Source organism: Krasilnikovia cinnamomea (assembly GCF_004217545.1).
Taxonomy (GTDB): domain Bacteria; phylum Actinomycetota; class Actinomycetes; order Mycobacteriales; family Micromonosporaceae; genus Actinoplanes; species Actinoplanes cinnamomeus.
Genome location: NZ_SHKY01000001.1, coordinates 1,953,075 through 2,009,559, shown reverse-complemented (window position 1 = coordinate 2,009,559; position 56,485 = coordinate 1,953,075). Strand labels below are relative to the sequence as shown.

At 72.2% G+C, this 56,485-nt stretch carries 54 protein-coding genes and 2 pseudogenes (2 of these 56 only partly in view); 30 read left to right on the top strand and 26 right to left on the bottom strand.

Annotation, left to right across the window (positions count from 1 at the left end; all coding sequences use genetic code 11):
- A protein-coding gene (locus EV385_RS33805) for a hypothetical protein (RefSeq protein WP_165449423.1) crosses the window boundary here: on the top strand, positions 1 to 54 show its final stretch. The gene continues 111 nt to the left of window position 1, outside the view; 54 of the gene's 165 nt are visible here — the last part of the coding sequence; its start codon lies beyond the left edge, outside the window; the stop codon is at positions 52 to 54.
- A gap of 194 nt (positions 55 to 248) precedes the next feature.
- On the opposite strand, the gene EV385_RS08850 is transcribed toward EV385_RS33805, so the two are convergent.
- The gene (locus EV385_RS08850) at positions 249 to 1,256 is read right to left on the bottom strand and encodes a CHRD domain-containing protein (protein ID WP_130509030.1); all 1,008 of its coding nucleotides are present in this window, start codon (positions 1,254 to 1,256) and stop codon (positions 249 to 251) included.
- A 182-nt stretch (positions 1,257 to 1,438) separates the two neighbouring features.
- Between EV385_RS08850 and EV385_RS08845 the strand changes: the two genes are divergently transcribed.
- The 3 genes from EV385_RS08845 (at position 1,439) to EV385_RS08835 (ending at position 3,365) form a co-directional block, all read left to right on the top strand.
- Positions 1,439 to 1,945, top strand: coding sequence for a COG4315 family predicted lipoprotein (locus EV385_RS08845; protein WP_165449422.1), 507 nt, complete (start codon positions 1,439 to 1,441; stop codon positions 1,943 to 1,945).
- 149 nt (positions 1,946 to 2,094) lie between these two features.
- Positions 2,095 to 2,667, top strand: a complete 573-nt coding sequence (locus EV385_RS08840) for a sigma-70 family RNA polymerase sigma factor (RefSeq protein WP_130509028.1) — start codon at positions 2,095 to 2,097, stop codon at positions 2,665 to 2,667.
- Positions 2,664 to 3,365, top strand: coding sequence for an anti-sigma factor family protein (locus tag EV385_RS08835; RefSeq protein WP_130509027.1), 702 nt, complete (start codon positions 2,664 to 2,666; stop codon positions 3,363 to 3,365). Before EV385_RS08840 ends, EV385_RS08835 begins: the two co-directional genes overlap by 4 nt.
- Here the strand turns inward: EV385_RS08835 and EV385_RS08830 are convergent, their stop codons facing one another.
- From EV385_RS08830 to EV385_RS08790, 9 genes are all read right to left on the bottom strand, one after another.
- Complete coding sequence (locus tag EV385_RS08830; RefSeq protein ID WP_130509026.1) at positions 3,366 to 4,577, bottom strand: acyltransferase family protein; 1,212 nt, start codon at positions 4,575 to 4,577, stop codon at positions 3,366 to 3,368.
- Between the two features lie 113 nt (positions 4,578 to 4,690).
- Positions 4,691 to 5,812, bottom strand: a complete 1,122-nt coding sequence (locus EV385_RS08825; protein WP_130509025.1) for an acetate/propionate family kinase — start codon at positions 5,810 to 5,812, stop codon at positions 4,691 to 4,693.
- The gene (gene pta / locus EV385_RS08820) at positions 5,809 to 7,869 is read right to left on the bottom strand and encodes a phosphate acetyltransferase (RefSeq protein WP_130509024.1); all 2,061 of its coding nucleotides are present in this window, start codon (positions 7,867 to 7,869) and stop codon (positions 5,809 to 5,811) included. The genes EV385_RS08825 and pta overlap by 4 nt, the downstream gene beginning before the upstream one ends.
- A 71-nt stretch (positions 7,870 to 7,940) precedes the next feature.
- A complete protein-coding gene (locus tag EV385_RS08815; RefSeq protein ID WP_130509023.1) occupies positions 7,941 to 8,666 on the bottom strand; it encodes an AAA family ATPase in 726 nt (241 codons plus the stop codon).
- Entirely contained in the window at positions 8,656 to 8,835 is a 180-nt protein-coding gene (locus EV385_RS08810; protein ID WP_130509022.1) for a DUF6104 family protein, read from the bottom strand. Before EV385_RS08810 ends, EV385_RS08815 begins: the two co-directional genes overlap by 11 nt.
- Positions 8,836 to 8,902: 67 nt before the next feature.
- Positions 8,903 to 12,607: a multifunctional oxoglutarate decarboxylase/oxoglutarate dehydrogenase thiamine pyrophosphate-binding subunit/dihydrolipoyllysine-residue succinyltransferase subunit gene (locus tag EV385_RS08805; protein WP_130513171.1), complete on the bottom strand. Its 3,705-nt coding sequence runs from the start codon at positions 12,605 to 12,607 to the stop codon at positions 8,903 to 8,905.
- Between the two features lie 148 nt (positions 12,608 to 12,755).
- On the bottom strand, positions 12,756 to 13,583 hold the full coding sequence (locus EV385_RS08800; RefSeq protein WP_130509021.1) for an ABC transporter permease: 828 nt from the start codon (positions 13,581 to 13,583) through the stop codon (positions 12,756 to 12,758).
- A complete protein-coding gene (locus EV385_RS08795; RefSeq protein ID WP_130509020.1) occupies positions 13,580 to 14,512 on the bottom strand; it encodes an ABC transporter ATP-binding protein in 933 nt (310 codons plus the stop codon). Before EV385_RS08795 ends, EV385_RS08800 begins: the two co-directional genes overlap by 4 nt.
- Before the next feature lie 51 nt (positions 14,513 to 14,563).
- Positions 14,564 to 15,229: a hypothetical protein gene (locus tag EV385_RS08790; protein WP_130509019.1), complete on the bottom strand. Its 666-nt coding sequence runs from the start codon at positions 15,227 to 15,229 to the stop codon at positions 14,564 to 14,566.
- A gap of 76 nt (positions 15,230 to 15,305) precedes the next feature.
- On the opposite strand from EV385_RS08790, the gene EV385_RS08785 reads away from it, so the two are divergent.
- Entirely contained in the window at positions 15,306 to 15,587 is a 282-nt protein-coding gene (locus tag EV385_RS08785; protein ID WP_242624783.1) for a type II toxin-antitoxin system TacA family antitoxin, read from the top strand.
- Entirely contained in the window at positions 15,584 to 16,096 is a 513-nt protein-coding gene (locus EV385_RS08780) for a GNAT family N-acetyltransferase (RefSeq protein WP_130509017.1), read from the top strand. The genes EV385_RS08785 and EV385_RS08780 overlap by 4 nt, the downstream gene beginning before the upstream one ends.
- A gap of 105 nt (positions 16,097 to 16,201) precedes the next feature.
- On the opposite strand, the gene EV385_RS08775 is transcribed toward EV385_RS08780, so the two are convergent.
- Together EV385_RS08775 and EV385_RS08770 are read right to left on the bottom strand one after the other, a co-directional pair.
- A complete protein-coding gene (locus EV385_RS08775; RefSeq protein ID WP_130509016.1) occupies positions 16,202 to 16,519 on the bottom strand; it encodes a helix-turn-helix domain-containing protein in 318 nt (105 codons plus the stop codon).
- Positions 16,516 to 16,882: pseudogene (locus EV385_RS08770) on the bottom strand (type II toxin-antitoxin system RelE/ParE family toxin). Before EV385_RS08770 ends, EV385_RS08775 begins: the two are co-directional and overlap by 4 nt.
- Before the next feature lie 129 nt (positions 16,883 to 17,011).
- On the opposite strand from EV385_RS08770, the gene EV385_RS08765 reads away from it, so the two are divergent.
- The 12 genes and pseudogenes from EV385_RS08765 (at position 17,012) to EV385_RS08710 (ending at position 32,055) form a co-directional block, all read left to right on the top strand.
- The gene (locus tag EV385_RS08765; RefSeq protein WP_130509015.1) at positions 17,012 to 17,773 is read left to right on the top strand and encodes a GNAT family N-acetyltransferase; all 762 of its coding nucleotides are present in this window, start codon (positions 17,012 to 17,014) and stop codon (positions 17,771 to 17,773) included.
- Positions 17,773 to 18,534 (top strand): lysophospholipid acyltransferase family protein, encoded by a 762-nt coding sequence (locus EV385_RS08760; RefSeq protein WP_130509014.1) that lies wholly within the window; start codon positions 17,773 to 17,775, stop codon positions 18,532 to 18,534. The genes EV385_RS08765 and EV385_RS08760 overlap by 1 nt, the downstream gene beginning before the upstream one ends.
- Positions 18,535 to 18,649: 115 nt before the next feature.
- Positions 18,650 to 19,366 (top strand): response regulator transcription factor, encoded by a 717-nt coding sequence (locus tag EV385_RS08755; RefSeq protein WP_130509013.1) that lies wholly within the window; start codon positions 18,650 to 18,652, stop codon positions 19,364 to 19,366.
- A 7-nt stretch (positions 19,367 to 19,373) separates the two neighbouring features.
- On the top strand, positions 19,374 to 20,960 hold the full coding sequence (locus EV385_RS08750; protein WP_423203027.1) for a sensor histidine kinase: 1,587 nt from the start codon (positions 19,374 to 19,376) through the stop codon (positions 20,958 to 20,960).
- Positions 20,961 to 21,030: 70 nt separating this feature from the next.
- Positions 21,031 to 22,599 (top strand): S1C family serine protease, encoded by a 1,569-nt coding sequence (locus EV385_RS08745; protein WP_130509012.1) that lies wholly within the window; start codon positions 21,031 to 21,033, stop codon positions 22,597 to 22,599.
- A 234-nt stretch (positions 22,600 to 22,833) separates the two neighbouring features.
- Positions 22,834 to 25,989 carry a cyclic nucleotide-binding protein gene (locus EV385_RS08740; RefSeq protein ID WP_130509011.1) on the top strand — a complete coding sequence of 1,052 codons (3,156 nt, stop codon included), beginning with the start codon at positions 22,834 to 22,836 and terminating at the stop codon, positions 25,987 to 25,989.
- A 114-nt stretch (positions 25,990 to 26,103) separates the two neighbouring features.
- On the top strand, positions 26,104 to 26,259 hold the full coding sequence (locus tag EV385_RS08735; RefSeq protein WP_242624782.1) for a hypothetical protein: 156 nt from the start codon (positions 26,104 to 26,106) through the stop codon (positions 26,257 to 26,259).
- Positions 26,260 to 26,325: 66 nt separating this feature from the next.
- Positions 26,326 to 27,210 carry a hypothetical protein gene (locus EV385_RS08730; RefSeq protein WP_130509009.1) on the top strand — a complete coding sequence of 295 codons (885 nt, stop codon included), beginning with the start codon at positions 26,326 to 26,328 and terminating at the stop codon, positions 27,208 to 27,210.
- Positions 27,211 to 27,256: 46 nt separating this feature from the next.
- Positions 27,257 to 28,477 (top strand): ABC transporter ATP-binding protein, encoded by a 1,221-nt coding sequence (locus EV385_RS08725; protein ID WP_130509008.1) that lies wholly within the window; start codon positions 27,257 to 27,259, stop codon positions 28,475 to 28,477.
- Positions 28,478 to 28,528: 51 nt separating this feature from the next.
- A complete protein-coding gene (locus EV385_RS08720) occupies positions 28,529 to 30,049 on the top strand; it encodes a chitinase (protein ID WP_130509007.1) in 1,521 nt (506 codons plus the stop codon).
- A 92-nt stretch (positions 30,050 to 30,141) separates the two neighbouring features.
- Entirely contained in the window at positions 30,142 to 30,999 is an 858-nt protein-coding gene (locus tag EV385_RS08715) for a patatin-like phospholipase family protein (protein ID WP_130509006.1), read from the top strand.
- Positions 30,999 to 32,055, top strand: a pseudogene (locus EV385_RS08710) (1-acyl-sn-glycerol-3-phosphate acyltransferase). Before EV385_RS08715 ends, EV385_RS08710 begins: the two are co-directional and overlap by 1 nt.
- Positions 32,056 to 32,082: 27 nt before the next feature.
- Here the strand turns inward: EV385_RS08710 and EV385_RS08705 are convergent.
- Positions 32,083 to 32,865 (bottom strand): hypothetical protein, encoded by a 783-nt coding sequence (locus tag EV385_RS08705; RefSeq protein WP_130509005.1) that lies wholly within the window; start codon positions 32,863 to 32,865, stop codon positions 32,083 to 32,085.
- A 129-nt stretch (positions 32,866 to 32,994) separates the two neighbouring features.
- Between EV385_RS08705 and EV385_RS08700 the strand changes: the two genes are divergently transcribed.
- Together EV385_RS08700 and EV385_RS08695 are read left to right on the top strand one after the other, a co-directional pair.
- On the top strand, positions 32,995 to 33,288 hold the full coding sequence (locus EV385_RS08700; RefSeq protein WP_130509004.1) for a 4a-hydroxytetrahydrobiopterin dehydratase: 294 nt from the start codon (positions 32,995 to 32,997) through the stop codon (positions 33,286 to 33,288).
- Positions 33,289 to 33,368: 80 nt separating this feature from the next.
- Positions 33,369 to 34,511: an FHA domain-containing protein gene (locus EV385_RS08695; protein ID WP_130509003.1), complete on the top strand. Its 1,143-nt coding sequence runs from the start codon at positions 33,369 to 33,371 to the stop codon at positions 34,509 to 34,511.
- A gap of 55 nt (positions 34,512 to 34,566) precedes the next feature.
- Here the strand turns inward: EV385_RS08695 and rocD are convergent, their stop codons facing one another.
- The 4 genes from rocD to EV385_RS08675 form a co-directional block, all read right to left on the bottom strand.
- Positions 34,567 to 35,772 carry an ornithine--oxo-acid transaminase gene (gene rocD, locus EV385_RS08690; RefSeq protein ID WP_130513169.1) on the bottom strand — a complete coding sequence of 402 codons (1,206 nt, stop codon included), beginning with the start codon at positions 35,770 to 35,772 and terminating at the stop codon, positions 34,567 to 34,569.
- Positions 35,773 to 35,843: 71 nt separating this feature from the next.
- Positions 35,844 to 36,650 (bottom strand): dimethylargininase, encoded by an 807-nt coding sequence (ddaH, locus tag EV385_RS08685; protein ID WP_130509002.1) that lies wholly within the window; start codon positions 36,648 to 36,650, stop codon positions 35,844 to 35,846.
- A gap of 312 nt (positions 36,651 to 36,962) precedes the next feature.
- Complete coding sequence (locus tag EV385_RS08680; protein ID WP_130509001.1) at positions 36,963 to 37,535, bottom strand: hypothetical protein; 573 nt, start codon at positions 37,533 to 37,535, stop codon at positions 36,963 to 36,965.
- A gap of 106 nt (positions 37,536 to 37,641) precedes the next feature.
- A complete protein-coding gene (locus EV385_RS08675) occupies positions 37,642 to 38,253 on the bottom strand; it encodes an ATP-dependent Clp protease proteolytic subunit (protein ID WP_130509000.1) in 612 nt (203 codons plus the stop codon).
- A 200-nt stretch (positions 38,254 to 38,453) separates the two neighbouring features.
- On the opposite strand from EV385_RS08675, the gene EV385_RS08670 reads away from it, so the two are divergent.
- Positions 38,454 to 39,380 carry an Fpg/Nei family DNA glycosylase gene (locus tag EV385_RS08670; RefSeq protein ID WP_130508999.1) on the top strand — a complete coding sequence of 309 codons (927 nt, stop codon included), beginning with the start codon at positions 38,454 to 38,456 and terminating at the stop codon, positions 39,378 to 39,380.
- Here the strand turns inward: EV385_RS08670 and EV385_RS34930 are convergent.
- The gene (locus EV385_RS34930; protein ID WP_242624781.1) at positions 39,262 to 40,962 is read right to left on the bottom strand and encodes a polysaccharide deacetylase family protein; all 1,701 of its coding nucleotides are present in this window, start codon (positions 40,960 to 40,962) and stop codon (positions 39,262 to 39,264) included. The two genes, EV385_RS08670 and EV385_RS34930, sit on opposite strands and share 119 nt — an antisense overlap.
- Positions 40,963 to 41,213: 251 nt before the next feature.
- On the opposite strand from EV385_RS34930, the gene EV385_RS08660 reads away from it, so the two are divergent.
- The 3 genes from EV385_RS08660 to EV385_RS08650 all read left to right on the top strand — a co-directional run bounded on the left by EV385_RS08660 (position 41,214) and on the right by EV385_RS08650 (position 45,306).
- Entirely contained in the window at positions 41,214 to 42,638 is a 1,425-nt protein-coding gene (locus EV385_RS08660; protein ID WP_130508998.1) for a carbohydrate-binding protein, read from the top strand.
- A 173-nt stretch (positions 42,639 to 42,811) separates the two neighbouring features.
- Entirely contained in the window at positions 42,812 to 44,080 is a 1,269-nt protein-coding gene (locus EV385_RS08655) for a chitinase (protein ID WP_130508997.1), read from the top strand.
- Between the two features lie 110 nt (positions 44,081 to 44,190).
- Entirely contained in the window at positions 44,191 to 45,306 is a 1,116-nt protein-coding gene (locus EV385_RS08650; protein ID WP_130513167.1) for a glycosyl hydrolase family 18 protein, read from the top strand.
- A gap of 24 nt (positions 45,307 to 45,330) precedes the next feature.
- On the opposite strand, the gene EV385_RS08645 is transcribed toward EV385_RS08650, so the two are convergent.
- Positions 45,331 to 45,999 (bottom strand): DedA family protein, encoded by a 669-nt coding sequence (locus tag EV385_RS08645; protein ID WP_130508996.1) that lies wholly within the window; start codon positions 45,997 to 45,999, stop codon positions 45,331 to 45,333.
- 147 nt (positions 46,000 to 46,146) lie between these two features.
- Between EV385_RS08645 and fabG the strand changes: the two genes are divergently transcribed.
- From fabG to EV385_RS08630, 3 genes are all read left to right on the top strand, one after another.
- Entirely contained in the window at positions 46,147 to 46,914 is a 768-nt protein-coding gene (gene fabG, locus EV385_RS08640; protein ID WP_130508995.1) for a 3-oxoacyl-ACP reductase FabG, read from the top strand.
- A gap of 79 nt (positions 46,915 to 46,993) precedes the next feature.
- Entirely contained in the window at positions 46,994 to 47,386 is a 393-nt protein-coding gene (locus EV385_RS08635; RefSeq protein ID WP_165449420.1) for a hypothetical protein, read from the top strand.
- Positions 47,387 to 47,392: 6 nt separating this feature from the next.
- Entirely contained in the window at positions 47,393 to 48,853 is a 1,461-nt protein-coding gene (locus EV385_RS08630; protein ID WP_130508993.1) for a glutathionylspermidine synthase family protein, read from the top strand.
- Between the two features lie 242 nt (positions 48,854 to 49,095).
- Here the strand turns inward: EV385_RS08630 and EV385_RS08625 are convergent, their stop codons facing one another.
- On the bottom strand, positions 49,096 to 49,527 hold the full coding sequence (locus tag EV385_RS08625; RefSeq protein ID WP_207229784.1) for a hypothetical protein: 432 nt from the start codon (positions 49,525 to 49,527) through the stop codon (positions 49,096 to 49,098).
- The gene (locus EV385_RS08620) at positions 49,520 to 49,885 is read right to left on the bottom strand and encodes a hypothetical protein (RefSeq protein WP_130508992.1); all 366 of its coding nucleotides are present in this window, start codon (positions 49,883 to 49,885) and stop codon (positions 49,520 to 49,522) included. The genes EV385_RS08625 and EV385_RS08620 overlap by 8 nt, the downstream gene beginning before the upstream one ends.
- A gap of 76 nt (positions 49,886 to 49,961) precedes the next feature.
- Between EV385_RS08620 and EV385_RS08615 the strand changes: the two genes are divergently transcribed.
- The gene (locus EV385_RS08615; protein WP_130508991.1) at positions 49,962 to 50,867 is read left to right on the top strand and encodes a Gfo/Idh/MocA family protein; all 906 of its coding nucleotides are present in this window, start codon (positions 49,962 to 49,964) and stop codon (positions 50,865 to 50,867) included.
- 253 nt (positions 50,868 to 51,120) lie between these two features.
- Here EV385_RS08615 and EV385_RS08610 read toward each other — a convergent pair whose 3' ends face one another.
- On the bottom strand, positions 51,121 to 51,411 hold the full coding sequence (locus tag EV385_RS08610; protein WP_130508990.1) for a hypothetical protein: 291 nt from the start codon (positions 51,409 to 51,411) through the stop codon (positions 51,121 to 51,123).
- 314 nt (positions 51,412 to 51,725) lie between these two features.
- Here EV385_RS08610 and EV385_RS08605 point away from each other — a divergent pair, with 314 nt between their 5' ends.
- A complete protein-coding gene (locus tag EV385_RS08605; protein ID WP_242624780.1) occupies positions 51,726 to 52,064 on the top strand; it encodes a hypothetical protein in 339 nt (112 codons plus the stop codon).
- 46 nt (positions 52,065 to 52,110) lie between these two features.
- On the opposite strand, the gene EV385_RS08600 is transcribed toward EV385_RS08605, so the two are convergent.
- Positions 52,111 to 53,109: a helix-turn-helix transcriptional regulator gene (locus EV385_RS08600; RefSeq protein WP_130508988.1), complete on the bottom strand. Its 999-nt coding sequence runs from the start codon at positions 53,107 to 53,109 to the stop codon at positions 52,111 to 52,113.
- A 273-nt stretch (positions 53,110 to 53,382) separates the two neighbouring features.
- Between EV385_RS08600 and EV385_RS08595 the strand changes: the two genes are divergently transcribed.
- Positions 53,383 to 53,739 carry an STAS domain-containing protein gene (locus EV385_RS08595; RefSeq protein WP_130508987.1) on the top strand — a complete coding sequence of 119 codons (357 nt, stop codon included), beginning with the start codon at positions 53,383 to 53,385 and terminating at the stop codon, positions 53,737 to 53,739.
- Between the two features lie 52 nt (positions 53,740 to 53,791).
- Here EV385_RS08595 and EV385_RS08590 read toward each other — a convergent pair whose 3' ends face one another.
- From EV385_RS08590 to EV385_RS08580, 3 genes are all read right to left on the bottom strand, one after another.
- Positions 53,792 to 54,664 (bottom strand): alpha/beta hydrolase, encoded by an 873-nt coding sequence (locus EV385_RS08590; protein WP_242624779.1) that lies wholly within the window; start codon positions 54,662 to 54,664, stop codon positions 53,792 to 53,794.
- Positions 54,665 to 54,740: 76 nt separating this feature from the next.
- Positions 54,741 to 55,232: a VOC family protein gene (locus EV385_RS08585; protein WP_130508985.1), complete on the bottom strand. Its 492-nt coding sequence runs from the start codon at positions 55,230 to 55,232 to the stop codon at positions 54,741 to 54,743.
- Between the two features lie 149 nt (positions 55,233 to 55,381).
- Positions 55,382 to 56,485 carry the 3' portion of a CocE/NonD family hydrolase gene (locus EV385_RS08580; protein ID WP_130508984.1) on the bottom strand. The gene runs 564 nt beyond the window's last position, so 1,104 of the gene's 1,668 nt are visible here — the last part of the coding sequence; the start codon falls outside the window, past its right edge; its stop codon occupies positions 55,382 to 55,384.

Genomic DNA, 56,485 nt, shown 5'->3' with positions numbered 1-56,485 from the left:
GGCATCGTGGTGGCGGTCCTGCTGGTGGCGCTGATCGTCTGGCTGGCCGCCTGACCCTTCGGCTCAGCGCGCTGATCCGTCACGCACGCCGGACGCTACGGAGCGTGCCGGAGGCTACGGAGAGCGGCGGGACGCTATGGAGAGCGCCGGAGGCTACGGAGAGCGCGCCGGGTGTGACGGAGCGCGCCGGCCCTTGGCGGGTGCAGGGCCGGCGGCTCGTCGGGTGTACCGGCTCGTCGGTGTACCGGTCAGCGGCGGAACAACTGGCCGCGTACCGCGCCGCCAGGGAACTCCGCGGTGTGCAGGTTGGCGTAGAACCCGGACGGCTTCTGCTTGATCCGGCGGAGGATCTTCGAGTCCAGGCCGACCACCGTGCCGGAGACCGCGATGATCGTGCTGGGCATCGCGGTGGTGAACAGCGGCACGACGACGGGGCCGTTCACGCCGGCCTTGCCCTCATGGATGTGGCCCAGCGTGGGTCGGACACCGACCCAGGCGAACGAGTAGTCGACGCGGGCGTTCCCGCGCGGCTGGATGAAGCTCACCGCGCGGCCGGTCGGGTCGCCGACCGCGGGGCCGCCGGGGGTGGGTACCTCCTGGTCGCCGGAGAGGAACGCCTTCAGGGTGCCGCCGCGCAGCAGGCCGAGCACATCCGCCGACCCGCGCAGACTGTGCAGCTGCCCACGGACCGCGCCACCGGGGAACTCGGCGGTGTGCAGGTTCAGATAGAACTCGGCGGGCCGGCGGCGGATCGCGTCGGCGATGGCCGAATCGCTGACCGTGGTGACCCCGGCCGCGGCGTTCACCGTCGCGGGCATCGCGCTGGTGAACAGGGGGACCTTCACGTCACCGTTGACGCCGGCCTTGCCCTGGTGGATGTGGCCGAGGGTCGGCGCGCCGATCTTCTTCCAGCGGAACGCGAACGTCACACGGTTTCCCTGCACCCGTACCAGGCCGGTGGCCTGGCCGTCGTAGTCGCCGACGGCGGGTCCGCCGGGGACCGGTACCTCGTTGCGTCCGTTCAGCGTGGCCGCGAAGTACTGCGGCCGCTCGTGGGAGCGGCGTACGCCGTCGGCGCGGCTGCCGGTCGACGTCGGTGCCGTGACGGGCATCGCCGCATGGTTCATGCCGGCCATCGAGTGGGTGCCCGGTGTGGTCGGTGCGCCGGGGGCGGCGGAAGCGGGCGGCGCTGCCGGGGCCAGCACGAGTCCGCAGACAGTCAGCGCGAGCGCTGATACGGCGACGGGCATTTTCATGAGGTCTCCAACGATGTCGATGGTGGGCTTCCTGCCGTTCCGGGCTGCACACGCCCGGTGGTTCCGATCGGTTCAACGGCAAGCGGGAGAACATGCTCTGGATCACATCCGGTATGGATCCGGTGAACCGGTTGTCCGCCCCCGGCGTTTGGCCCACGACGAGACCATCGTGGAGGGAACGTATGCGACAGTCAGTGGGCAGGCCGGTGTCCTCGGTCCTGTGTGGGGCGCTTCTCGCGGCCGGAGCGGTCGGGTGTAGCGGCCCGTCGGAAAGGACCGCACCGAAGCCGTCGGCCCCCGCCGCGAGTGCGAACGCGGCGGCGGCCCCGACCGGCGTTCAGCTCGCGGATTCGGCGATCGGGTCCATCCTCGTCGACCAGAGCGGCCGGAGCCTGTACGCGTTCACCGCGGACAAGGGCGGAGCCAGCAGCTGCACCGGGGCATGCATCGCCACCTGGCCGGCGTTGACCAGCGAGAAGGCCGTCACGCTCGGCAGCGGCCTGCAAGCCTCGTTGTTGACCACGGTCTCCCGCGGCGAGGGCGCCAGCCAGGCGGTCTACGGCGGCTGGCCGCTCTACTACTACGCGGGCGACCTCGGCCCGGGTGACCTCGACGGGCAGGGCGTGGACGGCACCTGGTTCGCCATCGGCCGCGACGGCAAATTGATCAAGGACGATCCGGCGGGCTGACGTTTCCCCCGACAAGGGCTATCGGTACGACTGTGGCATGGCCGACTCTTTCCGCAAGGAAATGAACCGGGACGCTTCGCGGGGCGTGCACCAGAGCAGTCCACCAATGGCATCGCCCGGCCAGCACCACGGGTGAGGAGGAGGCGCGAATGGCTGCCGTGTGGTCCCGCCGCAAGGACACCGCCACCGACGAGGTGCTGATCCGCGCGTTGTACGAGGAACACGGTGGTGCCCTGCTGGCGTATGCCAACCGCCTCACCGGCGACCGCGCCGCGGCCGAGGACGTCGTACAGGAGACCCTGCTCCGTGCCTGGCGACATCCGGAGGCGTTGACCAACAGCAAGGGTTCGGTCCGTGGCTGGCTGCTCACGGTCGCCCGCAACATCGTGACCGACCGGTTCCGCGCCCGGTCGCGGCGTCCCACGGAGGTGCCGGAGTCCCCGGCCACCGTGCCGGTACGCGACGACCACGCCGAAGGGGTCGTGGACTCCATCGTCGTACTCGATGCGCTTGAGCAGTTGTCACCCGAGCACCGCGACGTCCTGCACGCCATCTACTTCCAGGGTCACACCGTGGCCGAGGCCGCCGACGCACTCGGGGTACCGCCGGGCACGATCAAGTCGCGCACCTACTACGCGTTACGGCGGATGCGTGAGGCGTTCACCAGTCAACCGGCGCAACCGCACGGCCAGATGGTCGCCATGAAGGGAGTGGCCGGATGACCACCGAACACGTGACTCCTCTGCTCGGCGCCTACGTGCTCAATGCCCTGGATGAGCAGGAGGTATCCACGGTGGACCAGCACATCGCGTCGTGCCAGGCATGCCGGCTTGAGGTGGACGATCTGCGCGGCGTCGAGACCGCCCTCGGTGGGGTCCCGCCGGAGGCGTTGATCGACGGGCCACCGGCCGACGGCGAGTTGCTGCTGCAGCGCACCCTGCGAACGGTACGCAAGGAGCGCGGCCGGCAGGACTGGCGGCGGCGGGCGACGGTGGCGGCCGCGGCGGTGGCGGTGGGCGGCGCCGTCCTGGGCGGGGGTGCGGTCCTGGGGCGCGCCACCGCCCCGCCGCCGGGCGCGCTCCCTCCGCCGGTGACGACGCCGGCCTCCGCGCCGGGGACCATGCTCGGATCGGCGCAGGACCCGGCGTCCGGCGCGCGGATGAGCGTGGCGGTCCGTCCGGCCGCCGGCTGGGTACGGGTCAACGCCTCGGTGAGCGGGATCGCGGCCGGGCAGCGCTGCCGGCTGATGGTCGTCGCGCGCGACGGCAGCCGACGCGAGGCGGGCAGCTGGCTCGTCTCCGCCGCCAGCGAGCCGACCGGCACGAACCTGGACGGCTTCGCCCTGGTCGCGCCCGGCGACGTCGCCGCGATCGAGGTGGAGACCGTCGAGGGAGCGAAGCTGGTCTCGGTCCCGGTGTAGCTAGACGGGGGCGGGCTCCGGCTCAGGGCTCAGGTCGGTCCCGTCGCGCCGCGCCGGGATCACCGCCCGGGCCGGGCCGGGCCCCTGGCGGTCCAGCCAGCGCCGGGGGGTGTGCTCGCGCCACCACTTCTCGGCCGGTTCCTCCACGTAGGCGAACAGCGCCCAGGACATCGCGTTCACCACCACGGCCATGCCGAGCATCGTGAACAGCACCGCGTCGTTGTCCGGCATCCGGCCCCACTGGTAGGTCGCCAGCCGGCTGATCGAGTGGTGGATCAGGTAGAAGCTGTACGACCACAGGCCCAGCAGTACGAGCGGCCTGGCGTTCAGGAGGCCGCGCAGCCCCCGCACCTCGCGCTGGACGAACGCCACGATGATCAGGCCGGACAGGATCGCGATCACCGGCCGTACGGTGAAGTCGAGTTGCGCCACCACGGGGTCGGACAGCCGCATCCGGCCCTGGTAGTAGCAGAAGACGTAGCCGAGCAGCAGGGTGACCGGCACCACCGGGCGCAGCGGCAGCCGCCAGCCGCGGCTCACGGCCAGCGCGAGGGTCATGCCAAGCAGGAATTCCGGCAGGTACACCAGCGGGTGGCGCATGACCCAGCCGGCATGCGGCCGGGAGAAGTGCGCGGTCGCGAACCAGTGGACGGCCCACATCCCGATCAGACCGGCTGCGGTGGCCGCGACCAGCCAGCGCGTGCGCATCCGGGCGGCGACCCGCCCCAGCAGCGGGAACAGCGCGTAGAAGAGCACTTCGACGCTGAGCGTCCAGGTCACCTCGTTGCCCGGAAGGGTGGGCGTGACCTGGGGAAACCAGTTCTGGACGAGGAAGACCGAGGAGAGCACGCTGGGCCAGTGGATGGTCTTGTGCGCCGCGATGTAGTAGGCGTACACGCCGAGCACGAGCGCGACGAGGTGGGCCGGCCAGATCCGGCCGATGCGGCGCCAGTAGAAGGCACCGGGATGCTCGTGGGGCTTGAAGACCCACATCATCAGGAAGCCGGAGAGCACGAAGAAGAAGGTGACGCCGTGTCCACCGATCTCCGAGTACGGGTAGATCAGCGGTGAGCGCCCGAAACCGGTCCCGCCTCCCACGCCCGTGAAGTGGTGGGCGAAAACCGCGAAGGCCGCGAAGAACCGCAGGCTGGTCAGGGAATCCAGGCGCTTCGGCAGGATGGCCGGGCGGGCCCTGAAGCCAAGTGTGGGCATAGGTGAGGGATCAACTTCTGTCGGCTGCCGGGGGACGGAAGCGACCAGAATAGTGGGATCTGCCGGGCGGCGGAAAGGTGGCGTTCGTCTCGACCGCCCGAACGGGGGTGGCCTCAGCCGGCCACCCGTCCGTCCAGGGTCGCCCGGGTCTGTTCGGCGATCTCCAGTTCCTCGTCCGTGGGCACCACGCACACCGCGACCGGCGCCCCGTCCGGGGAGATCACCGGCGCGTTGCGCTCGTTACGCTCCGGGTCGACGCTGATGCCCAGCGCGGTCATGCCCGCCAGTGCCCGGCCCCGCACGATCGGTGAATGCTGGCCGACCCCGGCCGTGAACGCGATCGCGTCGGCCCGCCCCAGCACGGCCAGGTACGCGCCGACGTACTCGCGGATCCGTCGGCAGTAGACGTCCACCGCCAGGGTGGCCGCCGGGTCGCCCTCCGCCAGGCGCCGCTCCACCTCGCGCATGTCGTTCTCGCCGGCCAGGCCGCGCATCCCCGCGTGACGGGTCAGCATGTCCTCGACCTCGTCGATCGACAGCCCGGCCACCCGGTGCAGGTGGAAGACGATCGCGGGGTCGATGTCGCCGCTGCGCGTACCCATGACCAGGCCGCCCTGGGGCGCCATGCCCATCGACGTGGCGACGCTGCGCCCGCCCCGCACCGCGCAGGCGCTGGCGCCGTTGCCCAGGTGCACGGTGATGATGTCGGCCCGGTCGGCGGGCACGCCGATCAGCTCGGCCGTGCGCCGCGCCACGTACGCGTGGGACGTCCCGTGGAAGCCGTAGCGCCGCACGCCCCAGCGCTGCGCCAGGCCCGCGTCGATCGCGTACGTGACGCCCTCGGGCGGGATCGTGGCGTGGAACGCCGTGTCGAACACGGCGACCTGCGGCACCTCCGGCAGCAGCTTGCGGGCCACGTCGATGCCGCTGAGCGCGGGCGGGTTGTGCAGCGGCGCCAGCGGCACCAGCCGCGCGATCGTGGCCGCGACCTCGTCGTCGATGACCGTGGCCCGGGTGAACTCGCTGCCGCCGTGCACCACCCGGTGCCCGACCGCGACCAGCCCGGCCAGGTCGATGCCTTCCATGATCTGCCGCAGCGCGGTCTCGTGGTCGTGCACCTCGCCGCCCGGCTCGCCGATCCGCTCGACCAGCCCCTTGGCGACCGTCGCGGTCCCGTCGAACAGCCGGTACTTGACCGACGACGAGCCGGTGTTGAGGACGAGGATTCGGGTCATGTCGCCGCCTGGATCGCCGTGATCGCCACCGTGTTGACGATGTCCTTGACCGTCGCGCCGCGGGACAGGTCGTTCACCGGGCGGCGCAGCCCCTGCATCACCGGGCCCACCGCGACCGCGTTCGCCGACCGCTGCACCGCCTTGTAGGTGTTGTTGCCCGTGTTCAGGTCCGGGAACACGAAGACCGTCGCCTTGCCCGCGACCGCGCTGTCGGGCAGCTTCGCGGCGGCGACCGCCGGGTCGATCGCGGCGTCGTACTGGATCGGGCCCTCGACCGGCAGATCGGGGCGGCGGGACCGGACCAGGTCCGTCGCGGCGGCCACCTTCTCCACGTCGGCGCCCGCGCCGGAACTGCCGGTCGAGTACGACAGCATCGCCACCCGCGGTTCGATGCCGAACGCGGCGGCGGTCTGCGCGGACGACACCGCGATGTCGGCCAGTTGCGTCGCGTCCGGGTCGGGGTTGACGGCGCAGTCGCCGTACACCAGGACGCGGTCGGCCAGCAGCATGAAGAACACGCTGGAGGCCACCGACACCTCGGGCACGGTCTTGATGATTTCGAACGCCGGGCGGATCGTCGCCGCCGTGGTGTGCGTGGCACCGGAGATCATGCCGTCCGCCAGCCCGGCGTCGACCATCAGCGTGCCGAAGTAGCTGACGTCGCGGACCACGTCGTAGGCCAGGTCGAGCGAGACACCGCGATGGGTACGCAGCTCGGCGTACCGGCGGGCGAAGCGGTCGCGCCACTCGCTGGTCGCCGGGTCCGCCAGCCGCGCGCCGTCGATCTCCACGCCGAGTTCCCGCGCTCGGCGGGTGATCTCGGCCGGGTCGCCCAGCAGGGTCAGGTCGGCGACCCCACGGCGCAGCAACGTCTCGGTGGCGCGCAGGATCCGCTCGTCCGTGCCCTCCGGCAGCACCAGGTGCCGCCGGTCCGCGCGGGCCCGGTCGATGAGGTCGTACTCGAACATCAGCGGGGTCCGCCGGCTGGAGCGGGTGACGTCGAGCAGCCGGTTGAGCTCGGCGATGTCCACATTGGTCTCGAACGCGCCGAGCGCCGCCTCCACCTTGCGCGGGGTGGCCGGGCCCAGCCGGGCCTCGATTCGGCCCGCCGCCGCGATCGTGTCGTAGCTGTCCGTCTTCACCACCAGCATGGCGAGGCCGGTGTTCAGCCGTTCGATCACCTTCACCACCCGCGGGTCGGGCGGCGTGCCGATCGTCAGCACCAGCCCGGCCAGTGTCACGTTGCCCGCCGCGTGCGCGGCGCTCGCGGCCACCAGCAGGTCCGACCGGTCACCCGGGGTGATCAGCAGGCCGCCGTCGGTCAGGTGCTCCAGCACCGCGGGCACGTGCGCGGCGCCGACCACGTAGTCGAGGACGTCGCGGTCCAGCGCCGCCGCGTTGCCACTGACCACGGTGGCGTCGAGCGCCGCCGCCACCTCGGCCACCGTCGGAGACGAGATCGCGGGCACCTCCGGCACGACGTACACCGGTACCGGCAGCCCGGCCGGGGTGGGCGCGCCGGGCTGCGCCCGGTTCGCGACCACGGCGACGACGGTCGCGTGCAGGTCCACCAGCGAGTGGTACGCCGACCGCACCACCGCGCCCAGGTCGACCCGTCCCTGCCCACTCACCACCGGGATGACGACACTGCCGAACTCCGTGGCCAGCCGGGCGTTGAGGCCCAGCTCGCGGGGCATCTCGTCCGCGCCGTCGTGGCTCTCGGTGAAGTCGGTGCCGATCACCACCACGGAGGCGCACCGCCGCTCCACCTCGCGGTAGCGCTCGATGATCCGGGAGATCAGCTCCTCGCGCCGGCCGTCGGCCAGCAGCGCGGCCGCCTCACCGGCGGTCATCCCGAACGAGTCCCCGTACGGCGCCAGCGTCGGATACCGGTCGATCAGCAGGGTCAGGATCGGGTCGGGGCCCTGGTCGCCGACCAGCGGCCGGAACACTCCGATGCGGGCCACCTGCCGGGACAGCAGCTCGACCACCCCGAGCGCCACGATGCCCTTGCCGACCGCGGGGCCCAACCCCGCGACGTACACGCTGCGCGCCACACCCTCAACGTACCGGTCGGCCGATCACCGTGGCCCCGGGCCGGCCGACTCCGTCGCGCGGGACTTGCGCCTCATCCCCGCAGCAGCGGGCCGAGGTAGCCGGACGGGCGGTCCAGGAAGCGCCGCCAGTGCGCGACCAGGTCCAGGTCCTGCCAGGCGGCCCGGCGGACGCCGTGCTCGCCGAGCTCCAGGATCGTGGCGTCCGGCAGCGCGGTGAGCACCGGCGAGTGGGTGGCGACGACCACCTGGGCGCCGACGGCCCGCATCTCGTCCAACCGGCCCAGCAGGCCCAGTGTCGAGGTGAACGACAGCGGCGCCTCCGGCTCGTCCATCAGGTAGAAGCCGTACCCGTTGAACTTGTGCGCCAGCAGTTCCAGAAAGCCCTCGCCGTGGCTGCGCTCGTGAAACACGCCCGGGTCGCCCACCTCGTCCTGCAGGTACGTGTAGAGACCGTGGGCGGTCTCGGCCCGCAGGAAGTACGCGTGTCCCGCCCCGCCCGGCGTACGCACCAGGCGCAGCGCCTCCCCCAGCGGGGACTCCGTGGCCCGGGTGTGGTGCCGGGCGTGCCGGGACCCGCCCTCGGAGTTCAGGCCGTGCGCGATCGCCAGCGCCTCCACCAGCGTGGACTTGCCCGAGCCGTTCTCGCCGACCAGGAACGTCACGCCCGGCGGCAGGTCGAGGCCGTGCTCCAGCACGGAGCGCACGGCGGGAATCCGGGCCCACCAGGAGTCCCGGTCGATCTCGGCGGTCGGATCCGCCTCGACCCGGCGGACCGGTCGTCGGGCGCTACTCGTCATCGTCCTCGTCGGCGCGGGCCAGCCAGGTGGCGAAGCGCTCGATCGCGGTCTCGAACTCGGGGTGCACGTCGACGAAGGTACGCAGCTGGTCGCCCAGCCACTCCAGCGTGACGGTCTCCTCGCCACGCCGGTCGACGAGTTCCTCGATGCCACGGTCGGTGAAGTACACGAACTCTCCCAGGTGGACAGGGGCGCCCCGCCGATCGGCGGGACGCCCCAGGTTGTTCAGTGCGCGGTCACGGGCGCGGCAGCGCCGCCTCGATCAGCGCCGACTGTTCCGCGTCGTGCATCTTGGCCGAGCCCACCGCGGGCGCGGCGGCCGCGGGCCGGGAGATCCGGCGCAACCGTACGCCCTCGAGGTGCTCGAGCAGGTTGAGCGCCACGAACGACCAGGCGCCCTGGTTGGCCGGCTCCTCCTGCACCCAGGCGAAGTCCTCGGCGTTCGGGTACTGCCCGAGCACCGCCTTGAGCTCCTCCACCGGCAGCGGGTAGATCTGCTCCATCCGGATCAGGGCGGTGTCCGTGATGCCCCGCTCCGCGCGCGCGGCGTACAGGTCGTAGTAGACCTTGCCGGAGCAGAGCAGTACCCGCTTGACGGCCTCGGGCCGCAGCGGGGTGCCGTTGATGCCGGTGTCGCCGAGCACCGGCTGGAACCGGCCGGTGGTGAAGTCGGCGACCGACGAGATGGCCAGCTTGTGCCGCAGCAGCGACTTCGGCGAGAACACCACGAGCGGCTTGCGCTTGGGCGACAGGGCCTGCCGGCGCAGCAGGTGGAAGTAGTTCGCCGGGGTGGTCGGGTTCGCCACCCGCATGTTGTCCTGCGCGCACAGCTGCAGGAAGCGCTCCGGGCGGCCGGAGGAGTGGTCCGGGCCCTGGCCCTCCTGGCCGTGCGGGAGCAGCAGGACCACGGAGGACCGCTGGCCCCACTTGACCTCGCCGGAGGAGATGAACTCGTCGACGATCGACTGGGCGCCGTTGACGAAGTCGCCGAACTGCGCCTCCCACAGCACCAGGGCGTCCGGGTTCTCCACGGAGTAGCCGTACTCGAAGCCCATTGCCGCGTACTCGCTGAGCAGCGAGTCGTGCACGAAGAACCGCGCCGTGCCGGTGGCCAGGGTGGACAGCGGCAGGAAGTCCTTGCCCGTCTTCGCGTCGATGATCGCCGCGTGCCGTGAGGTGAAGGTGCCGCGCCGCGAGTCCTGGCCCGCGAGCCGCACGGTCACGCCCTGGGACAGCAGCGAGCCGAACGCGATCAGCTCGCCGAAGCCCCAGTCGACGCCGCCGTCCGCGGCCATCTTGGCCCGCCGGTCGAGCAGCTGCTGGACCCGCTTGTGCGGCGTGAACCCCTCGGGCAGTTCCACGTGGGCCTGGCCGATCGCCCGCACCACGGCCGGGTCGATCGCGGTGTCCACCTCGGGATCCGGCTCCTGTACGACGCTGCGCGGCCGCGGCGGGGAACCGGCCGCGTCCCGGGTCGCCTTGAACACCTGCTCCAGCTGCGACTGGTAGTCGCGCAGCTGCTCCTGGGCGTCGTCCACGGTGATGTCACCGCGGCCGATCAGCTCCTCGGTGTACAGCTTGCGGACGCTGCGCTTGGTGTCGATGATCTCGTACATCCGGGGGTTGGTCATCGACGGGTCGTCGCCCTCGTTGTGGCCGCGGCGGCGGTAGCAGACCAGGTCGATGACGACGTCCTTGTTGAACGCCTGCCGGTACTCGAACGCCAGCCGCGCGACCCGCACGACCGCCTCGGGGTCGTCGCCGTTGACGTGGAAGATCGGCGCCTGGATCATCCGGGCCACGTCCGTGGAGTACAGCGAGGAACGGCTGTACTCCGGGGCGGTGGTGAAGCCGACCTGGTTGTTGACCACCACGTGCAGCGTGCCGCCGGTGCGGTAGCCGCGCAGCTGGGACAGGTTCAGCGTCTCGGCGACCACGCCCTGGCCCGCGAACGCGGCGTCGCCGTGCACCAGCACGGGCAGCACGGTGAAGCCGTGCATGCCCAGGTCGAGGCGGTCCTGCTTGGCCCGGACGATGCCCTCCAGCACCGGGTCGACCGCCTCCAGGTGCGACGGGTTCGCGACCACGCTGACCGTGGTGGAGTGCTCGCCGTCCGGGGTGGTGTACTTGCCGGTCTGGCCCAGGTGGTACTTGACGTCCCCGGAGCCGTGCGCCGACTTCGGGTCCATCTGACCCTCGAACTCGTTGAAGATCTTTTCGTACGGCTTGCCGACGATGTTGGCCAGCACGTTGAGCCGGCCCCGGTGGGCCATGCCGATGACGATCTCGTCCAGCCCGCCCTCGGCGGAGGCCTGCAGCACCTCGTCGAGCAGCGGGATCAGCGACTCGCCGCCCTCCAGCGAGAAGCGCTTCTGGCCGACGTACTTGGTCTGCAGGAAGGTCTCGAACGCCTCGGCCGCGTTGAGCCGGTTGAGGATGTGCTTCTGCTCCTCGGTGTCCGGCTTGGTGTACTTGATCTCGATGCGTTCCTGGATCCAGCGGCGCTCCTCCGGACCCTGGATGTGCATGTACTCCACGCCCACCCGGCGGCAGTAGGTGTCGCGCAGCACGCCGAGCACGTTGCGCAGCTTCATCATCTGCTTGCCGCCGAAGCCGCCCACCGGGAACGTACGGTCCAGGTCCCACAGCGTCAGCCCGTGCTGGAGCACGTCCAGGTCGGGGTGGCGGCGGATCGTGAACTCCAGCGGGTCCGTGTCCGCCATCAGGTGCCCGCGCACCCGGTACGCGTGGATCAGCTCCGGCACGCGGGCCGCCTTGCCGATCTGGCCCTCGGAGGTGTGCGCCACGTCGCGCACCCAGCGCACCGGCTCGTACGGGATGCGCAGCGAGGTGAAGATGTCGTCGTAGAAGCCGTGCTCGCCGAGCAGCAGCTCGTGCATGGACTTGAGGAACTCGCCCGACTGCGCGCCCTGGATGACCCGGTGGTCGTACGTGCTGGTCAGGTTCGTGACCTTGCTCACCGCGTGGTCGGCCAGCGTCTCGTCGGACATCCCCTGGTACGGCGCCGGGTACTCCATGGCGCCCACGCCGATGATGGCGCTCTGGCCCGCCATGAGGCGCGGGATCGAGTGCACCGTGCCGATGCCGCCCGGGTTGGTGAGCGAGATCGTGGTGCCCGTGTAGTCGTCCATGGTCAGCTCGTTGCGCCGGGCCCGCCGGACCACGTCCTCGTACGCCTGCCAGAACTTGCGGAAGTCCATCTGCTCGCAGTTCTTGATGGACGGCACGACCAGGGTGCGGGAGCCGTCCTTCTTCGCGAGGTCGATGGCGATGCCGAGGTTGATGTGCTCGGGCTGCACGAGGGACGGCTTGCCGTCGACCTCGGCGTACGAGTTGTTCATCTCGGGGTGCGCGATGACCGAGCGGACCATGGCCCAGCCGATCAGGTGGGTGAAGCTGACCTTGCCGCCGCGCCCGCGCGCGAGGTGGTTGTTGATCACGATGCGGTTGTCGATCAGCAGCTTGGCCGGGACGGCGCGCACGCTGGTGGCGGTGGGCACCTCCAGCGAGGATTCCATGTTCTGCACGATCTTGGCGGCGACGCCGCGCAGCGGGGTGACCTTGGCGCCGGCCGGAACCGCGGCCGTCTCCTTCGCCGGGGCGGCGGGCTTGGCGGCTGCGGGCTCAGCAGGCTTCGGGGTCGCCGGCACGGTCGGCTTGACCGGGGCGACCGTCGCGGCGGCCGGGGCGTCCGTGCCCGCGCGCGCCGCGGTGGCGGTCGCGTTCGCGGCGGTCGCCTCGTCGGGCGTCGCGATGGACTCGGCAGCCATGGCCGGCTTGTAGTCGGCGAAGAAATCGTGCCAGGCGGGGTCGACGCTGGCCGGGTCGGCCAGGTAGCGCTGGTACATCTCGTCGACGATCCACTCGTTGGGACCGAAATCCGCGAGTGGATTGTCCTGCGAAGTCTGCTGGGTCGACACTTCCGTGTTCGCCTCTTTCACCATTGTCAACACGCGACGCGATCGTCACAGGGGACGGAACGGATTCCCGTCAAGGCTACGCCGTGCGCCACGCCAGCCCACCCGGACGTCCGGGCTGTGACGAACGCCTACTCCGCCCCCTGGACGCTTACGACACGTCGCGCCGTTTGATGATCGCCGTCCCGATCAGCCCCATCACCACCGCGTAGCCGATGAGCACGGCCGCGCCGACCCAGCGCGGCGGGCTCCCCGGCAGGTCGGTGCCCGAGATCATCAGCTGCGACGCCGCCGTCGGGAAGATCACCTGCAGCTTCGAGAACCAGTCCGCCACGTACTCGCTGAGCAGGAAGAAGATGATCCCGACCGCCTGCGAGCCGACCACGTACACCGCGGTCAGGACGACGGTGGCCGCGATCTGGCTGCGGATCAGCACGCCCGCGCCCACGCCCAGCACGGCCCAGAGTCCGAACGCCAGGCCGTTGAGCCCGATCGCTCGCCAGACCGCGGGGTCGCCGAGCTGCGGGCCGAGGTCGAGCGAGTGCAGGATGAGCGGTGCGAAGATCAGGTTCAGTACCGTCAGGACCAGCCAGAACACGAGGGCCAGCAGAGCCGCCGCGGCGTACTTGGCCAGCACCACCGACTCGCGCCGGGGGGTGACCAGGAACGTCGTCGTCGCGGTCTGGTGGAAGAACTCGTTGGTCACCAGGATCGCGCCCAGCAGCAGCACCATGAGCACGCCCATGAACTGCCCGCTGGTGTAGAGGTTGGCGGCCACGTTCACCGTCTCGCCGGCCGCCTGGATCTGCTCCGCCTGGTTGGCCGGGACATCGCCGCCCGTTTCGGCCGTGGTGATGGCCACGGAGCTGCCCCAGTTGAGCAGGATGCTCGCCGCGTACAGCGGGAGCAGGATGAGGCCGAAGATCCACCAGGTCGGTGTGGTGCGGATCTTGAGGAGTTCGGCGTTGACCAGCTTCATCGGATCCCCGCCTTTCCCGCGGTCAGTTCCAGGAACACGCGCTCCAAATCGGCGCGCTCACCGGCCAACTCGTGCAACTCCACCTTCGCGACGAACGCGGCGTGGCCCACGGCGGCGGCGTCGAGGCCGGTGACCAGCAGCGCGCCGTCCTGCTGGGGGGTCACGGTCGCGCCTTGTGCCTGCAGCGCGGCGGCCAGCTCGGCCGCCTGCGGGCTACGGACCCGGGTCTGGGCCGCGCCCGCCATCGAGCCCAGCACCTCCTCCACCGGGCCCTGCCGGACCAGCCGGCCCGCCGCGATGATCACGACGTCGTCCGCCAGCTGCTGCATCTCGCCGAGCAGGTGGCTGGAGACCAACACCGTGCGCCCCTCGGCCGCCAGCGCCTTGAGCAGGTCCCGCATCCAGCGGATGCCCTCCGGGTCGAGACCGTTCGCCGGCTCGTCCAGGATCAGCACCCGGGGGTCGCCCAGCATCGCGGCCGCGATCCCGAGGCGCTGCTTCATGCCCAGCGAGTAGCCCTTGAACTTGCGCTTGGCCGCCGGGGTCAGCCCCACCAGCTCCAGCACCTGCTCGGCGCGCTCGCGGGGCAGGCCCGCCGCGGCGCAGATCACCCGCAGGTGGTTCAGCCCCGTCCGGCTCTTGTGCGCGCTGGACGCCTCCAGCACCGCACCCACGTGGCGCAGCGGCTCGGCCAGCTCTGCATACCGGTGGCCGTTGATCGTCGCGGTGCCCGCGGTCGGACGGACCAGACCCACGAGCATGCGCAGCGTCGTGGTCTTGCCCGCGCCGTTCGGGCCGAGGAAGCCGGTGACCCGGCCGGAACGGACCGAGAACGACAGATCGTCGACCGCCCGCAACTGCTTGTACTGCTTCGTGAGGTTCTGGACCACTATCGCCTCGGGGCCCGGACCCTGCTGCCCGACGCTCAACCGCCGCTCCTTTGCCGTAGACGCAGGTGGATCACCGTATCGGACGCACGCTCATTCGTCCGACAAGGCGATCCAGGTGGCGTGAGCGGTGGCGAGGCGGGCACCATCCGGGCCGTACACGGTCGAATCGACCGTCGCCTTGCGGCCCCGCAGCGCGCTCGCCCGGCCGACCACGACGCAGGTGGCGCCCGGCTGCGGCAGCGCGTCGACCGCGACCGCGATACGGCCCAGCACGTACACCCGGCCGATGTGCAGGGCCGACCAGCCGCCGGGGCAGTCCAGCGCGGCCCACATCGTCTCGACCCGGACGTCGGGCGGCACGGTCCACGGCGCGGCGGTGCGCTCGTCGCTGAGCAGGCCGGGGAAGATGCGCAGCCCGTCGCGGTGGTGCGGCCCGCAGACGTAGCAGGTGGGGAACGGGTGGTCGGTGAAGCCCGGGTACGCCTTGGCGGCCGCCTGAGCCTCCGCCAGGGAGGCCGCCGGGACGCCGGGGCCCGCGTCCGCAGTCTCGGTGACCTCGGCGACCAGCGTGCCGTCCGGGGCGGTCACCTTGCCGTCCGCCACGGCCAGCTCGGTGTCCAGCGGGGGTGGAATCCGCAGCGTCACCTCGAACGCCCGGCCGTCGGCGGCGGCCCCGCTCGCCACCGCGAACGCGCCCGCCGACCAGCCGCCGTTACCCGAGGCCGGAGGCCCGTTGAACTTCCCCGGAATCCGCATGCCCGACACCGTCTCACACATCCACGACACAAACCGCCCGTTGCGGGTGGCGTACATTGTGCGTACGGTTGACGTCGTGAACGCCAAGGCCGAACGACTACATCTGCGCCTGGACGCCGAGCAGCGGGCCCTGCTCGAAGCCGCCAGCGAGGCCACCGGCTCCAGCCTGTCCGCCTTCGTGCTCCGGTCCGCGACCGACGCGGCGGCCGGCGTGCTCGCCGACCGGCGTGCCTTCCTGCTGGACGAGCAGGACTGGCGGGCGTTCGACGAGGCACTGGAACGGCCCGCCCAGGACGTCAGCGGTCTGCGTGAGCTGCTCACCCAACCGACGGTGCTGGACGCACGCGACCAGGCATGACGACACCCGGCTTCTCGGCCGTGGAGGCGCTCACGTCCGGGCACGTCCTGGCCGGCTTCGACTGCGGCTCGCCCGCCCAGTCGGCCTGGCTGGTGGACCACGCGATGCAGGCGCACCGGGCCGGACTCTCCCGGGTGTACGTGGTGAGCGATCCCGACCGCCGGGTGGTCGGCTACTACGCGCTCGCCGCCGGCAGCGTGGCGCCCGCGGACGCCGCACCCCGTCTGAGGCAAGGCGCCGGGCGCTACCACCAGCCGGTGATGATCCTGACCCGGCTCGGCGTCGACACCTCCGCGCAAGGCGCCGGCCTCGGCCGCGCGCTCGTCGTGGACGCGCTGCGACGGATCGCCGCCGCCTCCGACGTCGTCGGCGTACGGGCGGTCCTCATCCACTGCGAGTCCGACGCGGCACGCGCGTTCTACCTGCGGCTGGCCAAGTTCGAGGCGAGTCCGACGGACCCGATGCACCTGCTGCTGCTCATGAAGGACCTGCGCCGCGCCCTGGCCTGACGGTTACGCCCCGGTGGTCGCGTGAGGCGTTCATGTGCTGGTCATCCGGCGCCATCATCGCCGAAACCGACACCGTCTCACACACCCACGACACTCCGGTCGGGTCTATGCGATCGCGGCGATGTTGCCGTCCTCGAAGTAGATGGCCTGGTGAAGGCGGCCACCAAGAGCCGCCGCGTAGCGGGCTAGGACGTCTTGGCCGGAGATCTTGCCCTGTTCGATCTGGGAGACCCGGCCCTTCGTGACGCCCATGTGGTCGGCGACCTGTTGCTGGGTCAAGCCGCGGGAGCGGCGTACCTCAGCCAGGCGGTGCCCGACCACCGCCGTCAGTAGTTCCTGCTTGCCTTCCGCCACGCTCTGCTCGCCGCCGGCGCGTTCGACGTGCTCTGCGCGAACGTCCTTCCAGCGCACATAGCTGTTCATGCCTGTGGGCCCTCCTCTTCGGCGCGCTCCTTCAAGTACTTCTCGTAACGTTGCTCCGCCAGAGGGATGGCTTCGCGGTACCAGTCGTTCCATTGTCCGGCCTTGTCCCCGGCGACCAGCAGGATGCTGGCGCGCCACGGATCGAAGACGAACAGGATGCGTACCGTACCTGGACGCAACCTCCTTGAGGTTGGCGATCGATGAGCCGTGGATCGTGTCGACCAGCGGCCGCCCCAGTCCCGGTCCGACCTCCGCGAGAAGGTCGATCGCCTGCACGACGCGGGCCTGGGTGACTGGTTCGAGGCTCTCGATCCAATCCTGTACCTCGTTGACGAGATAGATGTCCCACTCTTCAGCCGGCACCGGTCGAGTATAGCGATCAGTAAACTCGCGTCGGAAGGCCGGTGGGTCGCGTGAGGCGTTCATGTGCTGGTCATCCGGCGCCACCATCGCCGAAACGCCGGTAACAGGTGCGGACCTTACACAGATGGCATGGCCGTTCTCATGACCGCCGCCGCACCCACCGGGACCAGCGGCTACTCGCTCCTGATCGCCGCCGACGCCGACCAGGTGGCCGCGGCGCAGCGACTGCGCCACGACGTATTCGCCACCGAACTCGGCGCCCGCCTCCCGCACGCCGTGGACGGCCGTGACGCCGACGAGTTCGACGAACACTGCGACCACCTCATCGTCCGCGACGACGCCACCGGCACCGTGGTGGGCACCTACCGGATGCTGCGCCCGGCCGCGGCCGAGCGGGCCGGGCGCCGGTACGGCGACGGCGAGTTCGACCTCAGCCGCCTCGCACCGCTGCGCGGCCAGCTCGTCGAGACCGGACGGTCCTGTGTGCACCCCGAGCACCGCTCCGGCGCCGTGGTCAACCTCATGTGGGCCGGCATCGCCCGCTACCTGCACCTGAACAATCTGCGCTGGCTCGGTGGCTGCGCCTCCGTGGGGCTCGACGACGGCGGGCACACCGCGGCGGGGGTGTGGGCCCGGGCCCAGGCCAGGCACCTGTCGCCGCCCAGCCTGCGGGTCCGGCCACGCCGCCCCTGGCTGACCGCGACCACCCCGGCCGGCGACCCGAAGGCCGCCGTGCCGCCGCTGCTGCGCGGCTACCTGCGGCTGGGCAGCTGGGTATGCGGGGAGCCCGCGTACGACCCGGACTTCCGCACCGCCGACTTCTACGTGCTGCTGTCCACGGACCGGATGGACCCGCGCTACCGGCGGCACTTCCTCGGGGCGACCCGGTGATGTGGCAGCCGGCTTCCGGGTGCGGGCCGGGGTGCCGCAGCGAGGGTGACGACCCGGCGCGCCACGGGACGGCGGCGCTGCGGTTGGCGGGGGTGTGCGCCGTACTTCTGCTGGGTCTGGGGGTTGTGCCGCTGGTGCGCCGCGCCGCCGTGCGGGCCGGTGCCCGCGTGTTGCTGGCGCTGCTCGGGGTGCGGCTGGTCTGGCGCGGCCCGCTGCCGCGCCCCGGCAGCCTGCTGGTCGCCAACCACGTCTCCTGGCTGGACATCCTCGCGTTGCACGCGGTGCTGCCGGTCCGGCTGGTCGCCAAGCGGGAGGTCCGCGACTGGCCGGGGGTCGGCGCGCTCGCGGCCGCGACCGGCGCGATCTTCCTGGACCGGGCCCGGCCGCGGACGCTGCCGCGGACCGTGGCCGAGGTCGCCGCGGCGCTGCGGGCCGGGCGGTCGGTGGCGGTCTTTCCGGAGGGTACGACGTTCTGCGGCGCCCGCCAGGGCCGGTTCCGGCCGGCGGTGTTCCAGGCAGCCGTCGACGCGGGCGCGCCCGTGGCCCCGGTCTCGATCAGGTACGACTCGACCGGGGCGGCGTTCGTCGGCGACGACACGCTGTGGGCTTCGGTGCGCCGCGTGGCGGCCCTGCGCGCGCTCACGGTGACCTTGGTGGCGGCGCCCGCGCTGCGGCCCACCGAGGGCGCCGACCGGCGGGCGCTGGCCCGGGCCGCGCAGGCGAGTGTCGGGGTGACCTCGGGGTTCGACCTGGCGGCATAGGCGGAGGCGGCGCGCTCGGCCCGCCGCGCCGGGCCGGGGAAAGACGCGCGGGCTCACAGAGAGCTTTCAGCCGCTGCGCAGGCGCGGTGCAGGTCGCACGGAGAATAATGGCAGCATGGCCGCCACCCAGACCGCGCAGAAGCAGACCGAGGCGAAGCTGCTCGTCGTCGAGGACGACGCGAACATCCTGGAGCTGCTCTCCGCCAGCCTCCGCTTCGCCGGATTCGACGTCAGCACGGCCACCAGCGGGAGCGCGGCGGTGAGCGCCGCCAAGAACATCACCCCGGACCTGGTCGTGCTCGACGTGATGCTGCCGGACCTGGACGGGTTCGAGGTCATCCGGCTGATGCGGGAGGGCGGCGCGCGCACTCCGGTCGTCTTTCTCACCGCCCGGGACAGCACCGACGACAAGATCCGCGGGCTGACCCTGGGCGGCGACGACTACGTCACCAAGCCGTTCAGCCTGGAGGAGCTGACCGCCCGGATCCGGGCGGTGCTGCGGCGCACCTCGGCCGCGGACGAGCAGCCGTCCCGGCTGGTCTTCGCCGACCTGGAGCTGGACGAGGAGACGCACGAGGTGTATCGGGCGGGGCAGCGGGTGCAGCTGTCGCCGACCGAGTTCAAACTGCTGCGCTACCTGATGCTCAACGCCAACCGGGTGCTGTCCAAGGCGCAGATCCTCGATCACGTGTGGAAGTACGACTTCCGGGGCGACGACAACATCGTCGAGTCGTACATCTCGTACCTGCGGCGCAAGGTCGACAACGTCGAGCCGCGGCTGATCCACACCCTGCGCGGCGTCGGGTACGTCCTGCGCAAGCCCGCCGTCTGAGCCTGCGGTGGCCCTCCGCGGACCGGCCCGCCTGAGCGCCCACCTGGCGGCGAAGGTGCGCAGCATCCCCTTGCGCGTCAAGCTGCTGGCCGCGGTGCTCGCGCTGGTCTTCGCCGCCCTGACGCTGATCAGCGTGGCCAGCACCCTCGCGCTGCGCGGCTACCTGCTCAGCCGGATGGACGACGAGTTGGAGACCGCCACCTCGAATCTCGAGGCCACCCTCGAGGGCATCGCGGTGCGCCAGCTCGATCCGCGGCTGTACATCCCGAGCGAGTACATGTTCGCGATCTGCGACGCGCACGGGGTCGGCGCGCCGTACAAGAGCGACCGGCGCCTGACGGAGGACGATCTGCCGCGCTGCATCAAGGGCGCGGAGGAGATCGACAAGCGGCAGGCCGACCAGCCGTTCACGGCGGTGTCGCCGAGCAAGCGCTACCACTGGCGCATGATGATCCTGGACCTGCCCAACGGCGACTATCTGTACGTCGGGCGCAACATGACCGAGATCGAGTACGCGGTCTCGCGGCTGATCTGGATCGACCTGCTCGTGGGCACCGGGGTGCTGCTGTCGCTGGCGGTGGTCGGCGCCGCGATCGTGCGTACCAGCCTGCGCCCGCTCACCGACATCGAGCAGACCGCGGGGGCCATCGCCGCCGGTGACCTGACCCGGCGGGTGCCCGACCCGGAGCCGGACAGCGAGGTGCCGCAGACCGAACTCGGCCGTCTCTCCCGGGCGCTGAACTCCATGCTGGCCCAGATCGAGACGGCGTTCACCGCGCGGGCCCAGTCCGAGACCGCCGCCCGGGCGGCGGAGTCGGTGGCCCGGGACGCGGCCGGTGCCGCCCAGCTCTCCGAGGCCCGCGCGGTGCGCTCCGAGGAGAAGATGCGCCAGTTCGTGGCGGACGCCTCGCACGAGTTGCGGACGCCGCTGACCACGATCCGCGGCTTCGCCGAGCTGTACCGGCAGGGTGCGGTCGCCGACCCGGCGGGCGTCGCCCGGCTGGTGCGCCGCATCGAGGACGAGGCCGCCCGGATGGGCCTGCTCGTCGAGGACCTGCTGCTGCTGGCCCGGCTGGACCGGGAACGACCGCTCACCCTGGCCCCGGTCGAGCTGCCCGTACTGGCGGTGGACGCCGCGCACGCCGCGCGGGCGACCGCCCCGGAGCGGCACATCGAGGTGGACGTCCAGGATGAAGCGCACAAGCTCGTCGCGTACGGCGACGACGCCCGCCTGCGCCAGGTCATCGGCAACCTGGTGACCAACGCGCTCACCCACACGCCACCGGACGCCGAGGTGACCCTGCGCGTGTTCCGGGAGGACGGCAACCGGGTCGCGCTGGAGGTCAGCGACACCGGGCCGGGGCTGACCGCCGCGCAGCGCGAGCGCGTCTTCGAGCGGTTCTACCGGGCCGACGAGGCGCGCACCCGGCACACCGACCGGGAGGCGACGGGCACCGGCCTCGGGCTGGCCATCGTGGCGGCCATCGTCCGGGCCCACCACGGGTCGGTGGAGGTCGTCAGCGAGGAGGGCAAAGGTGCCACGTTCCGGGTGGTGCTGCCCGCGCTGGATGCCGACGTATCTGGCGAACCCTGACAGAGCCGTTCACAGAAAACATTCAGGGCAGACACAGGGCCACTCGAGTACGGCCCGGCACTCTTGAGTCATGACCGAGTTCGAGACCCACCCGCAGCGGAGCGACTCCTCCTCTTCCGAAGAGCCGTCGTACCGGCCCGCGGACGCCTCCCAAGAGAGCAGCATCGCGCAGCGGGGAGAGTCCGATCCCACCGTCGTCCAGCCCACCGTCGCCCCGGCGGTAGCCGCTGAGGCCACCACGTCCCAGCCTGAGGTCGCCGCCCCGGCCGCGCCCCAGTCGGATGCGCCCCAGTCGGCCGCGCCCCAGTCGGGTGCGCCGCAGCCCGGCGCGCCCGCCGGTCAGCCGGGCGGCTGGGCCTCGCCGTGGCAGCAGCCGCACCCGGCGTACGCGGGTCAGCAGTACCCCGGTCAGCACCACCCGGGCTACGCGCCGCAGCCGCAGTACGCGACGGCCGGTGCCCCGGGCGGACACGGAGCCCCCGGCGGGTGGGGCGGCGGGTCGGCCGAGTCGGCGCCCGTCTGGGCCGCGCCGGTCGGCGCCGCCGATCCGCGTGACCCCGGCAAGCCCGGCCGTGGCCGCAAGATCCTCGTCGCCGGTGCGGCGGCCGCGGTCATCGCGATCGGGGCGGGCGGGGTCGGCGCGGCCGCCGCGCTGGCCCTCAGCGACGACCACGGCAACGCCACCGTGCCGACCAGCAACTCGTCCGTGACCCGGGTCGTCGACCGCTCGTCGATGGCGCAGATCGCCGCGGCCGTGCAGGACAGCGTCGTCTCGATCACCACGGGATCCGGTGAGGGCTCCGGCGTGATCATCAGCAACGACGGTTACGTCGTCACCAACAACCACGTGGTCGCGACCGCCCGCGGCAACACCGTGCAGGTGATCTTCGCGAACGGGAAGAAGGCCGACGCGACGATCGTGGGCACCGACCCGCGTACGGATCTGGCCGTGGTGAAGGCCTCCGGGGTGTCGGACCTCAACGCCGCCCACTTCGGGGACAGCTCCAAGATGCAGGTCGGCGACACCGTGCTGGCGATCGGCAGCCCGCTCGGCCTGGAAGGCTCGGTGACCGCGGGCATCATCAGCGCCAAGGACCGCACGATCCGCTCCGGCGGCGAGGGCCCGCAGGCCCCGTTCGGCAATGGCCAGGCGCAGTCGGCGCCGACGACGATGTCGGGTCTGCTGCAGACCGACGCCCCCATCAACCCGGGCAACTCGGGCGGTGCGCTGGTCAACACCAACGGCGAGATCATCGGTATCAACTCCGCGATCGCGACGTCGGGCCAGAACTCGGGCAACATCGGCCTGGGCTTCGCGATCCCGAGCAACAAGGCCAAGCAGGTCGCCGACGCGCTCATGGCGGGCAGGAAGGTCAGCCACCCGGCACTGGGAGTGAGCGTCGCCGAGGCGCAGGGTGGCGGTGCGCTGGTCAGCAGCGTGACGAAGGACAGCGCGGCGGCGAAGGCCGGGCTGCAGCAGGGCGACGTCATCACGTCGGTGAACGGCAAGTCGGTCGGCGACTCTGACGACCTCGTCGGGATTGTCCAGAGTGCCAGTGTTGGTGACAAGGTGACCATCGTGTACACCCGCGACGGTGCCCAGAAGACCGTGACGGCCCAGTTGCAGGAAGCGTCCTGACGGTCTGAACCGGTCGGTCATAAGGCCGAAACTCCCTCCCCGCAGCGGTGGGCGGGTGCGATCACCAAGGTGGATCGCACCCGCCCACCGCTCTTTTTCGGCCCGTTGACAGGAAGGAAATGCCCGCTTCCGGCGGAAAAGTGGCGCGACTAATCGGAGTGGAGGGGTCGCCATCGAGCGGCCCCACCGCCTACTCTCCATTCGCCATTGGCGCGGAGTGGAAGGCCGACCCGAGTGACCTACGTCGAGACCCGGATGAACGTCTGGGAGGCGCTGGCCGGGCGCGCGCCGGGAGAGCCCGTCGGACCAGCGGACCCCGGCCTGTGGGGCGCGGTCATCGACCGGCTCAACCCGGCCCGCGCCATGCCGGTGCTGCGCGCGGGCATCGAAGCCGTCGAACTGACCAGCGCGCGCGGATCCGCGTACGTGATGCTGCGTTCGCCCGACGACGGCGGCCGCGCCTGCTACCTGCGGCTGACCCCGCAGGAGTACCAGCTCGCGCTCATCATGGACGGCAGCCAGACGGTCGCCCGGCTGGTCGCCGAGTTCGCCCGCATCGCGGGGCGGCTCGCCCCCGACCAGGTCCGCCGCGTCGTCGCCGACCTCGCCGGCAACCGGATGCTCGAGGAACTGCCGGTCGACGCGTTCGCGCCGCTGGAGCGGATCCAGCGCAAGCCGCTGCCCGAGCGGGTCGGCGGCACCCTGCTGGCCGCGCTGCGCGGTCGGCGGATGCTCTCCGTCGACATCGACGGCTTCGTCTCCGCCCTCTACCGCAACGGCGGCCGGCTGCTGTTCACCCGCGGGGCCGCCATCGCCATGGCGATCGTCGCGGTACTCGGCCTGATGCTGTTCATCGGTACGTGGTGGCGGGCCAGCCAGACGGTCTTCCTGACCGGCGGGTCGTACCTGCTCGGGGCGATCGTGCTGCTGGTGCTGAACGTGTTCGCACTGGCCACCCACGAGCTCGGCCACGCGCTGGCCACCAAGCACGCCGGGCGGGAGGTGCCCGCCGCCGGGCTGCTGGTCTACTTCGGCATCCCGTCGGTGTTCGTGGACACCACCGACGTGTGGATGGCCGGGCGCCGGGCGCGCATCCTCACCACGGCCGCCGGGCCGCTGACCGGGCTGGTGCTGGCCGGGGGGATGCAACTGGTCGGCTTCGCGATCCCCGCGCTCGGGCCGCTGGCGTTCAAACTCGCCTTCGCGTGGTACCTGAACGTGCTGTTCAACCTGAACCCGTTCATCGCGCTCGACGGCTACTACCTGCTCATGGACTGGCTGGAGATCCCGAACCTGCGGGCCCGCGGGCTCGCCTGGGTCGGCGGCCGGCTGCGCGGACGTCCCCGCAAATGGGGCGAACTGGACCGCGAGGGCCGCCTGGTCGCCATGTACGGCGTGCTGGCCATCCTGTGGCTGGCGGTCGCGGCGAACCTGGCGTACCGGGTGTGGGCGGACCGGGTGTCCGGGGTGATCACCGGGCTGTGGCACGGCGGGGTGGGCAGCCAGCTGCTGCTCCTGCTCATCGTCGGCGGGCTCGCCGCCCCCCTGATCTACCTGGCCGCCGGGTGGCTGGCCCGCTGGTGGCGTACCGCCCGCGAGCGCTCCGCCGAACGCGAACGCGAGGCCGACACCCCACGCCGGCTGGCCGCGCTGCTCTCCTCGGAACTGGGCGGTCTGCCCGAGCCGGTGCTGGCCAACCTCGCGGAGCGGGCCCGCTGGGAACGTCCCGCCTCCGGGCGGCAGCTCGTCCTCGCGGGCAGCGCCCCCTCCGCCGTGTACGTGGTGGTCGACGGCGCGATGCAGGCCCGCAAGCCGGGCGACCCGGGCGGCACCATCCGGCACCACGTCGGCCCCGGCGGCGTCGTGGGGCTGGCCAGCGCGCTCACCGGGCGGGCCACGGCGCTGGACTGGCACACCGCGGACACCACCCTGCTGGCGGTGCCGACCGCCACGGTCGCCACGGTCGTCGGGCCGATGCCCGGCCCCCCGCCGAAGGACCGGGCGGAGGCCGAGACGCTGTTCGCGGACACCCCGGCGCTGGCCGGGCTCGCCGCCGACGACCGGCTGGCGCTGATCGCCTCCGCGCACCCGGTGGACCTGGCGCCCGGGGCACCGGTCGTCCTGCCCGGACCGACCCACGCGGTCGTGGTCGAGTCCGGCGTCATCGCCATGCCCGACGGGGTCGAGCTGCGCCGCGGCACGCTGGTCGGGCCGGTCGGCGACGGCGACCCGGGGATGGTCGCGCAGACCCGTACCCCGGTCCGGTTGTGGGTCATTCCGGACGCCTCGCACCTGCCGCCGCTGGTCGGCGCGGCCCGCCACGCCGCGCCGCCGCCGGTGCTGCGGCCGGGCACCACCGCGCCGACCGCCGGGGTGCACCCGACTGTGTACCCGCCGCTGGCCGTGCCGCCGGGGCCGCCGTCCGAGTCCGACGACCCCGACGTGGATCAGCGGTTCGAGCGGCGGATGTGGTGGCTGGTGGTGCTCGGCCTGCTGCTGGCCCTGCTGCTGACCGGTGCCAACCTCGCGCCGAGCCCGGCCTGGGCGGAGATGCCCACCGACCGGGTGCTGCTCACCGCCGAGCGTGGCCGGGTCACCGCCCTGGTCGGCGGGACCACCGTCATCCTCAACGAGGGCGACCGCCGGTACGTCGGCGACGGCACCCGGATCGAGGTGCCGGACCAGGCCTCCGGCCGGCTCACGTTCACCGGCGGCGCCGCGGCCGTGCTGTGCTCCGGCTCGCGCGCCCAGGTGGGGCGGCTCTGGACGGAGACGGCCCGGCACCGCGAGCCGCACGGGGAGCTGGCCATCGACAACGGTCGCCTGCTGGCCGACACGACCAGCACCAGCGGGGCGTTCCGGCCGCTGGCCCTGAGCGTGCAGCGTCCGCTCGGCGAGGTGGCCAGCACCGGCGCCGCGTGGTTCGCGGTGGACCCGGGCGCGGTCACGGTCTCGTCCGGTGTCGCCACCGTCGCCGGGGTACCCTCCCCGGCCACCGGCAACGCTCTGACCTGCGGCGACGGGGTGCCCGTTGCGCCACCGGCGGCCGGGCCGAGTGAGTCGCCGAGCGACGAACCGCCCTCGGACCTGCCGTCCGAGCCGCTGCCGACCGAGACGACCGTCCCGCCGACGACGGTGGCCCCGCCGCCCCAGCCGACGCCGACCACCCCGCGCGCCACGACCACGCCGCCCCCGGCGGCGACCACCACCGTCCGGCCGCCGACCACCCGTCCACCGGCGACGCGGCCGACCACGCGCCCGACCACGACGACGCCGACCACGGCGCCGACGACGGTGCCGACCACGGTCCCGACGACGGTGCCGACCACGGTCCCGACCACGGTGCCGACCAGCGACCCGCCGACGTTGCCGCCGATCAGCATCGGCTGACGGAATTAACGGCATCCTGCCTGGTGGGGGACTACGACAGAGGAGACAAGTTCGGTGTTGTGCTGGTTCTGTGCCAAGGCGGCGCGGGGATCGTGCCGGTTCTGCGGTCGTGGGGTGTGCGAGGACCACGCGCGGTTCGGGCCGTACCTGTTGCAGGTGAACCGGTCGGAGAGCCGGCGCCGGGCGGAAGCGCTCGTGGTGGAGGACGCGGTGCAGTGCGGCACCTGCCGCCCGCGCCCGCAGCCGATCCCGATGCCGGAACTCGACTGAGCCGGGCGCGGCTTCAGTGAGCCGGGCGATACCCCGCCTCGACGGGGTCGGCTAGCTTTGTTGGGTATGAGCGACTTCGACGTCGTGCTGGAACGGCTGCTCAACGAGCCGTCGTTCGCCGCCGAGCTGGCCCGGGACGCGGACTCGGCGCTGTCCGGCTACGTGCTGGACAACGGCGAGGCCGAACTGCTGCGCCGCCAGGTGGCGGCGGACGCCGGTGCCGCCCACGCCGTGGTGGAGACCCGGACGAGCAAGTCGAGCACGTTCGGGCTGTTCTCCGCGTTCACGGAGCTGGGTGCGGGCGCCGCGCATTCCGGCCCGGAAAGCGCGCACTCCGGCATGGGCGGTGCGGGCGACGCGCGGACCGGGCTCGGGTCCGCCCCCTCCGCCGCCGGTCTCGGCCCGTGGTCGGAGTTCGGCACGGCGGCGGGCGAGGCCGCCCAGCACGCCGCGGACGTCACCGGGGGCACCCAGGGCTTCGGCTCGGCCCCGGCGCGGGGCGCGGGCGGCGGGGCGCCCGAGGACCTGACGCCGCTGGCCCGTTCCGGGCTCGGCGCCGCCCCCGAATCCGACGGGGCACCCGACCTGGACGGCCTGCCGCCGGTCTCGGGGCTCGGCGCCGCCCCGCACACCGGCCTGGGGGAGCCGTCGCGGTTCCAGGGCGAGGCGGAGCACCTGGCGCCGCCGAAGGGCTACCGCAACCGGGTCGACGCGGACGGCGACGGCACCTGGGACAAGGCCACCTACCGCGGCCGCGCCGACGGCGGGGTGGACATCGCGGTGGATCTCAACCGCGACGGGCGGGCCGACTTCATCGGGCACGACGTGGACGCGGACCGCACCGTCGACTACGCCGACTACGACAAGAACCACGACGGCGTGTTCGAGAAGCGGATGTACGACGACAACGGCGACGGCTGGCTCGACCGTTCCGTCTGGCAGGAGCACTGACTCCGATCCTCTGGTCTCGGCCGCCGCCGCCGTACAGGATGGACGGATGGTGGCGATCGCCGTCCGGGCGGTCTCGAAGGTCTTCGGCGACGGCGCGACGGCTGTGGATCGCGTCGATCTCGACGTGGCGTCCGGCGAGTTCCTGGTGCTGCTCGGCCCCAGCGGCTGCGGGAAGTCCACGCTGCTGCGCCTGATCGGGGGCCTGGAGGAGCCGACCCGGGGCGAGGTGCTGCTGGACGGCGTACCGGTCACGGCGATCCCGCCGCAGGAACGCAACGTCGCCCTGGTGGTGCAGACGTTCGCGCTGTACCCCCACCTCACGGTCGCGCAGAACATCGGCTTCCCGCTGCGCGCCGCGGGCGGTTCGGCCACCGACGTGGCGGCCCGGATCGCCGAGATGGCACGTCACCTCGGCATCGCCGACCTGCTCGGCCGCCGTCCCGAGCACCTGTCGGGCGGCCAGCGGCAGCGGGTCGCGCTGGCCCGCGCGCTGGTACGCCGCCCGGCGCTGCTGCTGCTCGACGAGCCCCTGTCCAATGTGGACGCCGGGGTGCGGGCGGATCTGCGCGGCGAGATCACCGCGCTGGCCCGCCGGATCGGCGTGACGACCGTGTACGTCACGCACGACCAGAACGAGGCGCTGAGCATGGCGGACCGTGTGGCGGTGCTGCGTCGCGGCGTGCTGCAGCAGGTCGGCCCGCCCGCGCAGGTGTACGCCGACCCGCGCACGCTGTTCGTGGCCGCGTTCCTCGGCACCCCGCCGACCAGCCTGCTGGAGGCCGCGGTGTACGCCGTGAACGGCCGGGTCGTGCTGGACCTGGGCTCCCAGGAGATCGAGCTGCCGCCCGGTGACCCGCGTACGGCCGCCCTGGCCCGGCGGCACACCGAGCGGGTGACCGTGGCGCTGCGGGCGCTGCGCCCGGCCACGGACGAGCCGGTCCAGCTCACCGGGACGGTACGGGCGGTGCTGAACCGGGGGCCCGACGTGCTGGCGTACCTGGACACCGGTGGGGTGCCGACGCCACCGCAGGTGGTCGACTTCCCGGCGGCGGGTGGCCGGTCTCCCGAGCGGACGCCGTACGGCTTCGTCCCGGCGTACGACCCGGAGGTGACCGGCGAGCCGCCGCCCGCCGGGGAGGTGCTGGTCCGGATCGCCGCGCCGGGCACGGTGGCCGTGGGTGCGCGGCTGACCGCCGGGCTGGATCTGGGTGAGCTGCTGCTGTTCGACCGGGCGGGCCGCAGGATCGGGCTGGACATAATCAGTTAACAGTCCTAATAATTGGCCAACTGTCGATGTCTCGACGTGGAGGCCACCCCCATGCGCCCATCCCGTTCCCTCGTCCTCGCCGTCGTTGCCGCCCTCGCGGCCGGCGGCGCCGCCACCTGGACCGCAGGGTCCGCCAGCGCCGCCGGCACCCCCACGGCGGCGATCGTCAAGTCCTCCGACTGGGGCTCGGGCTGGCAGGCCCAGGCCACCGTCACCAACGGCGGCGCCGCCGCCCTCACCACGTGGAAGGTCGAGTTCGACCTGCCCGCGGGCTCCTCCGTCGGGTCCTACTGGGACGCGCTGCTGACCACCAGCGGCCAGCACTTCACGTTCACCAACCGGGAGTACAACGCCCCGCTCGCGCCCGGCGCCTCGGCCTCCTTCGGCTTCCTCGGCAGCGGCCCCGGCTCACCCACCAACTGCCTGCTCAACGGCGCACCGTGCGGCGGCGGCACCCCGCCCGTCAGCACCCCACCGACCACGACGCCGCCGGTCACCACGCCACCGGTCACCACGCCGCCGGTCACCGAGCCGCCGATCACCGGGCTGCCCAAGCACGCCCTCATCGGCTACCTGCATGCCAGCTTCGCCAACGGATCCGGCTACCTGCGCATGGCCGACGTGCCCGCCGACTGGGACATCATCAACCTCGCCTTCGGCGAACCGACGTCGCAGACCTCCGGCGACATCCGCTTCAGGCTCTGCCCGGCGACCGAATGCCCCGGGGTCGAGAGCGAGGCCGACTTCATCGCCGCGATCAGGGCCAAGCGCGCCGCCGGCAAGAAGGTCCTGCTCTCCATCGGCGGCGAGAAGGGCGTGGTCAAGCTCACCAGCACCGCGGCGCGCGACGCGTTCGTCAGCTCCGTCAGCGCCATCATCGACAGGTACGGCCTCGACGGCGTCGACATCGACTTCGAGGGCCATTCACTGTCGCTGGACCCCACCGACACCGACTTCAAGAACCCGACCACCCCCGTGATCGTCAACCTGATCTCGGCCTTGAAGTCCCTCAAATCCCGGTACGGCAACGGCTTCGTGCTCACCATGGCCCCGGAGACCTTCTTCGTGCAGCTCGGCTACCAGTACTACGGCTCCGGCCCGTGGGGCGGCCAGGACCCGCGTTCCGGCTCCTACCTGCCGGTCATCTACGCGATGCGCAACGACCTGACCGTGCTGCACGTCCAGGACTACAACTCGGGCTCCATCATGGGCCTGGACAACCAGTACCACAGCATGGGCGGGGCGGACTTCCACATCGCCATGACCGACATGCTGCTGGCCGGCTTCCCGGTGGCCGGCAACACCGCCAACATGTTCCCGGCGCTGCGCGAGGACCAGGTCGCCTTCGGAGCGCCCGCGGCGGTCAGCGCCGGCAACGGGTACGTGGCCCCCGCCGGCGTCCAGCAGGCCGTGACCTGCCTCGTCAAGGGCGGCAACTGCGGCGGCTACACCCCGCGCAGCGGCACCAACCCGGACTTCCGCGGCCTGATGACCTGGTCGATCAACTGGGACCGGTACTACGGCTGGGAGTTCCGCAACGCGCACGAGCCGTTCCTCAACGCCCTCGGCTGACCGGGCGGTCGCGGTGTTCCATCGGGCCGGTCACCGGTGGAACACCGCGGCGACCGGCGTGGATCGTTGGGTGGCCGTGACACGATGACGAGATGGTCGACACTCCGGTCGCGTTCGTGCTCGGTGGCGGTGGTGTCCTCGGCGCCGTCGAGGTGGGCATGCTGCGCGCCCTGTTCCGCGCCGGCTACACGCCCGACGTCGTCGTCGGCACGTCGATCGGCGCGGTCAACGGGGCGCTGGTCGCCGCCGACCCCAGCGAGGCCGTCACCGACCGGCTCGTCCAGCTGTGGTCGTCACCCGAGGCGGCCGACGTGTACGGCGACTCCATCGCCCGGCAGCTGCGGCGCTTCGCCGCCCGTACCCATCTGCACTCGCCGATGCCGCTGCGCCGGCTGTTGGAGAGCGAGCTGGGGGAGCAGGTCACCTTCGCCGACCTGAAGGTGCCGTTCCGCTGCTGCGCGGCCAGCATCGAACGGGCGGCGGAGCACTGGTTCGACAGCGGGCCGCTGGTCGACGCGGTGCTGGCCTCGTCGTCGGTGCCCGGGCTGCTGCCGCCGATGCAGATCGAGGGTGAGCACTTCGTCGACGGCGGCATCGTCAACTCGATCCCGATCGGCGAGGCGGTACGGATCGGCGCCAAGCTGATCTTCGTACTTCAGGTGGGCCGGATCGAACGGCCGCTCAGCGTGCCCCGGCGGCCGTGGGAGGTGGCGCAGGTGGCGTTCGAGATCGCCCGGCGGCACCGGTTCGCGCGCGAGATGGCCGCGCTGCCCGGCGACGTGCGGGTGCACGTCCTGCCGACCGGCGGCGGGGAGAGCCGCGACGACTCGCCGTGGGCGTACCGGGACATGGCGGCCATCGGGCGGCGGATCAGCCGGGCGTACACCGCCACCCGCCGCTACCTGGCCGCGAGCGTGGAACCCCCGCCGGTCCAGCGCGCCGACGGGTGATGCCGATGCCGCCCGCGTGGGTCCGCCGGTGTGTGTTCGCGCCGCTGGTGGTGCTGCTGGCCGGTCTGCTGGTGACCACGCTGCCGATCTGGCTGGTCGCCGCGCTGGCCGCGTCGCCGCTGGTGCCGGGCCGTCTGCGGGTGCCGCGCCTGGTCTGGCTGGCCATCGTGTACGTCGTCTGGAACGCCGCCGCCCTCGTCGCGCTGGCCGCGCTGTGGGTGGCGTCGGGCTTCGGCTGGCGGATCCGTTCGCCCGGATTCCAGCGGGCGCACTACGTCCTCACCGGCCGGTTCCTCGCCGCGCTGTTCTGGATCGCGCGCTGGTCGCTGCACCTCACCGTGGATGTGGTCGGCACCGACCCGGACACGGCCGTGCCGGGGCGACCGGAGATCGTGGTCAGCCGGCACGCCGGGCCGGGCGACTCCTTCATCCTCATCCACGCGCTGGTCAACTGGTTCGCCCGGGAGCCGCGGATCGTGCTCAAGGCGGCCCTGCAGTGGGACCCGGCCGTGGACGTCCTGCTCAACCGCCTGCCCAACCGCTTCATCTCGCCCGGGCGCACCGGCACGCACACCCTGGAGCAGCAGATCGGGGACCTGGCGAACGGGCTGGACGACAACGACGCGTTCGTCATCTTTCCCGAGGGTGGCAACTTCACCCCGCGCCGCCGGTTGAGTGCCATCGCCCGGCTGCGCGACCGTGGCCTGCACGACATGGCCGTCCGCGCTCAGGCCCTGCGCAACCTGCTGCCGCCCAAGCCGGGCGGGCTGCTGGCCGCGCTGGACGCCGCCCCGGACGCCGGGGTGATCTTCGTGGCGCACACCGGGCTGGACCGGATGCTCACGGTCGGCGACCTGTGGCGGGAGCTGCCCATGGACAAGCAGCTGCTGATGAAAGTTCTGGAGTGTGCCGCCGGAGGAGGTGCCGCGCGGTGAGAAGGAGCGCGTCGCCTGGCTGTACGACTGGTGGACCCGCATCGACGAGTGGATCGAGCAGCACCGGCCGGAGCCGCGCCCCCTGCCCACCGCGTGGCCGCGCCGCCGCACCCGCCCGTGAACCGGGCCGGTGCGGCGGCGGTCCGGCTCAGCTGCCGAGCAGCCCCTTGAACTCGCTGGGCAGCTCGGTGATCTCCGACTTGTCCGGACGGCTCACCGAGACCGGGGTGCCGAAGTCGGAGTACGTGGAGGTCATCTTCCCGGCGGCGGGCGAGATGCCGCCCATGTCGACGGTCATCTCGACCAGGCGGCCCTGCTCCACCTTCGCGGTGAACGGCACGGCCGTGACCTTGCCGCCGAGTTCCTTCAGCTTGTCCGCGCCGAACTGGGGGGACTTGGTCAGGTCGATCGTGCCGGTGAAGGTGCCCTCGCCGGTGCGCTTCACGTCGGTCACGGCCTTCATCAGGGTCTTGGTCCCCGCCGGGTCGTCACCGGAGAGCGCGCCCAGGCTGGATCCTCCGGGGAGCTTGGTGGTGTCCATGTGCATCCACTTGCCGCCGCCACCGGCCAGCTTGCCCAGCTCCCCGCCGATCTTCAGGTAGACGTCCGTGCCGACCTTGCGGACCTCCATCTCGGTGCCCTGGCCGGCCGCGCCCAGGGTCATCTTCATGTCGGCGGTCTGCGCCTTCGGGTCCGCCACGCCGGTCATGTTGATCCCGCCGACCATGGTCATGGAGACCTTCATGGTGGTCTCGTTCAGCAGGGTGACCGCCGCCGCCAGCTCGGCGGTGGGGTCCGCCGGCTGAGCGGCCTGCTCCGCGGCGGCGCCGGGCGCGCCCGAGGCCGCGGGCTTGTCGTTGGGGCCGCAGCCGGTCACGGTGACCGCGGCGGCCAGCATCAGGCCCGCGAACGCCAGCCGTCGATTACTCATGATGTTCCTCCCCGTGGCAGCCGCCGCCCCGGAGTGGGCGGCGGTTCCGGCGCACACCGTAGCGAAGCCGGGCGACATCCGCATCGCACGGCCATGGCCGGACCCCCTGCGGGCACTATGGTGATGGGCATGGAAGAGCTGCTCGACGCCGACTCCGTGCGCAGTGCCGTGGCCGTCCTCGACGGCTGGGAGGGCAGTCCGGACGCCATCGTGCGGACCGTCGGCCTGCGCAGTTTTCCGGCCGCGATCGCCGTCGTGGACCGGGTCGCCGTGGTCGCCGAGGAGATGGACCATCATCCCGACATCGACATCCGTTGGCGGACGCTGACGTTCCGCTGCTCCACCCACGCCGCCGGTGGGGTCACCACTCGTGACATCGCCCTCGCGAACCGTATCGATCGGATTCTCGCCGACGCCTCCTGACCGCCCGGGTGTCCCGCGCCGACCGCCCAGGCGGCATGATGACCGTCAGGTAGCGGCCCGCGTACGCAGAGGGAGTGCTCGTGAGATTCGAGGTCAGCAAGGTCCTCGACGCCATCGAGGCCCGGCTCACCACCGACCCCGCCCTGGCCCGGGCGGTGGTGGACCTGTCCGAGGTCGTCCGATATGCCGACCTTGACGGCGGCCGCCCGGCCAGCATGCTGCGGCTCGGCCTGGTCATCGACGCGCTGGGCCGGCACGTGGCCGAGGAGAACGTCCCGGTCTACGCGGTCGTGCCCCGCAGCCTGCTCTCCGACGCCGACCTCACCTCGAACGAGCGGATGGTCGTGCGGCGCTGGGCCGACGACGGCGTCGTCGAGGTCGTGCCCCAGCTCGACGACCGGGTGCTGGAGGTGGCCGAGCTGCTGGGGCTGCCGGTGCTGACCCGCTCGCGCGCCGAGCAGTTCCGCGGTCAGCGCGCGTGGGTGGACGAGCCGGGGCGGCTGCTGGCCGCGGTGCCCGGCGCGGGCGGCCCGGTGCTGGTCGCCCGGGTGGGGCGCGGGGAGGTCCCCCCGGTGGGTGAACCTTCCCCGATGGGCGCCAAGTTGCTGGCCCGGGTCTGGCGCTGCCCCGAGTCGAACTGCAGCGGCTTCGGCGCGGCCGTCGACTCCGACAGCCCGTTCGCGGACATGCGGACCTTCACCAGCCCGGTCGCCCAGCCGCCGCCGACCCTGCGGGCGGGCGCGCCGACCTGCCCCCGGCACGGCACCCGGCTCACGGACGCGGGCCCGCGCCCGGCTGTGGAGCTGCTGTCCGTACGCATCGACGGGGTGATCCGGCAGCGGTTCGTCGTCGCCGAGGGCCAGCCGGTCGTGGTGGGACGGGCCCCGGAGAACGGCATCATGCTGGGCCAGTGGCTCACCGAGGACGCCCGCAAGTGGATCAGCCGGGGGCACGTGCGGCTGGCCCTGGCCGGCGGCGAGCTGACCGTACGCGACATCAGCACCAACGGCACGGGCATCCGCCCGGGCGGCTCCACCGACGACGACGAGCGGATCACGCTGGCCCGTGACGAGACCCGGACGCTCGGCCCCACCGACCTCGTCGAGCTGTACGCGGGGGTGCACGTCGGGCGGGCCCGGATGTGGTCGACGGGCGGGGTGAGCCAGCCCGCCTCCGTGATGGCGGAGGCGCCGACGATGGCGATCCGCAAGTTCGAGCGCTGAACGCAGTCGGCGGGTCACCGGATGACTCCGGTGACCCGCCGACGTTGCGTGCGGCTCAGGCGCCCTCGGTGAGGACGGCCTCGAGCTGGGCCAGCGCGTGGTCCAGGTCCTCCTCGGTGACGACCAGCGGCGGGGCCAGCCGGACCGTCGAACCGTGGGTGTCCTTGGCTAGCACACCGCGGGCCATCAGGCGCTCGGACACCTGGCGGCCGGTCATCAGCGCCGGGTCGATGTCCACCCCGGCCCACAGGCCGCGCCCGCGCACCGCCACGACTCCGTGCCCGATCAGCTTGTTCAGGCCCGCGTGCAGCCGCTCGCCCAGCTCGGCGGAGCGCTTCTGGAACTCGCCGGTCCGCAGCAGCCGGACCACCTCGGCGCCGACCGCGCAGGCCAGCGGGTTGCCGCCGAAGGTGGAGCCGTGCTCGCCCGGGCGCAGCACGCCGAGGATGTCCCGGTTGGCCGCCACCGCGGAGACGGGCACGATGCCGCCGCCCAGCGCCTTGCCGAGCAGGTACATGTCCGGCACGACACCCTCGTGCTCGATCGCGAACGTGCGGCCGGTGCGGCCCAGCCCGGACTGGATCTCGTCGGCGGCGAACAGCACGTTGTGCTGGTCGCACAGGGCCCGTACCCCGGCCAGGTAGCCCGCCGGGGGCACCAGCACGCCGGCCTCGCCCTGGATCGGCTCCAGCAGCACCATGACGGTGTTCTCGTCGATCGCGGCCGCGATCGCGTCCAGGTCGCCGTACGGAACGATCGTGAACCCCGGGGTGTACGGCCCGAAGTCGTTGCGGGCGTCCGGGTCGGTGGAGAAGCTGATGATGGTGGTGGTGCGGCCGTGGAAGTTGTTCTCGGCGACCACGATGTTCGCCCGCTCGGCGGCCACGCCCTTGACCCGGTAGCCCCAGGCCCGGCTCACCTTGATGGCGGTCTCCACGGCCTCGGCGCCGGTGTTCATCGGCAGGACCATGTCCTTGCCGCACAGCTGCGCCAGCGACTGGCAGAACTCGGCGAACTGGTCGTGCACGAACGCGCGGCTGGTCAGCGTGAGCTTGTCCAGCTGGGCGTGCGCGGCGGCGATCAGGCCGGGGTGGCTGTGGCCGAAGTTCAGCGCCGAGTAGCCGGACAGGAAGTCCAGGTACCGGCGCCCGTCGACGTCGGTCACCCAGGCGCCCTCGGCCTCGGCGATCACCACGGGCAGCGGGTGGTAGTTGTGCGCCGTCCAGCGCTCGGCGTCCGCCAGCGCGGCGGGAGTACGCATCGACTGAGTCGCCTCAGCCGTGCCCTCCCGGCCCTCGCTCCGCTCGGTGCGGTCGGTCACGGCATGCGTCGTCATCCTCGGACCTCCAGGGTGCAGCACTTCGGGCCGCCGCCGGCCTTACGCAGCTCGGAGACGTCGACGCCCACGGTCTCGTACCCGCGCTCCCGCAGGGCGGCGTTCAGGGCGGTGGCCTGCACGGGCAAGACCACGGTACGGCCGTCGCTGACCGCGTTGAGGCCCAACACGGCAGCATCCTCGTCGGTCGCGATGACCGCGTTCGGGAACAGCTGGCGCAGCACCGCCTGGGAGCCGGCGGAGAAGGCCGACGGCAGGTACGCGACGTTGTCCTTGTCGAGCACGCACAGCGCCGTGTCGAGGTGGTAGTACGCCGGGTCGACCAGCTGCAGGGTGATCACCGGGCGGCCGAAGACCTCCTGGGTCTGCGCGTGCGCGGCGTGCGAGGTGCGGAACCCGGTCCCGGCCAGCAGCACGTCGCCGGCCAGCAGGATGTCGCCTTCACCCTCGTTGGTGTACTTCGACTCGTGCACCTCGAAGCCGTTGGCCGCGAACCACGCCGCGTACGCCGGGCCCTCGTCGGCGCGCTCCGCGTCCCGGAACTGCACCGCCAGCACCTTGCCGTCGACCACGGTGGCGCCGTTCGCCGCGAAGACCATGTCCGGCAGCCCGGGCAGCGGGTCGATCAGGTCGACCGTGTGGCCGAGGTCCAGGAACGTCTGCCGCAGGTTCTCCCACTGGCTGACCGCGAGGGCGTTGTCGTACGGCGCGCTCGGATCCATCCACGGGTTGATGCGGTAGGTCACGGCGAAGTGCGTGGGCCGGCACATCAGGTACCGGCGGCGGGTGGCAGTCGGGGTCATGCCGAAACGGTATGCGTGAAGTGCCTGCGTATGCCCTCGTGCAACCATGCGCGCGGCGGCGGATCGTTGCGTGATCGCCGCGCCTGGCGGTGATTCGTTGCGGGGCCGCCCGGACCCGCGTTCGGGGGCGGTGTGCGAGACACCACCCCCGAACGACGACGCGGTGTGCGGCCCCGGACGAGGTGATCGCCGGGCGGCGGCTTCCGCACGGTCCGGCGCACCGCCGGAGTGTTTCGGGGCGGGGCGGCTGATGGCCGCCCCGGTTCCGATTCGCCGGCCGCGCACCGCGGCCGGCGAATGGTCAGTACCCGGTCAGAACCGGTTCGCAAACTGTGCGTCGAGCCACTCGCGCAGGTTCGACACCGGCTGGGTGTCCGTGCCCAGCCAGGGCAGCGAGCCGGTCAGCGCCAGGACGCCGACGACGATCGCGCCGAGCGCCACGCACATGCCGATCAAGGCGTCGGTCTTGCCCGCGACGTGCCGCTTGCCGGTGGCGGAGAAGCCGGCCAGCGACAGTACGAGCGCTAGCCCAGCCAGGCCGATGCCGTAGCCGACCAGCGGCCCGGAGAGCACCAGCAGGGCGGCGCCCACGGCGACGATGAGGCCGAGTGTCGCCAGCAGGCTGGCCCGCGGCCTGGGCGTGGCGGCGGGCCGGGTGGCGGCCCCGTCCGTCTCGGCGGGCCCCAGACCGGTCCGGGGGGCACCCGGGCGGTCGGCGGCGGGGACGTCGGCGGTGGGGCGGTCCCCGCGCGGGCGCACCTGGCGCTCGGTGGGCGTCTCGTCGGCGCGAACGTCGCGGCTCCGGCGGGTCGGGGCGGCGACGCTGCCACGGGGCTCGTCGTCCGTGGTCTGGTGCGGATGGCGGGTAAAGGTGGGGATCTTCACGGCAGCACCTCCTGTCTCAGGGGATGCCTGCGCTACTACCCCGATGCGCGGCCGCGCACACGCGAGGGCGCGCGGGGTGCTCGCCCCGCGCGCCCGTTGACGCTGGTCAGACCAGGGACCGCAGCGACGACGGCACGTCCGAGGACCGGGTGATCACGTGGTCGATGAGCCCGTACGCCTGGGCCTCGGGCGCGGTGAACCAGCGGTCGCGGTCGGAGTCGCGCTCGATCTCCTCCGGGGTGTGCCCGGTGTGGAACGCGATCCGCTCGTTCATGACCTGCTTGATGTGCAGCATGCTCTCGGCCTGGATGGCGATGTCGGCCGCGGTGCCGCCGATGCCGCCGGAGAGCTGGTGCATCATGATCCGCGAGTGCGGCAGCGCGTACCGCTTGCCGGGGGTGCCCGCGCAGAGCAGGAACTGGCCCATCGAGGCCGCCATGCCCATGGCGATCGTGGCGACGTCGTTCTTGATGTACTGCATCGTGTCGTACACGGCCATGCCCGCGCTGATCGACCCGCCCGGCGAGTTGATGTACAGGGCGATGTCCCGCTCGCTGTTGTCCGACGCCAGCAGCAGGAGCTGGGCGCAGATCCGGTTGGTCACCTCGTCGTTGACCTCGCTGCCGAGGAAGATGATCCGCTCGCGGAGCAGCCGCTCGAAGACCTGGTCGTCGAAGGATGCGCCACCAGCCCGCATCGCGATCTCGTCAACACTCATGGGCCAACCCTCTCACCTCGCGTACGGACGTGTTCCAGCCTCCCCCGTACCGGCGTGCCGGCCCAGCGATTCACCTGACGGCGAATCCGCTGTGGGCATAATCCAGACGTTGATGAGTTCCGGTCAGCTCGTCACCACAGGTCATCAAGATCGAGGCCGGGTGGAGGCCTTGGCGGTTGCGGTGGGTACCGTGGCTCCTCGTGCCAGAGGGACACACCATTCACCGACTCGCCGCTCACCACCGTGAGTTGTTCGCGGGCCGCGCCGTCACCGTCGAGAGCCCGCAGGGCCGGTTCACCGCCGGGGCGGCCCTGCTGACCGGCCGCACGGTCGTCGACGCCGAGGCGTACGGCAAGCACCTGTTGCACCACTACGCCGACGACCGCAGCCTGCACGTCCACCTGGGACTCTACGGCCGGTTCAGCGACGGCGAACCGCCCGCGCCGCCGCCGGTGGGCCAGGTACGGATGCGGATGACCACCGCGACGCACTGGCTCGACCTGCGCGGTCCCACCGCCTGCGAGGTGCTGGACCCGGGTCAGGTGGCGGCCCTGCGGGCGCGGCTGGGCCAGGACCCGCTGCGCGCCGACGCCGATCCGGACGCCGCGTACGCGCGGGTGCGCGCCAGCACCAAGCCGATCTTCGCGCTGCTGCTCGACCAGGCGATCGTGGCGGGCTGCGGTCTGATCTACGCCAACGAGGTGCTGTTCCGGGCCGGGCTCTCGCCCACCACGCCCGGCATCGGCGTCGACGCCGCGACGTGGGCGGCGCTCTGGGCGGACCTGTGCGGGCTCATGGCCGAGGGGGTGGCCCGGGGCCGGATCGACACCGTGCACACCGCGCACACCCCGGAGGCGATGCGGCGCCCGCCGCGGGTCGACCGGCACGGCGGCGAGGTGTACGTCTACCGCCGCCCGGGCCAGCCGTGCCTGGTCTGCGGCACCGAGGTGGCCCGTGGCCCGCTGGCCGGGCGCAATCTGTACTGGTGCCCGACCTGCCAGCCGGAGGCTACGGCTGGGCCGGGTGCCCGTCCGGTGCGTCGGCCGGCGGCGCGGCGGCCGGGGGCACAGACGACGGCGCCGGTTCGGCCGGGGCGGACTGCGTCGGAGTCGGCGCAGGCGGGGTAGGTGCGGCCGGCTGCTCGGGCTGCGGGCCGGTGGGCAGGCCCAGGCGGAAGTTCTTGGTGAGCCAGGGCAGCAGCCGCCGGTACGCCTCGATCGTGTCGGGCTGGCTGAAGTCGTGCGAGAGCACGATGGACCCGGGCCGGACCGCCTGCTTGACGCCGTTGACCACCTTGTCGACGTGCGCGGCGCCGCTCTCACCCGGTGAGCGTTCCCAGTCGCGCGGGTCGACCTCCCAGTAGAGGGAGATCATCTCCCCGGCCGCGGCGACGCGCACCAGCCGCTCGGTGAAGTTGCCGCCGGGGGCCCGGAAGTACGGGATCTCGGCCCCGGGCGCCGCCGCCCGGATGGCCTCGTTGGTGCGTTCCAGGTCGGCCTGGATCTGGGCGGGCTTGCCCTTGCCGAGGGTGAAGCTGTGGTCCCAGCTGTGGTTGCACAGGGTGTGCCCGGCGGCCACGATGTCCCGCACGAGGTCGGGATGCTTCCGCACCTGGGTGCCGACGAGGCAGAAGGTCGCCTTGACGTCGTGCTGGGCCAGCAGTTCGAGCAGCCTCGGGGTCTGCACCGGGTCGGGCCCGTCGTCGAACGTGAGCGCGACCGTGCTGGATCCCGTGGTGCGCAGCGAGCGCGCCGGGCCGGTGCCGTTGGGCAGCGCGGCGGGGATGTCGGTGCCCGAGCCCTGGGCGGACGCTGACGGCGCGGGCGCGGTGGGCTGCGGGGCGTTCTGCTTGTCGTCCGCGTCCTGCGATGCCGGGCGCCCGTCGGTGTCGTCGTCGCCGTTCTGCTGGCCGGACGTGGCCGCGTGCCGGGGCGGCTTGCTGGCGGGCCTGCTGGCGCGGTGCTGGGCGGCGGCCGCCTGCTCGGCCGCGTTGACCGCGTCGACGCGTTGCTGGTGCTGCTGGACCGGGATGGCGACGAGCATCAGGCCCGCCGCGACCAGGGACGCCAGCAGGACCTGCTGGCGCTGCCGTCCGATCAGCAGCCACGACTCGATCGGCAGTGTGCCCGGCGCCCGGTGCGCGCCCGTGGCCGGTGGCTTGTCACCCGGGTCCAGGGCCCAGGCGCGCATCGCGCCGGCCATGCGCCGGGCGGCGGGCAGTCCGTCCGCGACGGCCTCACGGACCGAGGGCAGGGCTCGTACGGTGATGGTCGGCGTCCGGGTCTCGGCCTCCGCGTGGTGCCGCCCGGCGGCCTGGCCGGTGGGCGAACGACGGGCCCGCCGCTGTGCCCGGGGCTGCCCTTCGGCGCGGTGTCCCGCCGGGGTGCCCTCGGCGCTCCGCCGCCCGCCACCGTCCGTGGACGTCCAGTGCCGCTCGCTCTGGTACGTCGCGTCGCCGGTCCACTGGCGTTCGGCCGGATACGCCGCCGCGCCCCAGGAGCGTCCTGACTCGCCGGTCCAGTGGCGTTCGGTGATGTGTTCGGCCGGGTCGGCGGCCGCGCCGCGCAACGGTGGCGCCGAGGAGGGCCGCAGGTCAGACGGGTTGGCGAGCGATCGCGCGCGCCGGTGGCGTCCGCCCGGAGACGGCGACGTTCCGGCGGCGCCCGGCCCATCGACCGGCGTCTGCTCGTCAGGGGTCTGCCACGACACCCGTCATAACTACCGCGTGATGATCGCGAGCGCGATACCAGTCGAGTGACCGCATGTTCACCCATCGTGGATCTCTGCAGGTCAGGGCTTTGCGCGTCCGCGGCGGAACGTCGGCGCGCCGCGTCGCGTCGGCGAGGCGGTACCGATCAATCGGCGCCCATACATATTGACAACTTCCTGAAACACGCCGTTAACTCTCCAGAGAGCGCTCTCGCGAGCCTCCCGCATGCCTTCCCCGAAAGGTCATCCCCATGAATCCACCCGCACAACGCACCCGGCCCCGCCGGAGCAGGCGGCTGTTCGCCGTGGTCGCCACGGTGGCGGCGGTCGCCGCCTCCGCGACCTTCGTGCTCGACGCCGAGGCGGCGGTGCCCGGCGCCCCGGCCGGCATGAGCCTGGTGTTCAGCGACGACTTCAGCGGCGCCGCGGGCACCGGCCTCAACCGCTCGGACTGGCTCTACGACATCGGCACGTCCTACCCCGGTGGCGCCCCGAACTGGGGCACCGGCGAGATCGAGACGATGACCGACTCCACCCAGAACGTCTTCCACGACGGCAACGGCAACCTGGCCATCAAGCCGATCCGCGACAGCGGCGGCAAGTGGACCTCCGGCCGGGTGGAGACCCAGCGTACGGACTTCGCGGCCCCGGTCGGCGGCAAGGTGAGGATCGAGGCCCGCCTGCAGCAGCCGAACGTCAGCGGCGCGGCGGCCGCGGGCTACTGGCCCGCGTTCTGGGCGATGGGGGCGGCGGCGCGGCCGGTGGGCGCGACGAACTGGCCCAGCATCGGCGAGTGGGACATCATGGAGAGCATCAACGGGCGCTCCAGCGTCTTCGCGGCCCTCCACTGTGGGGTCAACCCGGGCGGCCCGTGCAACGAGACCGTCGGCAAGACCAGCGGCGAGCGCGCCTGCCCGGGCTGCCAGACCAGCTTCCACACGTACGCGGTCGAGTACGACCGCAGCACCTCGCCCGAGCAGCTGCGCTGGTACCTCGACGGTCAGCAGTACTTCACCATCAACTCCACCGAGATGGACGCCACGACCTGGAACAACGCCACCCACCACGGCATGTTCATCATCCTCAACGTGGCGATCGGCGGCGGCTTCCCGGACGCGTTCGGCGGCGGCCCGACCGCGGCGACCCAGTCCGGCGCGGCGATGCTGGTCGACTACGTGGCGGTCTGGCAGTCCTCCGGCGGCCCCACGACCGGGCCCACCACGACCCCGCCCACCACGACCCCGCCCACTACCACCCCGCCCGGTGGCACCCGCGACGCGTACGCGCTCACCGAGGCGGAGTCGTTCAACGCCTCGTCCGGGGTGCAGGCGGAGGCGTGCGCCGAGGGTGGCCAGGACGTCGCGTCGGTCGGCAACGGCGACTGGCTCCAGTACGACAACGTCGACTTCGGTACGGGCGGGGTGCGTGACTTCGTCGCGCGGGTCGCCTCGGGTGCCGGGAACGGCGTCAGCGGGCTGATCGAGGTCCGTCTCGACAGCCGGGGCAACGCACCGATCGGGAGCTTCGCGGTGGCCAACACCGGCGGCTGGCAGAGCTGGCGGTCGGTCCCCGGCAACGTCGGGAACGTGACGGGCAAGCACACCGTGTTCCTGACCTTCGCCAGCGGCCAGCCGGCCGACTTCGTGAACGTCAATTGGTTCCAATTCCGCAGGTAGTGACCTTGTTCAATGCTGAAGATCGGGGCCGGGAGCGCTGCCAGCGCTTCCGGCCCTCCGATTTGTTCACATCGGTCTTAAGTCAAAGTTAAGTAACGACCTATGGACGGGGACTGTTAACAGTCCTAATAATTTGGCCGTCCCCCCACGACATCCCTGTTGGAGAGTCGGCCATGCAGCGCTCCAGGTCCGTCATCCTCGCCACGATCGCCGCGCTGGCCGCGGCGGCCACCACATATCTCGCCGGGTCCGCGTCCGCCGCGACCGCCTGCGCCCCGGCATGGAACCCGGCCACGGTCTACGTCAACGGCGACAGTGCCTCGGCCGCCGGGCACAACTACACCGCCAAGTGGTGGACCCAGAACGAGAGCCCGCAGACCCACAGCGGGCAGTGGGACGTCTGGGCCGACAAAGGCGCCTGCGACGGCGGCCCGGCCCCGTCCACGCCGCCCACCGGCACGCCGACCACCGGCCCGACCACCACGCCACCGACGACGCCGCCGACCACTGGCCCGAGCACCACGCCGCCCACCGGCACGGGCGCGCTGCCCGCCCACTTCCTCACCGGGTACTGGCAGAACTTCGACAACCCGGCCAACGAGATCAAGCTGGCCGCGGTGCCGTCCACGTACGACCTGGTGGCGGTGGCGTTCGCGGACGCGACCAGCACCCCCGGCGCGGTGTCCTTCAGCATCGACCCCGGCCTGTCCGCCAGCGTCGGCGGCTACACCAACGAGCAGTTCAAGGCGGACGTGGCGACCCTGCATTCACGCGGCAAGAAGGTCGTCATCTCGGTCGGCGGGGAGAAGGGCTCGGTCAGCGTCAACGACGCGGCGGCCGCCACCAACTTCGCCAACTCCGTGTACGGGCTCATCCAGACGTACGGCTTCGACGGCGTCGACATCGACCTGGAGAACGGGCTGAACCCCACACACATGGCCAGCGCGCTGCGCAGCCTGCGGGCCAGGGTCGGCGCCGGACTGATCATCACGATGGCCCCGCAGACCATCGACATGCAGAACCCGCAGAGCTCGTACTTCAAGCTGGCGCTGGACATCAAGGACATCCTCACGGTCGTACACACCCAGTACTACAACTCCGGCGCGATGCTCGGCTGCGACAACAACGCGGCGTACTCGCAGGGCACGGTGAACTTCCTCGTCGCCCTCGCCTGCATCCCGCTGCAGCACGGCCTGCGCCCCGACCAGGTGGCGCTCGGGCTGCCCGCGACCACCAGCGCGGCCGGCGGCGGCTACGTCTCGCCGTCGGTGGTCAACCAGGCCCTCGACTGCCTGGCCCGCGGCACGAACTGCGGAACGTTCCGGCCCCCGGCCACCTATCCCGGCATCCGGGGCGCGATGACCTGGTCGGTCAACTGGGACGTCACCGCGGGCGGCGGCTTCGCCAACACGGTCAAGCCGCACCTGTCCACCCTGCCCTGACCCACCCGCCCCCACCCCCACCCCCACAGGAGAACCACGTGAAACCCACCAAGAGGTACGTGGCCATCGCCGGTGTGCTGCTGGCCGGTCTGGCCGCCGCCATCCTGCCGATGGCAGCGTCGAACGCGGCCGTGGCATGCGCCCCGGCATGGTCCTCGTCCGCGGTCTACGTCAAGGACAACCAGGCCTCCCAGAACGGCCACAACTACACCGCGAAGTGGTGGACCCAGAACGAGAGCCCGGCCACCCACAGCGGCCAGTGGGACGTCTGGATCGACAACGGCGCCTGCGGCGGCGGCACCCCCGATCCGACGCCCACCAACCCGATCCCGAGCGACCCGCCGCCCGGTGGCACCAAGATGGCGGCCGCGCCGTACATCTACCCGGGCTGGGGTAACCCGCCCGCGCCGTCCACGGTCGTCAACGCGACCGGCATCAAGTCGTTCACCATCGCGTTCGTCCTGGCCAACGGCTGCAACCCGGCGTGGGACGGCGAGAGCGGCCTGACCGGCGGCGTGCATGAGAGCACCATCAACGCGATCAAGGCGGCGGGCGCGACCGTCGTCCCGTCGATCGGCGGCTGGTCCGGCAACAAGCTCGGGCCGAACTGCCCCACCGCCGAGGCGCTCGCCGGTGCCTACCAGAAGGTGATCGACACCTTCGGGCTCAAGTCGATCGACATCGACATCGAGAACACCGACGAGTTCGAGAACACGGTCGTCCAGGACCGCATTCTCGACGCGCTGAAGATCATCAAGACGCGCAACCCGTCCGTGAAGACGATCCTCACGTTCGGCACCTCGACCACCGGTCCGACCTACTACGGCACCCGGCTGGTCCAGCAGGCGAAGGCGAAGAACGCAGGCATCGACATCTTCACCCAGATGCCGTTCGACTTCGGCGGCGGCGCCGACATGTACGCCAGCACCGTGAACGCCTCCGAGGGTCTGAAGAACCTGCTCAAGTCGACCTTCGGCTGGTCCGACGCGCAGGCGTACGCGCACATGGGCATCTCCGGCATGAACGGCCTGTCCGACCAGCAGGAGCTGACCTCGCCCGCCACCTGGACGAAGATCCGCGACTACGCCCGGAGCAAGGGCCTCGCCCGGTTCAGCTTCTGGGCGGTCAACCGGGACCGCGGCTGCCCCGGCGGCGGCGTGGTCTCCCACTGCAGCGGCATCGCCCAGGCCGACTGGGAGTTCACCAAGATCAGCGCCGGGTTCTGAGCGGACCGCGCGTCCGCGGATCGCTCAGCGGTCCGCGGACGCGCGCTCGCGCAGCTTGCGCCGCACCCACACGCCGGCCACGAGCACGAACGCCGCCAGCAGCGCGGCGTCGAACCACGCGGCATACCGGTCGAGTTGCTGCCAACGCTCGCCCAGCGCATAGCCACCGGCGATGAACAGACCGTTCCACACGCCGCTACCCAGCGCGGTCAGGATGGTGAACTCGCCGAGCGGCATCCGGTTCGCGCCCGCCGGGATCGACACCAGGCTGCGCACCACCGGCACCATCCGGCCGAAGAACACCGCGCCGCGCTCGTGCCGCTCGAACCACCGGTCCGCCCGGTCCAGGTCGCCCGCGTCGACCAGCGGGATCCGGTCCAGCCAGCGGCGCAGCCGGTCCTCACCGAGCGCGTGCCCGAGCCAGTACAGCGCGAGCGCGCCGAGCACGGAGCCGGCCGTGGCCGTGAGCGCCACCAGTGCCACGTCCAGCCGGCCCGCCGCGGCGAGGTATCCGCTCACCGACAGCACCAGTTCGCTGGGGATCGGCGGTACGAGGTTCTCCAGCGCCACCAGCAGGCCCACGCCGAGCGCGCCGAGGGACTCGATCACGGCGACGATCCATCCGGTCAGTCCACCGGTCGCGGCGGGGTCCTGGCCCGTCGCCAGGGGGGCCGGCAGGGCGGCGGCGGTCATGGACAACCTCCTCACTCGGGAGGTCCATTGATACCCGCCCGCCGCGTGGTCGATGCGCCGCCGTGCGGATGCGTCACACCGCCGCGGGGACGGCCGGTCGTCGGGTTAGGCTCGGCCGTCGATCCGAGATCACGCCCGGAGGCCGCAATGACGCAGTCCGACCAGCCCACCCGCGTAGCCATCGTCACGGGTGCCGCCCGCGGCATCGGCGAGGCCACCGCCCGCCGGCTCGCCGCCGACGGCATGGCCGTGGCGGTCGTCGACCTCGACGAGGCGGCCTGCGCGACCACCGTCACCGCCATCCACGACGCGGGCGGCACCGCGCTGGCCGTGGGCGCGGACGTCTCCGACCCGACCGCCGTGGCCGCGGCCGTCGAGCGGACGGTCGCCGAGCTGGGCCCGCCGACCGTACTGATCAACAACGCCGGGGTGCTGCGCGACAACCTGCTGTTCAAGATGACCGAGGACGACTGGGAGACCGTCATGGCGGTCCACCTGCGCGGCGCGTTCCTGTTCAGCCGGGCCGTGCAGAAGCACATGGTCGACGCCGGCTGGGGCCGCATCATCAGCCTCTCCAGCACCTCCGCCCTCGGCAACCGCGGCCAGGCGAACTACGCCGCGGCCAAGGCCGGCATCCAGGGTCTGACGAAGACGCTCGCGATCGAGCTGGGCCGCTTCGGGATCACGGCGAACGCGGTCGCGCCGGGCTTCATCGTCACCGACATGACCGCGGCCACCGCGGCCCGGGTCGGGGTCAGTTTCGCCGACTTTGAGAAGGCGGCGATCAGTCAAATTCCCGTCGGCCGGGCGGGTCGCCCCGAGGACGTCGCGCACACCGTATCCTTCCTGGCCAGCGAGGGCGCGGGATTCGTGTCCGGGCAGGTCGTGTACGTCGCAGGCGGGCCGCGCTGCTAAGCCGCCGGTTGCTCACGACCGTTAAAAAGAAGTGAGCGGCCGTGAACCAAGGGTGGAGCGACAGATCGTGAACCGACGGATGACCTCCCGTAGCGTGTCGCTGACCGGGACCTTCCTGCTGCTGGCCGCGGGGGGCGTCGCGGCCTGCGACAGTGGCGACGACTACCAGGACGAGGGTTTCTACTGCGCCGACGCCAACGGCGTCGTCGTCGACGAGGACTACTGCGACGACGACGACAGCTACCACGGCGGCGCGGGCTTCTTCATCTGGCACTCCGCCGGGTACCGGTCCGGCTACCCCGTCGGCCACAAGCTCCCCCCGGGCGGCAGCAAGTTCGGGTACAAGGATTCAGCGGCCCGGATGGCCTACGGCCTGCCGCCCACCGGCAAGATCGGCAACGGGACGATCAAGACCAGCGTGGTCGGCAAGGGCGGCGGCGGCACCAGCTCGTCCAGCAAGTCGGGCGGCTGACCCGGCGTGCGGCGGATTCCGTACGGCCCGGTCCGGGACGGCTGGCGGCTCACCAACTTCAGCCTCGGGCTGACGTACAACGACACCGAACTGCCCGACGGGACGATGCACTCGTACTGGCAGGAGGGGCCGTACTACGATTTCACCGAGGCCGAGATCGAGGAGCTGGAGACCGCCACCACGGTGCTGCACGCCATGTGCCTGGAGGCGGGTGACTGGATGGTCAAGCAGTGCCCCCGGCTCACCCGCCAGGGGCGCCGCGACGGCTACCTCGCCTCGGTGTGCAGCCCGCAGAGCTGCTTCCTCGCCCGGATCGGCATCCCGGAGTTCGCGCACGAGCAGATCATCCGGACCTGGTTCGACGGCGACGCCGAGACCTGGACCCATGAGGACAAGGACCTCGACCTGCGGTTCCCGCCGCAGACCCCGGACTACTCGCCGAGCGTCTACGGCCGCTTCGACCTCTGGTACAACGGCGCCGGGTCGACCCCGCGGCTGCTGGAGTTCAACGCGCAGACCCCGACCTCGCTGGTCGAGGCCGCGGTCATCCAGTGGCACTGGGCCGACCAGACCAACCTGACGAAGCACCCGTGGCGGCAGTGGAACTCGATCCACGACCGCCTGGTCGGCTGGGAGGCCGCCGACGGCGAGCCCGCCAACCCCGGCGCGTGGCGGCGCAACATCGCCAAGCTGCGCGAGGCCCGCCCGTGGCTCCCCGCAAAACCCAAGATCTTCTTTGCGTACGAGACGTCCGAGACCACCGGCGAGGACCGGATGAACGTGGCGTACCTGATGGCCACCGCCGAGGAGGCGGGCTTTCCGGTCGAGCTGATCGCGATGAGCCAGATCGGCTGGGACGTCGCGGGCGACCGGGTGGTGTTCGTGCCCGGCCCCGGCCAGGACCACAAGGCCGAACCCATCGACGTGATCTTCATGCTGTACCCGTGGGAGTGGTTCTGGAACGAGGAGGGCGGCAAGGCCTTCTTCCGGAACATGGCCGACCCGTCGAAGCGGGGCACGGTGTGGATCGAGCCGCCGTACACGGCCGCGCTGCTGGGCAACAAGGCGCTGCTGCCGGTGCTGTGGAAGCTGTTCGGCGACGACCCGGAACGGTCGAAATACCTGCTGCCCGCGTACTTCGCCGAGTCGTCGTCGGCGGCGAAGCTCACCTCGTACGCGAAAAAGCCGGTCTGGGGTCGCGAGGGTGGCTCGGTCACCCTGATCAAGGACGGTGCGGTGCTGACCGACAATCCGTCGGAGTACGGCGCGGACGGCCACTACGTCGTGCAGCAGCTCCTGGAGCTGCCGTCGTTCGACGGTCTGGAGGGCGTGGTGCACCCGGTGATCGGCTCCTGGCTGATCGACGGCGAACCGGCCGGGATGGGCATCCGTGAGGGCCTCGGCACCGAGGGCCTGGTCACCAAGGACCAGTGCAACTTCCTGCCGCACACCATCGGCGCCGACTGACACCGCCCGCTCGTCGTTGAGTTCGGATGAGCTGCCGACCTGAACTTTCAAGATCTCGCGCGCACGGTCGGCGGGGGTTGGGCGGCGGCGGTTCGTTGTTGAGTTCGGGTGAGGAGCTGACGCGAATTCTTCAAGATCTCGCGCGCACGGTCGGCGTAGGTTGGGCGGCGGCGGTTCGTTGTTGAGTTGGGGTCAGGAGCTGACCGAAACCTATCAAGATCCGCCCTCTGCGGGTCGGGTGATCAGGGGCGGGGGCGGTTGCGCCAGAGCCAGTAGAGGCCGATGACCGGCAGCACCAGCGGGACGTAGCCGTACCCCACGCCGAATCCGGACCACACCGTCTCGTCCGGGAACGCGGCCGAGTCCGCCAGGCTCAGCGCGCCGATCACCAGCACCCCGGCCAGCTCGACCGAGCAGCTGCACCACGCGATGATCCGGCCCCGGCGCCCGCCGATCGCCAGCCCGACGGTGGCCGCGATGTACACCACGGCGGCCAGCGCCGACAGCAGGTACGCCAGCGGCGCCTCGGAGAACTTCGTGGCGATCTGCACGCCCGCACGGGCGCTCGCGGCCACCGCGAAGATCAGGTACACGGTCAGCAGGACCCGGCCGGGCCCGCTGCCCAGCGCCGCATCCCGGGGCCGGGCCCGCCTCTCCGGTGCGGGTTCAGACACCGGTCACCGCCGCGAGCTGCTCCAGGCGGAGCACCAGGACCGGCAGCACCAGGGCGATCACCGCGAGAATCACGTTCCCGGCCCGGGTCGGCTCCATCCGGGCCAGCACCACACCGGTCGGCGCGAAGGCGATCGTGGTGATCAGATACCCGATGAAGGTCGCGGTCTCCTTCGGCCGGCTCCCGTCGAACAGGCCCACCACGGCGAGCACGACGAGCACCGTGACCAGCACGCCCAGGGCGGCCATCGCGTACAGGTCGAACCGGCTGGGCGCGCGGTTGAGGGCGGCGCGGGCCAGATACCAGAGCGCCAGAGCGAGCGAGACGACGATCGTCGCCACCGACAGAGCACCGTTCACGCGGCACAGCGTACTGATCAGGGTGGGCGTGTTAGCTTCGGCCAGGGCGTGCATTCGCGGCGAAAGGGGCGCGGCGGTGAGGTTCGGACTCTGCGGAACGGGCCCATGGGCGCATCTCGCCCACGCGCCGGCCCTCGCGACCCACGACGGCGTCGAGTTCGTCGGCGTCTGGGGGCGCAACGAGGTCAAGGCCACCGCGCTGGCCGAGTCGTACGGCGCGCTCGCGTACGGGACCGTCGACGAGCTGATCGCCGACGTGGACGCCATCGCGGTGGCGCTGCCGCCCGACGTGCAGGCGCCGATCGCGCTCACCGCCGCGCAGGCGGGCCGGCACCTGCTGCTGGACAAGCCGGTCGCGTTCAGCCCGGCCGTGGCGGACGAGATCGCCGCCGTGGTGACCGAGCGCAAGCTCGCCTCCGCGGTCTTCTTCACCCGGCGGTTCATGCCGCAGTTGTCCGAGTTCGTCGACCGCGCGGTCGCCACCGGCGGCTGGCTGGCGGCCCGGGTCGACCACCTCGGCTCCATCTACGCCGAGGGCAACCCGTTCGGCGCGTCGCCCTGGCGCCAGGAGAGCGGCGGCCTGTGGGACGTGGGCCCGCACGCGGTCGCGCTCGTGTTGCCGGTGCTCGGCCCGGTCACCGAGGTCACGGCGATGGTCGGCGCCCGGGACATGACGCACGCCCTGCTGCGGCACGCCGGGGGCGGGATCAGCACGCTCGCGCTCTCCGTCGACGCGCCGGCCGCGGCGGCCCGGGAGGAGGCCGTGTTCGCCGGGGAGGCGGGCGTCGCGAACGTGCCGGAGCTGCCCTGGGAGCCGGTCGCGGCACTGCGGAACGCGCTGGACGGGCTGCTGGCCGCCGCGGCGGGCGGGCCCCCGCTGGGTCTGGACGTCCGGTTCGGTGCCACGGTGACCGCGATCCTCGCCGCGGCCGAGGAGTCGGCGCGGACCGGCCGTACGGTCGCCCTGCCCCCGGCCATCTGAGCCGCGCGGCGGGCCGACCCACCGGTCGGTGCCGCCGCGCGCACGACGCACCGTCGCGGGGTGCCGGAGGCCCACCCGGCCCCGTCGGCGCACGGTCGGCACGTTCCGCCGATGAGCGTCGACGCGCGCCCCGACAGACCCGACCGCGGCGACGGCCGCGCCGAATCCCGCGGTCAGGCGTTGATCGGGCGTGAGGACCGCGGGGCCGCGCTCTGGCCCGCCCCAGGGGCCGCCCGGCGGAGGTCGCGGGCGGTCAGGGCACGGTGCGCTCGATGGCGGCGGCGCCGTCGCGCTCCAGCTCGCGGCGGGCCCGCTCGATGTTCTCCGGTGTCGGGTCGCGGCCCTGCGCCGTGGCCAGGTCCACCGGGTCCCAGGGCTGGTCGGCGCCCGTACGGATGCGAGGCTCGCCGGTCGGTGCCAGGAACGCGGGACTGTCCGCGTCGGGGCCGCCGCCGGTCATGAACGCGCCGACCGCGGCGTCGTCCGCCACGGCGTCGGCGACCTGGTCCGTCTCCTCCAGGGGAGTCCGGTTCGATTCGGTCATGGCTCCTCCATGCGGATCGCTGGTGCTTCCTACTCCGCTGCAGTACCCACCTATCGGGTGGACCCTACGACACCATGGGTGGGGGACGTGCGGAAACGGACGATCAGTCAGCAGCGAATCGAAGTGAGCGTGATTCGGACAACGCTTACGCGTGCAACGGATGGACGGTTAGTAGCCGGGCGAATACATTTTCCGCTTGTCACGTGTGGAGTACTCCGGGGATCGCTCGAGTGCCGACGGCCGTGCGCCGGCGGCGACGGTACCGGCACGTGCGGCGAGGGGAACGACATGAGCGCATGCAGGGATGTGCCGCAGTGAGCAGCCTGCCCGATGCGGAACGCGACGCCAGCGAGGTCGTCCGGGCGCTGGCCGGTCTCGCTGCCCTGATCAGGCGGTACGGCATCGAGTCCGGCGACGAGGCCGGGCTGCTGCTGACCCTGGCCGAGGACGGCGGGGCGGCCGCGGAACGGGTCGTGGCGTACCTGCAGGCACTGCGCGGGCCCGGTGACGGGGTGGCCGCGCTGGTGCCCCCGACGATCGGCCCCTGGCGGGAGTGGGTGCCGCCGCGTGGTCACCTGTTCGGGGCGCGCGACGGGGTGACCCGGCCCGACGGGGTGCCCAACCAGCCCCGTCGCAGCGACCCCGGGGAGTAACCCGTACGGGTGAAATCGGCGATCGCCGCCGACCTTTCCCGGGCCGTTAACCGGCGGCCCGCAGGGTGACCGACGGCGGTTCGCCGAACCGCGCCCGGTAGGCGGAGGCGAACCGGCCGAGGTGCGCGAAGCCCCAGCGGTGCGCCACGGCCGCCACGGTCACCCGGGAGTGGTCCGCCACCCGCAGCGCGTCCCGGGCCCGGTCCAGCCGGACCCGCTGCAGGTACGCCATCGGCGCGCAGCCGACGTGCCGGCGGAACCCCTCCTGCAACGACCGGACGCTCACCTGGGCCACGGCCGCGAGGTCGGCGACGCTGAACGGCCGCCGGGGGTCCTCGTGGATGGCCTCCAGCGCGCGCCGGATCGCGCGCGGTGGCCCGGCGGGCGCGGGGGTGGTCAGCTCGGCGAGGTAGCGGTGCGGGGCCGACAGCAGCAGGCCGCTGAGCAGGCTGTGCCGCAGCTGCTCGGCGATCAGCGGCTGCAGCAGGAGGCTGCCGGGGTGTACCAGCTCGTCGCGCAGCAGGTGGACCAGTCGGCGCCAGGTCAGACGCGGGCCGTCGGACAGGTCCAGTGTGGGCGGCAGGTCGACCGGGCCCTCGATCGAGCGGCCGAGCAGCGCGGACAGCTCCGCCTCCAGGGCGGACCGCTCGATCTTGATGTCCAGCTCCTCCATCGGCGGCCCGTCGCGCAGCACGAAGGCCCGGCCGGTCGGCCCGAACACCGCCGCCGTGGAGGGCCCGGCGAGGTATTCGCGGCCGGCCTGGCGGATCCGTACGCGGCCCCGGGCCGGCAGCGTCACGTGGTACGCGTCCAGCTCCGCGGCGGCCACCACGGGCGCCGCGAGCCGGAACTGCGCGACCGTGATCGGTCCGAGTTGGATCATTTCGGCGGACGCCTGGAACCGCTTCGATCCGTCCGGCAGTTCCACGGCGGCCGGGTAGAAGAACCGGTTCAGCACCGAGCGGAACTCTTCGGGGTCCTGGCTGCTGAAGCGGACGACGTCGAGGGTTGCGGGGGAACTCGGCCGAGGCCGTGCATCAGTCATCGTGTCGAGCGCCTAGCCGCATACGGTGAGTATTCGGCGTGGATGTGTGCAACGTCAACGTCCGCGCCACGCCCTGCTCGTTCCCGCACATTCAGGCCATATGAACTACTCTGGCGTTCCGCGCCTACGAGGCGTAACTTGCAGTCCAGCGGATTGTTGTTGGTACGCGGTCTGGACTCGGCGCCCGGTGCGGCGCCGTATTGCGCGGCTGGTCAGCGCAGCACCCGCGGTAAGGTCGGCGTCGGCCGTGACCACGCCAGGAAGAGGGCAGCCGTGTATCTGCCGATCACCACTCGCCAGCTGGCCGACGGGACCGTCGAGATCGCACCGAGCGGTGAGATCGACCTCGACAACGCACACATGATGCGGGACGCCGTCAACGACGTGCTCACCGCCTCGCGGCCCGCCAGGATCAGCCTGGATCTGCAGCGGGTGATGCTGATCGACAGCATCGGCATCGGCATCCTGGTCGCCTGCTTCCACGCGGCCGCGGCCAGCGGGGTCAAGCTCGTGGTCACCCATCCCAGCCCGACGGTGTACCGGCAGCTCTGGGTCTCCGGTCTGGTGGGGCTGCTGGGCTGCGCCGAGCCGCCGTCGCCGCGTACCTCGGTCGGGTTGCGTCCGGCCTGAGAGTTTCCCCCGTCCAGGGGTCACCCGCAGGCCGTACGGCCATGGTGGACGGTCACAGCGTCCGCCGCAGGAACTCCGATGTCGCCGCCACGGCGCGGCTCACGTGCGGCTCCACGTCGTACAGATCGACGTGCAGGCGGCAGTCCAGCCAGACGATCTCCGCCAGGCCCGGCGTCTCCGCGTGCATGGCCCGGGCCAGCTCCGGGGAGCAGTAGGCGTCCTCGGTCCCGTGCACGACCAGCAGCGGCACGGCGCCCAGCAGCGGGGCCGCGCCGAGCGCGTCGAAGGTCATGAGCGAGTGCAGGGAGCCGCGGGTGATCCGGTTTTCCCAGCCGGGTGCGGCGGAGCGGTCCGTGCCGTAGTAGGACCACGGCTCCTCGCCGCCCATCGCGGCCTCCCCGCCGTCGGGTGCCACCGCCGGCAGGAACTCGTCGTAGGCGTCCAGGAAGCCGCGCAGCGCCCCCCGGTACGCCTCGTCGCCGAGCTGCCGGCTGAACCACGCCGGGCTGTTGTATCCGCCCGCGATGCCGGCGACCGCCCGGACCCGCGGGTCGCTCGCGGCGGCGCGGACCGCGTACCCGCCGCCCAGGCAGACCCCCACCACCCCGATCCGCTCGGGGTCCACCTCGGGGCGACCGGCCAGGGTGGACACCGCGGCCCGCAGGTCCGCCAGCTTGCCCTGGCTGTCCTCGTGGCAGCGGCGCCCCTCGCTGGCGCCGAAACCGCGGTGGTCGAACGCGAGCGTGATGATCCCGGCGGCGGCCAGGCGTTCGGCGTAGCCGCCGGTGACCTGCTCCTTGACGCCGGTGAACGGCCCGGTCAGCGCGACCGCCCGGCCGGTGGCATCCGACGGTACGCGCAACACGCCCGCCAGCCGCAGCCCATCGGCGCTGAACACGATGTCCTCGGTACGGATGTCAGTCACCCCCCGGACAATAGGTCGCGGCCGGACCGATGCCCAGCGCGTACCGGCGGTGTCGGCCGGGAACTCCGGATCGTCGCTAGCGTTCGGGTGCCCGCTGGGTGATCCGGATGAGCAGGCCGTCCGGGCTCAGGACCTGCAGTTGCGGGCCGAAGTCGCGGTGGTTCACCACGCCGGAGACGGTCACCCGCCGGTCGCGCAGCAGCCGCTCCAGATCGTCCAGTGGCATGGTGGCGGCGAAGTTCAGCTCGACCGCGCCGTCCCCCCGCGACCAGATCGGGGTGCGGGCCACCAGGGTGACCTGGACGGTGCCGAGCTGCATCAGCACCCAGTCGGTGTCGCGGCCACCGTGGATCACCTCCGCGCCAAGATGCTCGAAGAAGGTGATCGACGCCGCCATGTCGGCCACGTGCACCAGCGGCTGCAGGTGCAACCCCGGCCGGGGTGCGGGGGTGGGCGCGGACCGGGGCGCGGGCGCCGCGACGCCCTTCGCGACCTTGTTCTTCGGTGGTCGCCCGGTGGTCACCGCCGCCCTCGCGGCGTGCCGGATCACCTGCTTGTCCTTGGCCATGGCGGCCTCCCGTCGGGCTGGCATCGGCGCCGGCGCAATACCGGTGCCGTCAAGCTCAACGAGGCGTGACCCGTCGGCGATGCAGCCGGGCATCCGGTTATGCCTGGTCGGCGGCTTCCCAGCGGGTGCCGGCGGCGGGTATCGGGGCCCTATCGCGGGACCGGGAGCAGCAGCCGCGAGTCGGCACACCGGATCGTGTGCCGCGACGGGGTCAGCGTCGAGCCGCCGCCGATGGTGCCCGGGGTGCCGAGGTTGCGGGCGAAGCGCGGGTGGGCACCGCCGCAGACCAGCAGCCGCACCCGGTGCCCGGCCGCGAACCGGTGGAAGCAGGCGTCCAGGGTGAGCCGCAGCCGCCGTACCTCACCCGCCGCGACGGTGGGGTCGAGCCGGCGGAACACGTCGGCGACGTTGCGGACGCGCCCGCGCGGGTCCACGTCGCACACCCGGACGAACACGTCCGCGTGCGGATTGTCCACGGCCAGCGCCAGCTCCAGCAGCGGGCTGCCCGCCACGTCCAGGTCGGCGGCGAGCGGCGCGGTCGTGAACGACACCACGTCCGCGCGGGCCTGCAGGGCCCGGTTGTCGCGGACCCCGGCGGCCCCGTTCAGCACCGCCCCGCCGACCGACGGCGTCGGATCGGCCGGGTCGTAGCGGAAGCTCACCGTGGCGTCGGCGGGCGCGGCCGTACCGGCCGCAAGACCCCCATCCGGGTACGGGCGGAGCACGGTGGACGCGGTCGGCGGCGGCCAGTCCGGCAGGTCATGCCAGGCCCGCTCGCCCGTGCGATACACCCGTACGGGTGGCCGGGTGTGCGCCGGGCCGCCCGCCACGTGCTCGTCCAGCCAGGCCAGCGCGTCGCGTCCGACCACCCCGGCGCCGCGGGTGGCGACCCCGACGTGAGTCCACGGGCCCACGGTCAGCGCCACGTCGAGCCCCCGGCCGCGCAGCACCCGGTACTGCTCCAGCGTCTGGTCGAGGAACAGGTCCTGCCAGCCGCCGACCAGCAGCACCGGCACGTCGACCCGCTCCAGCGCGCCGGTCGCCCGGTACGGGGCCCAGAACTCCGCGCCGCCTTCCGCGTTGCCCAGCCACTCGCCGTACCAGGGGGCGTGGCCCGCCAGGACCCGTTGCCCGGCGTCGGCCAGTGGCAGCCCGTGCAGGCCCGGCGCGAGCCGCCGGGGGGTGGCGGGCCCGCCACCGAGGCGGCGCAGCAACCCGCGCTCGGCCGGGCGGGCCACCTGGGCGCTCCAGCT

Bases quoted from the DNA above. Each gene is read 5' to 3' on its own strand.
- EV385_RS08840 (WP_130509028.1), top strand. From the start codon at position 2,095: ATGGCTGCCGTGTGGTCCCGCCGCAAGGACACCGCCACCGACGAGGTG.
- EV385_RS08660 (WP_130508998.1), top strand. From the start codon at position 41,214: ATGAATCCACCCGCACAACGCACCCGGCCCCGCCGGAGCAGGCGGCTG.
- EV385_RS08800 (WP_130509021.1), bottom strand. From the start codon at position 13,583: ATGAAGCTGGTCAACGCCGAACTCCTCAAGATCCGCACCACACCGACC.
- EV385_RS08730 (WP_130509009.1), top strand. From the start codon at position 26,326: ATGAGCGACTTCGACGTCGTGCTGGAACGGCTGCTCAACGAGCCGTCG.
- EV385_RS08765 (WP_130509015.1), top strand. From the start codon at position 17,012: ATGGCCGTTCTCATGACCGCCGCCGCACCCACCGGGACCAGCGGCTAC.
- EV385_RS08775 (WP_130509016.1), bottom strand. From the start codon at position 16,519: ATGAACAGCTATGTGCGCTGGAAGGACGTTCGCGCAGAGCACGTCGAA.
- EV385_RS08845 (WP_165449422.1), top strand. From the start codon at position 1,439: ATGCGACAGTCAGTGGGCAGGCCGGTGTCCTCGGTCCTGTGTGGGGCG.
- EV385_RS08760 (WP_130509014.1), top strand. From the start codon at position 17,773: ATGTGGCAGCCGGCTTCCGGGTGCGGGCCGGGGTGCCGCAGCGAGGGT.
- EV385_RS08780 (WP_130509017.1), top strand. From the start codon at position 15,584: ATGACGACACCCGGCTTCTCGGCCGTGGAGGCGCTCACGTCCGGGCAC.
- EV385_RS08790 (WP_130509019.1), bottom strand. From the start codon at position 15,229: ATGCGGATTCCGGGGAAGTTCAACGGGCCTCCGGCCTCGGGTAACGGC.
- EV385_RS08830 (WP_130509026.1), bottom strand. From the start codon at position 4,577: ATGCCCACACTTGGCTTCAGGGCCCGCCCGGCCATCCTGCCGAAGCGC.
- rocD (WP_130513169.1), bottom strand. From the start codon at position 35,772: ATGCGTACTCCCGCCGCGCTGGCGGACGCCGAGCGCTGGACGGCGCAC.
- EV385_RS08650 (WP_130513167.1), top strand. From the start codon at position 44,191: ATGGCAGCGTCGAACGCGGCCGTGGCATGCGCCCCGGCATGGTCCTCG.
- EV385_RS08825 (WP_130509025.1), bottom strand. From the start codon at position 5,812: ATGACCCGAATCCTCGTCCTCAACACCGGCTCGTCGTCGGTCAAGTAC.
- EV385_RS08675 (WP_130509000.1), bottom strand. From the start codon at position 38,253: ATGAGTGTTGACGAGATCGCGATGCGGGCTGGTGGCGCATCCTTCGAC.
- fabG (WP_130508995.1), top strand. From the start codon at position 46,147: ATGACGCAGTCCGACCAGCCCACCCGCGTAGCCATCGTCACGGGTGCC.
- EV385_RS08585 (WP_130508985.1), bottom strand. From the start codon at position 55,232: ATGGCCAAGGACAAGCAGGTGATCCGGCACGCCGCGAGGGCGGCGGTG.
- EV385_RS08635 (WP_165449420.1), top strand. From the start codon at position 46,994: ATGACCTCCCGTAGCGTGTCGCTGACCGGGACCTTCCTGCTGCTGGCC.
- EV385_RS08610 (WP_130508990.1), bottom strand. From the start codon at position 51,411: ATGACCGAATCGAACCGGACTCCCCTGGAGGAGACGGACCAGGTCGCC.
- EV385_RS08745 (WP_130509012.1), top strand. From the start codon at position 21,031: ATGACCGAGTTCGAGACCCACCCGCAGCGGAGCGACTCCTCCTCTTCC.
- EV385_RS08645 (WP_130508996.1), bottom strand. From the start codon at position 45,999: ATGACCGCCGCCGCCCTGCCGGCCCCCCTGGCGACGGGCCAGGACCCC.
- EV385_RS08720 (WP_130509007.1), top strand. From the start codon at position 28,529: ATGCGCCCATCCCGTTCCCTCGTCCTCGCCGTCGTTGCCGCCCTCGCG.
- EV385_RS08600 (WP_130508988.1), bottom strand. From the start codon at position 53,109: ATGACTGATGCACGGCCTCGGCCGAGTTCCCCCGCAACCCTCGACGTC.
- ddaH (WP_130509002.1), bottom strand. From the start codon at position 36,650: ATGACCCCGACTGCCACCCGCCGCCGGTACCTGATGTGCCGGCCCACG.
- EV385_RS08655 (WP_130508997.1), top strand. From the start codon at position 42,812: ATGCAGCGCTCCAGGTCCGTCATCCTCGCCACGATCGCCGCGCTGGCC.
- EV385_RS08815 (WP_130509023.1), bottom strand. From the start codon at position 8,666: ATGACGAGTAGCGCCCGACGACCGGTCCGCCGGGTCGAGGCGGATCCG.
- EV385_RS08705 (WP_130509005.1), bottom strand. From the start codon at position 32,865: ATGAGTAATCGACGGCTGGCGTTCGCGGGCCTGATGCTGGCCGCCGCG.
- EV385_RS08850 (WP_130509030.1), bottom strand. From the start codon at position 1,256: ATGAAAATGCCCGTCGCCGTATCAGCGCTCGCGCTGACTGTCTGCGGA.
- EV385_RS08700 (WP_130509004.1), top strand. From the start codon at position 32,995: ATGGAAGAGCTGCTCGACGCCGACTCCGTGCGCAGTGCCGTGGCCGTC.
- EV385_RS08725 (WP_130509008.1), top strand. From the start codon at position 27,257: ATGGTGGCGATCGCCGTCCGGGCGGTCTCGAAGGTCTTCGGCGACGGC.
- EV385_RS08755 (WP_130509013.1), top strand. From the start codon at position 18,650: ATGGCCGCCACCCAGACCGCGCAGAAGCAGACCGAGGCGAAGCTGCTC.
- EV385_RS08715 (WP_130509006.1), top strand. From the start codon at position 30,142: ATGGTCGACACTCCGGTCGCGTTCGTGCTCGGTGGCGGTGGTGTCCTC.
- EV385_RS08835 (WP_130509027.1), top strand. From the start codon at position 2,664: ATGACCACCGAACACGTGACTCCTCTGCTCGGCGCCTACGTGCTCAAT.